The sequence below is a fragment of the Vagococcus sp. QWL-13 genome (genome assembly GCF_058683555.1).
Genome location: NZ_CM178746.1, coordinates 85,001 through 142,671 on the forward strand (window position 1 = coordinate 85,001; position 57,671 = coordinate 142,671).

Consider the following 57,671-nt stretch of genomic DNA (forward strand, 5'->3'; position numbering starts at 1 on the left):
TAAAAAACCTCTGCAAACCATATGGTTTGCAGAGGTTTTTTTGAATTTTTTCAAATAGTTCTCCTTACCGCTTTCTGATTTACCGAGTACCATATTTTTCAATGATATAATCCATGTCTTTGTCCCCTCTTCCAGAGAGGTTGATAAGAACAGAGCCTTTGCCCATAGTCTTGGCAAGTTTCATTCCGTAGGCAACAGCATGGGAGCTTTCAATAGCCGGGATAATCCCTTCCATTCGGGAAAGCTCAAAGAAGGCGTCAATAGTTTCATCATCGGTAATCGCCTCATATTTTACTCTGCCGAGATCGTGCAAGAAGGCATGTTCAGGGCCGCTGGAAGGATAATCCAGACCGGAGGCAACTGAATATACAGGTGCAGGTTCGCCATGTTCATCTTTCAGCATAATGCTGTTGAAACCATGCATGATACCCTCTTCACCATAAGTAAGACTGGCAGCATGGTCGCCCAACTTGCTTCCTTTGCCCAGAGGTTCCACACCGTAAATATCAACGGGATCGTTCAGGAAACCGGAGAATAGACCCATGGAATTAGAGCCTCCTCCCACACAGGCAACGATGGCATCAGGAAGCTCACCCGTCATTTCAAGGAACTGTTCCCTTGCCTCGATACCTACCACACTCTGGAAGTCACGCACCATCATCGGGAAGGGATGGGGGCCGACAACTGAGCCGATACAATAAATGGCATCTTTATAGTCTTGGAGGTAAGCTGTAAAAGCAGCATCCACAGCCTCCTTTAAAGTTGCCAGTCCCTCTGTCACTTCTACAACCTTGGCACCTAAGATTTTCATTCTGGCAACGTTGGGTGCCTGTTTTTTGATGTCTACTGATCCCATATAGATGTCGCATTCCAAGCCAAAGTATGCAGCAGCAGTTGCAAGGGCTACACCGTGCTGACCAGCACCGGTTTCAGCGATGATTTTCTTCTTGCCCATATATTTAGCAAGCAATGCCTCGCCCATACAGTGATTGAGTTTGTGTGCGCCAGTATGGTTTAAATCTTCACGCTTCACATAAAGTTGAACATTTCCGAGTTTTCCGGACAATCTTTCCAAATAGGAAATAGGAGTAGGTCTTCCCTGAAACTCTTTGCGAATGCGGCGCAGTTCATTGATAAATTTTGAGGATTTACATATCGTTTGATAGGCATCATTGATTTCATCCATAGCGTTCTGCAATTCAGGCGGAATGTAGGAACCGCCGTATTTGCCAAAATAGCCGTTGGCATCGGGATAGTTTTTAAAGTAGGTGTTGAATTCAATTTCGTTAAATTTCATTTTATTTTCCTCCAATATAGATAAAGTTTAGGTTAGTGTTGATTTGATACGTTATTCTTGATGTAATTTCTTTTCTAGGCGCAGGGGCGCCACCAGCGTTTGGTAAATAACATTGCATTAACCTCCTAAAATAGAAAAACTCCTTTGACTTATATTTCATGTCAAAGGAGTTCATGTAAACAAAAAACGCCCTTGACAGAAATATCTACTCTGTCAAGGACGAATAAGTACAAATGTTGTACGATATTATTCGCGGTGCCACCTTGATTCACGGTATGTTCCGTGCGCTTAGCAGGATACTGACATATCCCTGGCAATTGACGTATGCCCACACGTTGCAGAATACTTTGGGAATTCCCATTTGACTGCACCCTCAGCGGTCCATTTGACAACGTGTTTCTTACCTGACTCTCAGCACCACAGGTTCTCTGTAAAGGCATCATTGCCGTTATCTCCGCATCAACGGTTTGATTTACTAAATTGTATGATATTTTAGCATCGAAATTCTTCCCTGTCAATAGCGTTCACTGAATAATTATCGACTCTTTGCTTTTTAACGATGACCTTCTTGTTTATTGAAAGTCCGGGAGGCAGATTTTTATATCGATATTAACTCCTGTTTTAAAGAAAGAGTTGTTGGGGACTTTTTTTTTACAATCAAACTTCTTTCCCTTTAACAGCAAGTTTTGTATAATACTAAGTAAGGTCAAATATAGTCAAAAAGCAAGGTGAATACACATGAGTCATCAAAGTATGTCGGATTTGATTGAACAGTATCTCAAATCAATTTTAAATGAAACAGAAGAAGAAATTATTGAAATCCGCCGCTCAGAAATGGCAGATTTGTTCAGTTGTGTGCCGTCTCAAATCAACTATGTGATTAATACGCGGTTTACTTTGGCTCAGGGCTATACCGTAGAAAGCAAGCGGGGCGGCGGAGGGTATATCCGCATTCAACGTGTGGAATTAAGTTCTCATGATGAAGTCTTGTCCTATTTACAAAAAAACATCGGTACACAATTAACGTATAAGGATGGCGTTGCCGTTCTACAGCAATTGTATAATTATGATATCATAAGCAAAAGAGAAGCTGAATTGCTGGTATCAATTATCAGCTATGAAGCAATCGGCAAGCAAAATCCGAGTGAAGATAATGTCAGGGCTGCTATAATAAAAGCGCTGTTGGATCGTCTTCGTTATGAAGAAAAGAGGTAAGAATATGGAGCGGACATTTACAGAAAAAGCAAAAAAAGTATTACTGATTGCTCAAGAAGAAGCAAAAAACTTTCGTCATCAGTCGGTGGGCTCTGAGCATTTATTGCTGGGGCTGGTAATCGAGCAGGATGGCGTGGCAGGTAAAATATTACGTCAATTTGACGTGCAGGAAGCAGATTTGCGTGACGAAATCGCCAATTTAACTGGGTATGGCACCATGAGAAAAAGACAGGTCATCCCTTATTTGCCGTATTCCCCTAGAACGAGACAAATCTTGGCTTTTTCCCAAGACGAAGCTAAGAGACTTCGTTCCCCCCAAGTGGGGACGGAACATATTTTATTAGGGATTTTGAGAGATGATGAAATTTTAGCCTCACGAATTTTAAGAAATTTCGGATTGGACTTGGCTAAAACCAGACAGATGGTCCTTAAAAAAATGGGATTGACTGAGGGCAAAGGAATGAAAACAGGCAACCGCAGACCTAATACACGGGAAGCAAATTCGATGGAAGACAGCAGCACCCCTGTTTTGGATTCATTGGCTCGTGATTTAACGGCCTTGGCGAAAGCTAAAAAAATGGATCCTGTGGTTGGCCGTCAAAATGAAGTGAAACGCCTGATTCAAATATTGAGCCGCAGAACTAAAAATAATCCCGTTTTGGTTGGGGAGCCCGGTGTTGGGAAAACAGCCATTGCTGAAAGTCTGGCGCAAAAAATCGTCGAAGGTTCTGTGCCGGAGGAAATGTCTGCCAAACGTCTGATGATGCTGGACATGGGCTCGGTAGTCGCCGGAACTAAATACCGAGGCGAGTTTGAAGACCGCATGAAAAAAGTTGTAGAGGAAATTTATCAAGACGGCAACGTGATTTTATTTATTGACGAGCTCCATACTTTGATTGGTGCAGGAGGCGCTGAAGGGGCGATCGACGCATCGAATATTCTGAAACCAGCCTTAGCTCGTGGTGAATTACAGACAGTCGGCGCCACAACTTTGGATGAATATCAAAAATATATTGAGAAGGATTCCGCGTTGGAGCGGCGTTTTGCAAAAGTTCAGGTGGATGAACCGTCAGCAGAGGATACTGTGGAGATTTTAAAAGGGATTCGTCCAAAATACGAAGAACATCACAAGGTGAATATTACCGATGAAGCGCTAGAAGAGGCAGTGAATTTATCCGTTCGTTACATCACTTCCCGCCAGTTGCCGGATAAAGCGATTGATTTGATTGATGAAAGTGCAGCTAAAGTAAGATTAAGTGATTCTGACAAGGTTTCTCCGAGAGTGGCTTTGATGAGCAAGCTGGAAGAACTCCAAGAAGCCAAAGAAGCGGCTATCTTGGAACAAAATTTTGAATCAGCTTCTGGTTTGAGAAAACAGGAAAAGCGTCAGCAAGAAAAACTTTTGAAATATGACCAAATGCAGGCAGAAAAAAACAGTTACGAGCGTTCGGTGACAGTCATGGATATCGAAGAAGTCGTGTCTCAATGGACAGGGATTCCTTTACAGCAGTTGGAGAAGAAAGAAAGCGAACGTTTGCTTAATTTGGAAAAAGTTTTGCACCAACGTGTGGTCGGACAAGAAGAAGCAGTGGAAGCTGTTTCCCGTGCGATTCGCCGTGCGAGAAGTGGATTGAAAGATCCGAAACGTCCTATCGGTTCCTTTATGTTCTTAGGTCCTACGGGAGTTGGGAAAACAGAATTGGCCAAAGCGTTGGCGGAAGCCATGTTTGGTTCAGAGGATGCGTTAGTCCGGGTTGATATGTCAGAATATATGGAAAAACACACCACCAGCCGCCTGATTGGTTCACCGCCAGGCTATGTGGGTTATGATGAAGGCGGTCAATTGACTGAAAAAATCCGTCAAAAACCATATTCGGTCATTCTTTTTGATGAGGTAGAAAAAGCTCATCCGGATATTTTCAACGTCTTGCTGCAAGTGCTGGATGACGGTCATTTGACTGATGCCAAAGGACGCCAAGTAGACTTTAAAAATACTATTTTAATCATGACATCCAATGTTGGGGCGACTGCTTTAAAAGAGGATATCTCGGTTGGTTTTAATGTGCTTGATATCACTCAGGACCATAAAGCAATGCAAGATAAAATCATGGAAGAACTGAAAAAAGCTTTCCGTCCGGAATTCTTGAATAGAGTGGATGAAACAATCGTTTTCCGTTCTTTGGTCAAAGAGGAATTGCGTGAAATCGTGAAAATCATGTCCCGTTCTGTGATTGAACGTTTAGCAGAGCAGGACATTGAGTTGAAAATCACATCAAAAGCATTGGATGTGATTGGTAAAGTTGGTTTCGACCCTGAGTACGGTGCACGTCCGTTGAAACGGGCTCTGCAAAAAGAGATTGAGGACAAACTCAGCGAAGAGTTGTTGTCCGGAAAGATTGCTACTGGGGATAAAGTAACTATTGGCGCTACGAAAGGCAAGATCACAGTTAGTGTGAAAACCCCTGCACCGGATAAAATTTTGCCAGTGTAGTCAGTAAAAGCACAAGTTCCAGAGAATGCGGGATAGAACTGTTATATTTAAGTGATTGTATTCTTAAATATAACAGTTTTTTGCTGGTGTCAGTAATGAAAACGTCTTGGTTTTTCATGAAACTTGTGATAGTATAGCAATGATTATTGAGGGGAGAAATTTAAGGATGAAGATTAATATTACCGCTACAGTGGCATCCCTCTCGCAGGCCGAGAAACTTTTGGAAGCTGGAGTGGACACCCTTTATTTTGGCGGCAAAACATTTGGTCTGAGATTACCATATAATTTTTCGTTGGAGGAACAGCAGGCGTTGACTGAACTTTCGCACCGGTTTGGCAAAAAAGTCACCGTAGCAGTCAATGGTTTGATGCATCCGGAAAAAATGAAGCAGCTGCCGGCGTATTTGAAATTTTTGGAAGAAATCAAAGTAGATGCTGTCGCGGTAGGGGATGCGGGAGTGGTCCACGTCATCAGACGGGACAAGTTCCGTCTGCCTTTTATATATGATGGACATACGATGGTGACAAGTGCCCGACAAATGAATTTTTGGTATCGGCGTGGGGCAATCGGCTCAGTTGTTGCCAGAGAAGTTCCCTATCTGGAGCTTAAAGAGATGAAAAATAAATTATTGGGGTTTGGGGAAATACTAGTCTATGGTGCCACTTGCATCCATCAGTCCAAGCGCCCTCTTTTAGAAAATTATTTTAATTTTGTTGAAGCAGGACCTAAGGATACGACGAGGGAAAGAGACTTGTTTTTATCTGAACCGAAAAAAACTGAGACACATTATTCCATTTATGAAGATGAACACGGCACGCATATTTTTGCGAATAATGATCTTAATCTGATGGAGCAGCTGGGTAAACTGGCGGAGTTGAATTTTCTACATTGGAAGCTGGACGGTCTTTACACACCGAGTGATAATTTTGTGGAAATCGCTAAGCAGTTTGTCAAAGCTAGAGAGGCTCTTGAGCAGGGACGATGGGATGAGAGTCTGGCTAAAGAATTAAGCAGCAATGTCTGTTCTTTACATCCTGAAAACCGGGAGCTTGACACAGGATTCTTTTTGATGGATCCGGAAGAGGTGAAATAAGCATGGAAATAGTCAAAAAGCAATTGAAGCGTCCCGAGGTATTGGCACCGGCAGGAACGCTTGAGAAATTAAAAACAGCGATTCACTACGGGGCAGATGCAGTGTATATCGGCGGAGATGCTTACGGTCTGCGCAGCCGGGCGGGCAATTTTTCTTTTGATGAAATGTCTGAAGGAGTGGCTTTTGCTAAGAAGCATCAAGCAAAGGTTTATGTGGCCGCAAATATGGTAACGCACGAACACGATGAAGAAGGGGCAGGAGAATTTTTCCGGCGGTTGAGAGATATAGGCATCAATGCGGTCATCATTTCTGACCCTGCATTGATAGAGATATGTGCGACAGATGCTCCGGGACTGCCCATCCATTTGTCCACCCAGTCTTCTGCCACTAACTTTGAAACCTTAGAGTTTTGGAAAAATGAAGGACTGGAGCGGGTGGTACTGGCCCGTGAAGTTTCCATGGACGAAATCAAAACGATTCGTGAGCATACAGATGTTGAAATAGAAGCCTTTATCCACGGAGCCATGTGTATATCCTACTCCGGGCGCTGCACATTATCTAATCATATGGCGAAAAGAGACGCAAATCGCGGGGGCTGCTGTCAGTCTTGCCGTTGGAAGTATGATTTGTATGACATGCCTTTTTCCGGTGAGAGACACTCCCTAGTGGATGATTTTGACACGACAGAACCTTTCTCTATGAGTGCCGTCGATATGTCTATGATTGAATATATCCCCCAGCTGATAGAAAACGGTGTGGATAGTTTTAAAATCGAGGGGCGGATGAAGTCTATTCATTATGTTTCCACAGTGGCCAATGTGTACAAAGCTGCTGTAAATAGTTACATGGAAGATCCGGAAAACTATACTTGTAAACAAGAGTGGATCGATGAGTTGTGGAAAGTGGCTCAGCGGGAGCTGTCTACCGGCTTTTATTTTGGAACGCCAAGTGAAAATGAGCAACTATTTGGTGCACGGCGTAAAATCCCCTCATACAGTTTTATCGGAGAAGTTCTTTCCTATGACGAAGAAACAAAAATCGCAACTATCCGGCAGCGTAATCACTTTAGCGTGGGAGATGAAATCGAGTTTTACGGCCCCGGTTTCCATCATTTTGAGCAAAAAGTTGACGTGATGTGGAACGATGAGGGAGAGGCCATCGACAGGGCACCAAATCCGATGATGGTGTTGACCATGCCCGTTGCACAACCTGTCAGCGTTGGGGATATGCTCCGCAAGAAAAAGTAGTTTTGGCAGTTGACCCTCTTAGTCAATCTGATTCTTAGAAGACACAATATTCGTTGTCTTCTTTTTTCTTTTGAAAGAAAAGATGGATATTTATGGAGATTTTAAAGATCATGGTCAGATGTATTGCAATCTGTTTATGACTTTCTGTATAATTTAAAGGAGTGTTAACGTTTATATGTTCAGAATAGAAAGGAATTTAGGATCATGGCAACCTACGATTATATAGTAATAGGCGGGGGAAGCGGCGGGATTGCATCGGCCAACCGGGCGGGGATGTATGGCGCTAAGGTTCTCCTGATTGAAGCAAATAAAATTGGCGGGACGTGTGTCAATGTGGGATGTGTCCCCAAAAAAGTTCTTTGGGAGGCGTCCACGCTTCGGGAAAACATTTTACTTGATGCGGAAAGTTACGGTTTGGATGTGGAGTTGAAAGCAACGGATTTCAAACAGCTTGTAAAAAATCGTCAAGCATACATCGAGCGTTTGCATGGGCATTATGATAAAGGATTGGCACACAATAACGTCACAGTGCTGAAGGGCTTTGCTAAATTTGTTGATGAGAAGACAATTGAAGTCAACGGTCAAACCTTTACTGCCCCTCATATTTTGTTGGCTACCGGTAATCATACCGAGTTTCCTGATATCCCGGGAGCAGAACACGGGGTTGATTCGGATGGCTTTTTTGACTGGGAAGATCTTCCTGAAAAGGTTGTGATTGCTGGAGCGGGTTATGTTTCGGTAGAGCTGGCGGGATTGCTCCATGGTTTGGGCGTTGAGGTCCATCTAGCGTTTCGTTACGACCGCCCACTACGTTCTTTCGACGAAGAAATCGTTAGAGAGATGATGGCGATTTACGAACAAGAAGGGATTCATCTGCATTCTCATTCGATACCTGAGAAAGTTGTTAAGCAAGAGGATGACAGTTTGGTCATTCGTTTTGAAAGCGGCGAAAAGATTGAGACAGACCGATTGATTTGGGCAGTGGGGCGCAAACCTAACATTGAAAACCTAGGTTTGGAAAAGACCTCTGTGGTTACCGATGAAGACGGCTTTGTGAAGGTGGATAAGTATCAGAATACCACACAAAAAGGAATTTATGCCGTAGGAGATTTGATTGGCAAAGTGGACTTGACTCCTGTAGCTATCGCAGCAGGACGGCGCTTGTCAGAACGATTGTTTAACGGGAAAGAGGAAGAGTATCTGGACTACACCAATATCCCTACCGTTATTTTTACCCATCCGCCAATTGCGACAATCGGCTTGACGGAAGAGGAAGCACTGGCAAAATATGGGAAAGATGAAATAAAAATTTATCGCAGTCAGTTCAACCCGATGTTTTATGCCTTGCAGAAAAGAAAAATCAAAGCGACAATGAAGTTGGTTTGTTTAGGCAGTGAAGAAAAAATCATTGGTTTGCATGGCATTGGAATCGGTGTTGATGAGATGCTGCAAGGGTTTGCCGTAGCGATAAAAATGGGTGCGACCAAAAAAGATTTCGACCAAACCGTAGCAATCCATCCCACAGGGGCAGAAGAATTTGTGACCATGCGATAAGAAAAATGTCTGATGAAATAAAGAAATAAAAAAGCAAGAGACTGACTCAAAAGTCCCAAAATAAAGAACCCCCCATGACATCATTTTTTCAAAATAATGATGACATGGGGGGTTAATTTTTAAAGGTCTCTATTTCAGCTATGAAACCTACTTACAGGTCATGCTCTTATCACTGCGACTAATTAAATTTTCCAATCCAGTCAACAAAACTATTGACCAACAACTGGAAGAAATCTTGTGTGCCTTGGTTAACAAGAGCATCGTTTTCGTCATACAATTTATTTGAATAGGCAATGTATGCTTCAGGTTGCTGCATTGTCGGCATATTTAGGAAGACAAGTGATTGACGTAAATGGTGGTTGGCACCGAAGCCGCTGATAGCACCTGTGGATGAGCTTACTACAAAGGCCGGCTTGCCGTCCCAAACGCTTGAACCATAAGGGCGAGAGCCTACGTCTAAGGCGTTTTTCAAAGCACCGGGCACGGAACGGTTGTATTCTGGAGTGACAAAAATAAAAGCATCAATGTTTTTCAATTTGTTACGAAAAGCTGTCCAGTTTTCTGTCGGGCGGTTTTCATCGTCCAAGTCCTGATCGTACCATTCCAAGTTGCCGATTTCGATAAACTCTGTGGTAAACTCCTCTGGAAAAAGTTCTGCCAGTGAATGAGCAATCTTTTTACTAAAGGACCCTTTTCTCAGACTTCCTACTAAGATACCAATTGTTTTCTTTTCCATACTAAACACATCCTTGCTGATAGTCTTTGTATATTTAATGGTAACATAAAATTTTAGAAAACAACTATTTTATGCTTACTTATTGTTCATAGCAGTTCTGGAGTGAATACCATAACAAGAAACGGCAAAAGATTATTGATAAAATGTAGCATTATTGCTACTTCCAATCGTTGTGATTTGAGATAAACTAAACCAATGACAAGTCCCATGGCAGCATAAGTCAGAAACACAACGAATGATTCTGGAACATGGGGCAGACTAAAGAGGGCAGCACTGACGAGCAGGCCGATAAATTGCCCGCCTTTTTGGTTAGGGTCAGCCACATCTCCAAAACTGTTAATTACACAATAGCGGAAAATAATTTCTTCGCCGATTGGGGCCAATACACACAACAGTAAAAACAAAGTCAAGGGAGAAATTTGATTGGATAGGGCATAAATCGTTTCATTATTGTCTGTTGTAGCTTGTTCCATGAAAAATTGCAGCAAAAAATTACAGGAGAAAATGGCAAGATAGCCGATAACGACTCTCCTGATATTTTTCCAGCGAAAAACTTTTTTTTGTCGTTTATTCTGGGTTTTAAAGAGATAAAAACTGACGAATGCAAAAACAATCAAAAAGATGCTCACATTGGCCAATAATTCCTGATTGAGATAAATCAAAGTGCTAGGCAAAGAGTAAATGATAAAAAGTCCAAAAGCAGTCAAAAGACCGCCGAGGATTCTTAAAGGTGATTTCACAGTATCTTCCTCCGATGGCAGCTGGGTAATGTCTTGCGGAAAAACAGATAAAATGCGCACTGTTGGCTGTTGATGGCAAAGATAACTTGCTGTCAACAGCATCGTTTTTTTCCGGATGGCAAGAGATAATTTCCACTGCTGTTCTTTTAAGTAAATGTATAAACTTGATTTATTATAAATCAAAAAATCTGAATTCTCAATTTTTAGGTGATATTGAGCTAGGGAGTAAAAAAGAGGGGTTTATCTTTTGAAAGAAATAAAAAAAGAGACGACTAGTCATCTCTTTTTTCTTCGTTTTTCTGTCTGTCATTTTTAAAAAGATTGGATTCATTAATACCGTTTCTTACAGCGAGCTTAATGATGAAGTATAAAATGACCCCAACCAAGATCCAAAACAGCGGCACTATAAGCCAAAAAAATCGTGCCAAAGCAGGCAATTGTTCCACTGTGCTCCCCCCCTTTTCATGAAGCGACAATTAGTTCAAGTGAATAGATTTATAAGAAACGAGTTAGTTCCCAAACATTTACGACTTGCTTTTTACTGATGACAATTGACTGAAAGAGCGGGTATTTCGACAAAATGATGCTTGCTAAAACATTTAAGGAGTGATAATTGAGAACCTTTCAAACATATTATATCATTATTGTTTTAAACAGAAAAATAATTGTATTGTTGCAATACTTAAAAATTGAATAAGTGAAATTTGAAATACAACATCAAATTGTAAAGTGAGACCATCAATTTTTTAAAACGTTGTTGTTATAAACATCCTAAGGCCTATTTATTTTTTAAGTCAGATTTTTTTATAAGAGTCCAACTTTTTATATTGTGGTCCATATTTGTTCCGTCAGAACTATTCAGACCATATGTTGGAATAGACTTGGCAAGGCTGTTTATGTCTAAAATTTTTATATCTTTATTTTTTATCACTCTTTGCACATAGTTGTCATCAAGCTTTATATGTTCGTTTTCTCCGTATAACTTAGCATCTGATGAAATGATAAACGTATGCTCATTGTTTGACGGAAAGAGGGTGCGGCTGCCTCTGATATCGACATAGATATTGTCTTGATCTTGATCAAAATAGTAGCCTGTCTGGATAGCAGTAAATGATTTTTTTACTTTATATTTTATCTGATAGGAAACATCTTCTGGCAAAGTTACTTTTTCTTCGGTATCTGGGTTAACAACATCGATACTGGGATTTTTTTCTATTTTTATTGAAGTTATCTCAATATCAGAAGGTTTAAGTTGGATGCTTTGTCTTGTCCAAATAGAGTATAAAGTAAAGCAAATAATCATTAGCAGAATAATGATTATCCCTGTTAATAAGTGTTTTCTTTTGATGATGGTATTTAATTTTTTTGTCATTTTTTTATCTCCCTTCAATAGTTCATCAAGGGTCAAATCAAAAAAATCACTTAATTTCAGCAGCTGCTCTAAATCGGGATAACTTTTCCCATTCTCCCATTTAGAAATCAACGGCCGGCTAACAAATAATTCGTTAGCTAGTTCTTCTTGAGTCATATTTTTAGCAGTCCTGTTTTCTTTTATTATTTTTCCGATTTCCACTTGAATCACTTCCTTGAGATAATAATAAGTTGATTGTACTTTAATTAGCCAGAAACAAAAAGGAACATCGCATAAATTTGATGTTCTAAAAGCTAACAGGCAAGTTTTGCTTACATAACAGGTGATGATATCGATTAAAAACCTTGTTTGCTATAATGTAAACAAATGTATACACTAGATAACAGCCGATGGGGCTTACAGTAGGCAGATAATTATTTTATTTCGATGTACTCTGAATTCACTAGGAGGTAACAAAATGAACTTTAGCAAACAATTAAAAAAATATCGGGAATTGAACAACTTTTCCCAAGAAGCTTTGGCGGAAAAAATATACGTTACCCGTCAAACGATTTCCAAATGGGAAAACGATAAAACCTATCCTGATCTGCAAAATTTAATTGCTCTAAGTATTCTTTTTGATATTTCCCTAGATGAATTAGTGAAAGGGGACATGGATAAAATGAAAAAGATGATTAACCACGACGATATGGATAAGGATACGAAAGGGATGCTGCTTTTTTTAGTATTGATGTTAATCATAGGAGTTCCAAGTGTTGTTATTTGGGGCAACTGGGGTTTTATTCCGCCTGTTTTTTTATGGGTGATCAGTATGTATTTTGCACTCAGAGTTGAAAAATTTAAAAAGCAACATGATATTAAAACCTATAAAGAAATCGTTGCATTTTCAGAGGGGAAATCTAACTTAGCTGAATTGAGGGAACAAAGGGATAACAGAAAATATCTGAAAGAGAAAACACTTATTGTATTGTCATTTTCTTTAGTCATGGGTATTTTGGCTTTAATTATCGGGCTAATAACAGTTTTTTTAATGAACTTCTTTTAAAGAGGTTCATTTTTTATTTTGTCCGAATTTCACACGGGGCATAGAGAAACTGTTTGCACTATCAACAGGGGATAAAAAAAGAACCATCTGCCATTCACTGTGGGTAAAGTGAATGACAGACGATTCTAGAGAGGCGGTATGACTGGATTCTTTTATGACTGAATCATAAGGGTGTCCAGCCCTTTTTTATTTGGTGCTTCGCCTTTTTTTAAAACCCCAAGTTTCTCTGGGGGGACTGCTGTTTGAAAAATTTGTGTTCTTTTTTGCGGTCCGCTGACCAGTAATCCAGCACAGCTGCAATGCAGATGCAGATGGGAGCATACTCGTCTTGAGGCACATCCAGTTCATAGAAACTGCCTTTGGCGTGGTAAGTTTTTTCCATGCTCATAATTTTTCTTTGAAGTGAATAAATATTATACTCATGCTTGGGGATGTTTCCTACGACTACCCACGACAGCTGAGGGATAAAATAAAAATCTTTTTGAAAAGAAAAGACGCGTCTGAGACTGCCGACTTTTTTAAAATGATAGTAGATGTGAAATAAGGAGCCGATACCTGTGCCCCGTGAAATTTGTTGAACATTGGCCACCAGTTCCCCGTCAAACGTATAGAGTGATAGCACATCTCCACGAGCACCCCATTTTCCAACCATCAGAAAAATTGTTTTTCCTTCTTCATTGCGCACAATGGTCGGCTGTCTAGCGGTTAAAAGGTTTTCTTGAATATAATAACGCGACATCCTGAATCACCTCAATGCGTTTTACAGATTTTCTTCAATGGCACGGCGGATGGCTTTTCCTACTCCTGCTTCTGAGTGGACATCGGTCACATATTTTGCCACATTTTTAACGTCGATTTCCGCATTTCCCATGGCAAAGCTGACACCCGCCACACCCAGCATACTGACATCGTTTAAATTATCGCCGATGGTCATGACATTTTCCATCGGAATCCCCATTTTGTCGGCAATCCGTTTGACGGCGATTCCTTTTTGGGCGTATTGGTGATTGATTTCGATGTTGTTGGGATAGGAAGATGTTACGATCAAATCGGGTAACAACTCCACATTTTTTCGGATAGGTGCCAAAACTTTGGCTTCCTCGTGTGAAAAGGCGATAAATTTTAAAATTCTGACTGTATCGTCTTCAAGCAAGGTCTGATAATTTTCGATATATTTGATTGGCAGCACATCTAATTGAGAGGTAGCCATGGACAATGCCATCTTAAACGTCAAGTGGGGCATCATGTTTGCCAGATTCATCGCCATATTTTCTATCCTTTGGGCCGGACTGTTTGAATAAACGTGACCGTCCGCACAGATTTCAAAGTAGACCTGATCATCTTCCAAGGTTCGGACGATTTCGCTGGCACTGTCTTTGTTTATCTCAATGGTGAATAATTCATTTTGCTCTTTATCAAAAGCTTGTGCGCCATTTACAGCAATGATTGGACACTCTATTCCAACATCTTCCAATGGAGGACGTGCTTCAGACAAGTTTCTTCCAGTAGCGATTATGAATTTCACTCCATGCTCCTCAGCAAAACGGATAGCGTCGACATTTTCTTGCAGCACTTCCATTTTTTTGCCTAATAGTGTGCCATCCATATCGGATGCAATTAATTGTATCATCATTGTTCCTCCTTTTGCAGTTTACTCTCTCATTTTACCATTGATTAGGAAAAAACTATACCAATGAAACCAAAAAGAATATTTGCATGTTCCTTCCATGTTTAGTATTCTGAAAATGTAGGATTTAATGGAACGAAATAAAGCTTGCCAAGAGAAGAGGGCAGCGGAAACAATCGGGAAAAAGGAAGGGACGACATGAAAACAATCATCTTTAATAGCTGGCAGGACCAGCTGGCAGAAGAATTTCAAAAAGAGTATTATCTGCATTTGAGAAATTTTTTAAAACAGGAATACGCCACACAGACCATTTATCCGCCAATGGAAAATATATTTGAAGCTTTTCAGCGGACGCCTTATGAAAAAGTCAAAGTTGTGATTTTAGGGCAGGACCCTTATCATGGACCGGGGCAGGCCCATGGATTGAGCTTTTCAGTGATGCCGGATGTGGCACTGCCGCCTTCATTAAAGAATATTTATAAAGAACTGGAAAATGATTTAGGGATTCCTGCAAGTCCCCAAGGGAATCTGGAAGCTTGGACGAATCAGGGAGTGCTGCTGCTGAACACGGTGCTGACCGTTCGAAATGGACAGGCTAATTCTCATCATGGGAAAGGGTGGGAGCAATTGACAGATGTGGCTATTCAGAAATTAAACCAAAGAACTGCTCCTCTTATTTTTGTTTTATGGGGCAGACAGGCAAGGGATAAAAAAAGAATGATAGACACTCGTCGTCATTGTGTACTAGAAGCACCTCATCCAAGTCCGCTATCTGCTCATCGAGGTTTTTTCGGTTCTAAACCTTTTTCAAAAATCAATCAGCAGTTGAGCGAGTGGGGACAGGAGCCGATTGATTGGAGAACGAATTAAAACTGTTATAGTTTTTTAAAAGAATATTATAATCATTCTGATTTTTTTAAGTGAAAACCTGTTTTTTCAAAATGAAAAGGTGTATCATAGAAATTAGTAGGCGAAAAAAATGGAGGTAAGGAATTGGATATTTTAATTGGTTTGACTGCTAAGGTAAAAGGTAATGGTGTAAGAATCGTTTTTCCTGAAAGTTCTGACATCCGTGTGCTTGGAGCAGCGATTCGTTTGAAAAAAGATGCTGTTGTAGAACCTATCATGGTAGGTGTGAAGACAGAGGTGGAAACTTTTGCTAAAGAAAACGGCTTGGATGCTTCGTCACTTACGGTAATCGATCCGGCAACCTATGAGGCATTTGATGAGATGGTGGCAGCTTTTGTCGAACGCCGCAGAGGGAAAGCGACAGAGGATCAGGCACGTACGATATTAAAAGATGCTAATTACTTTGGTACGATGCTGGTATACATGGATAAAGCTGACGGAATGGTCAGCGGTGCCATTCATTCCACAGGGGATACTGTTCGTCCGGCACTGCAAATCATCAAAACAAAACCTGGAGTCAGCAGAACCAGCGGTGCATTTTTGATGATGCGCGGAGAAGAAAGCTATATTTTTTCTGATTGTGCCATCAATATCAACCCTGACGCTCAAGCATTGGGTGAGATTGCAGTGGAAAGCGCCAAGACAGCTGAAATGTTTGACATCGAACCGCGTGTTGCCATGTTGAGTTTTTCTTCTAAAGGCTCGGCAGCTTCAGAAGAAGTGACTAAGGTGGCTGAAGCAACAAAAATTGCACAGGAATTAGCTCCTAATTATCTGATTGATGGAGAATTACAATTTGATGCTGCATTTGTGGCATCTGTCGGCGAGCAAAAAGCACCCGGCTCTAAAGTAGCTGGACATGCCACCGTTTTTGTGTTCCCTGAAATCCAGTCAGGAAACATTGGTTACAAAATCGCACAACGTCTAGGCGGATACGAGGCGGTTGGTCCGATTCTTCAAGGATTGAACAAACCGATTTCTGATTTGTCCCGCGGATGTAATGAAGAGGATGTTTACAAACTTTCCATCATTACTGCTGCCCAGTTTTTAATCGAACAATAAAATCCTAAACGTCCTGATGAAACTGCTAAAAGATAGCTATCTTTTGGCAGTTTTTTTGTCGTCAGTGAGGTAAGTTTGGTACAATAAGTCTGAGAATTAAGAGTCAGTTTATCATTCTTTACAGATGATAGAGAGTCAATGGATGACTGAAAGAGGGATCAGATGAATAAAATTTGGATAAAAAATGAAGAGAATATGCTGAGCGTGGGAGAGGAAATCGGGGGAACACTGGAGTCTGGTGCTGTGCTGGTGCTGACCGGAGAGTTGGGCACAGGGAAAACGACACTGACTAAAGGAATCGCCAGAGGTTTAGGCATCAATCAAATGATTAAAAGTCCTACTTATACCATCGTCAGAGAATACACTAAGGGGCGTTTGCCTTTATATCACATGGACGTTTACCGTCTGACATCAGGCGAAGGGGAAAGTATCGGTTTGGAGGAATATTTTGACCGGGACGGTGTGGTCGTGATGGAATGGGGCACCAATCTTTTGGATGAATTGCCAGAGGATTATGTGGAAATCCTTTTGTCATACGAAAAGAGCCAAGGGGGACGCTTCCTTGAATTGACGGGCGCAGGAGACCAGGGGCAAAAAATTGCAGTTCAGCTGTCAAAAATTATCGCCGAAAAATCTAGTCAATTTAATCAAGGAAAGTAATAACCTGTTGGGAGATGCAATATAGCTTCAACTCAAAATCAAAACATAATTAAAAAATAATCATAAATTTGGATGTGAGGAGTGTGAGGGTGTGAAAAAATGCTACAAAAGGGAAAAAATATTTTTTGCTGCAGGGGTTTGTCTGGCAGGCATCGGCGCTTACAAACTGGTCAAGAGCATTCGGCAAGCCAAACAACGGACGGTTGCGGTGAAAAAAGAGGCACTTGCTCCCACATTAATGCTTCACGGGATTCACGGGGACAAACGCACCATGCAGAGAATGATCCGCAGATGGCATTTGGCAGGACTGGCTTATAAAGCTTTGGAAATCGAAATCACCAAAGACGGCGAGATGGTCATCGATGGTAGTTGGAATCGTAAAGATGAAAAGGGTTATCCGATTATTCAGGTTTTTTTTGAAAATAATGACGCCACACCAGTGCTTCAAGTCAGCTGGCTGTTAAAAATCATGACATTTTTAAATAAAAAACTTGGCATCACTGACATCAATATGCTGGGGCATTCCATGGGCGGTGTCGCTGTTTTAGGTTATTTGACTCAAGCTTCAAAATATGAAGAGATGACGCCGAAAGTGAAAAAATTTATTGCGCTAGGTTCCCCTTTCAAGGGAGAATTGGAAGATTCCTTGCTAAGTCAGGTGTACCAGCTGGAAAAGAATGGCAAAAGAAATTTTGACCGCTATTTTGATTTTTTCATGGCGGAACGGGCGGGAATCCCCAAAGATTTAGAAGTGTTGAACATTTACGGTGACTTGAATAATGGCAGTGAGAGTGACGGCATTGTTGCAACGAAAAATGCCGCAGTGTTAAAGGAAATGCTTGAAGGTATTGTGGATTCTTACGATGAGCACGTGATTAAAGGTCTGGGAGGACAACACACACTCCTTCATGAAAATTCAGAGGTGGACCGGCTGGTTGCCGATTTTTTGTGGCAAGATGAGAGAGTGCGCCAATAGTTTAGCGAGGCAGTTTGTTCTTAGAGACTTGAAGACCTAGTTGTGCAAACAAAAAAACTCCCAGCGTTCATCACTGGGAGTAAAGGAGATTTATTTACTTTGGAGGAGTAAATAATGAAAAAGATTTGTTAGGGTTGTTTGTTGGTATGCTTATAATATACTGGAGAAATGTGAAAATCGTGTGACTTTAATTAAACAAGTTGATGAAGTTTATGTTAAGAACTGTTTAAGAAAAAAATCGTTTGTAACACTCTCCCCGAAGCAAAAATATATTTCAGAATAGACCAAAGACACGTCATTTTTTGACGTGTCTTTTTGATTTATACTCTGTCCTTGTAGGGAGATTTAGGGTTTTAACCTTGCTGTTTCATATTAGGGACTTAAAATTTCACAACTTTACCAAGTATCGTCCGGTCATCTTGCCTTCGATTAGATGGGAGAAAAGGTTTGGAAGTTCTGTCAGAGTCACGGTTTTCTTTACGAACCTATCTAAATTTTCCGGTTTCAATTCATTGCCAAGCTGTTGCCACAAATTCACTCTTTCTTCATGTGAGATTTGAACAGAATCTATCCCCAACAAATTAATGCCTCTCAGAATAAAAGGCAGTACGGAAGCTTCAAAAGTCATGCCGCCAGCGTTGCCGCACAGACTGACACTGCCCTGATAGCTGACTTGAGGCAGGATTTTTTCCAACTGTTTCCCTCCCACTGTGTCCAAGACAAAATCGAATCGTTGTGCCATGAGTGGACGTAAGTTTTCAGGTGCCAATTCTTCTGGTGTTAAAGTGTCATCAACGCCGAGGTCGTCAAAAAAATCTTTAGAAAGTATTTTCTTTCTGGAGAGGGCGGTTATGTTTTCGTAACCTAATTTTTTCAGCATACCGATTGCTAAACTGCCCACACCACCGGAAGCTCCTGTGATTAGGACATGGGCTTGCTTATTTTCTGCTAACCCGTGTTTTAAAAGAGCGTTGACGGATAGAGCGGCAGTCACTCCCGCAGTGCCAAGAATCATCCCTTCTTTTAAAGACAAAGTATCGGGAAGTTTTACAACCCAATCGGCAGGAACCCGTGCGATTTCGCTATAACCGCCGTGATGGCTGACACCAAGTCCATATCCTGTCACAACCACAGAGTCTCCTTCCTGAAATCTTTTATCGGTTGAAGAAAGGACTTCCCCGCTTAAATCAATGCCGCCAATCAGAGGATAGTGGCGGATGACACCAGATTTGCTGTTGACAGCGGCAAGGGCATCTTTGTAGTTGACACTGGAATAAGCAACACGAATAATGACTTCGCCGGCAGAAAGATTTTCCAAAGTGTTCTCTTTAATCGCAGGGGAGACTTGTCCTTTTTCATCTAATTCGTAAACTAAACTCTTGAATGTTTTCATTGCGCTCTCCTTTAAAATTAGCTGTGTCTTGTTAGGTAAAATCGTAACAAAAAAACGGCGAAAGTTTAAATGAAACGCTTGAAATTCGCTCATGAAAGTTGTATACTACATTTGTTTCTAAACTATTAGTTTAGTATTAGAAAACTTTTGTGTTTTTGAGTTTACTTACACTTAACTTCAAGGAGGAAGAGGATAAAATGGATATCGGGCAGAGAATTAAAAATCTTCGGATTCGTAAAGGGTTGACCCAAGAAGAACTGGGGGAGCGGACAGACCTGACAAAGGGCTATATCAGCCAGTTGGAAAGGAATTTGAGTTCTGCTTCGATGGAAACTTTTTTCTCTATTCTGGAAGTTTTAGGGTCTACCCCGCAGGAATTTTTCAGTGAAGAGCAGGAGGAACCAACCATTGTCTACCGTGAGAGTGAGCGCACGGTGTTTTTTGATGAAGAAAAAAAATACAAGGTGGAGTGGTTAGTATCCAACTCAAACGAAAATGACATGGAGCCGATTTTTCTCACCCTTGAAGAAAAAGGCGAGTACAAGGAATTTGGTCCCTCGCTGTCAGATACCTTTGCTTACGTGATGGAGGGGGCAGTCTGTGTGGAAATCGGTCTGCGCCGTTATTATGCCGAAGCCGGAGAAACAATTTATTACAAAGCTGCGGACAGACACCAGATAAAAAACAATTTTAAAGGGACTAGCCGGCTGCTGCTGGTAGTCACAGAGTCTTATTTATAGAAAAGAGGTCAGGGAATTGCCAAATAATATTATTCATTTCAACGAAGTCCGCAAAGAGTATGACGGAGTGGCTGTGTTGAAAGATGTCAGTTTTGAAATCGAGCAGGGGAAATTTTATACATTATTGGGACCTTCAGGGTGCGGAAAAACGACGATTTTACGGTTGATTGCCGGTTTTATCGAAGCAGATGGAGGAGATATCCGTTTGGAAGGAAAACGTGTCAATGATATCCCCGCCAACCAAAGAAAAGTAAATACGGTGTTTCAGGACTACGCATTATTTCCCCATCTGAATGTTTTTGACAACGTTGCGTTTGGTCTGTCATTGAAAAAAATGCCTAAAAATAAAATTGCAGAAAAAGTTCGAAATGTGCTTAAAATGGTTCAGCTTTCAGGATTTGAAAGCCGTGAAATCAGCGAGATGTCTGGAGGGCAGAAGCAACGGGTGGCGATTGCCCGTGCCTTAGCCAACGAGCCGGAGGTCTTGCTTCTGGATGAACCTTTATCAGCTCTGGATTTGAAATTGCGGACGGACATGCAGTATGAGCTGCGTGAATTACAAAAAAGGCTGGGGATTACTTTTATTTTTGTGACCCACGATCAGGAGGAAGCTTTAGCCATGAGTGATGAAATCTTTGTGATGAATAAGGGTGAAATCATTCAAAGCGGGACACCGGTGGATATTTATGACGAACCCATCAATCGTTTTGTGGCTGATTTTATCGGCGAGAGCAATATCGTCGACGGCATCATGCTGGAAGATAATTTGGTGGAATTTGTGGGTAAACGATTTGAGTGTGCAGACAGCGGGATGCGTAAAAATGAACCGGTGGAAGTGGTGCTGCGCCCGGAAGATATTCAGATTACTTCTGTGGAAAAAGGCAAGCTGAAAGTGACTGTGGACACACAGTTGTTTAGAGGGGTTCATTATGAAATTATTTGCTTTGATACTGACGGCAATGAATGGATGATCCATTCCACACGTAAGGCCAAAGCCGGCGAAGAAGTAGGGCTTTTCTTTGAGCCGGAAGACATCCACGTGATGCGCTTTGGCGAAACGGAAGAAGAGTTTGACGCACGGCTGGAAAGCTACGATGACGAACAGGAGGGATAACCAGTGACAAAAACTAAAACAATGTACTCTATTCCCTATGTTCTATGGCTGCTGCTTTTTGTGGTTGCACCGGTCTTACTAATTGTTTATCAATCCTTTACCGATATGAACGGGGCGTTTACGCTGGGAAATTACGGGAAATATTTCACCTCTGCAACTGCTTTGCGAATGACCTTTAATTCTTTGTTATATGCGGGGATTATTACAGTGGTGGTGCTGTTAATCAGTTATCCTACAGCCTACTTTTTAAGCCGGACAGTTCATAAACAATTGTGGCTGATGTTGATTATTTTGCCCACATGGATTAATTTATTGCTGAAAGCTTATGCTTTTATTGGTATTTTTAGTGTAAACGGGTCGATTAATAACTTTTTAGCATTTGCCGGCTTCGGACGGCAGCAGATTTTGTTTACAGACACCAGTTTTATTTTTGTGGCGTCTTACATTGAGATTCCCTTTATGGTCATCCCGATTTTTAATGCTTTGGAAGAAATGAATCCTTCTTTAATCAGCGCCAGCCGTGATTTAGGGGCGAATACTTGGCAGACTTTTCATCGGGTGGTTCTGCCATTGTCTATGAACGGCGTGCGCAGCGGTGTGCAGGCAGTATTTATCCCGTCACTAAGTTTGTTCATGCTGACCCGTTTGATTGGGGGCAACCGTGTCATCACATTGGGGACAGCTATCGAGCAGCACTTCATGGTCACTCAAAATTGGGGCATGGGCTCAACCATCGGTGTTATTCTGATTTTATCCATGGTAGTTATCATGTTGCTGACAGGAGAAAAAAAGCGTCGTAAAGGGGGCAGCCGTACATGAAGAAAAGAAAAGGCGTCCTAGCAAAGACATACTTATTTGTTGTGTTTGTGCTGCTATATCTGCCGATTTTTTATCTGATTTTCTATTCTTTTAACGCCGGGGGCAACATGAGCGGCTTTACTGGCTTCACGTTGGAGTATTATCAGGCATTGGCAGAAGATACTCGTCTGTTAGGCATTGTGGTAGATACTTTCTTACTGGCTTTTTTGTCGGCTTTGTTGGCAACGGTCATCGGGACTTTTGGTGCCATGATGATTTTTTATACCAAAAACAGGCAAAATAGAAACGTATTATTAAGTATGAATAATATTTTGATGGTTTCTCCGGACGTTATTATCGGTGCCAGCTTTTTGATTTTCTTTACGGTATTGGGCATCAGTTTAAACTTTTTATCAGTGCTGCTTTCCCATATTGCCTTTAGTATCCCGATTGTGGTCTTGATGGTTTTGCCGAGATTAAAGGAAATGAACCCTTCCCTGATTGATGCCGCCCGGGATTTAGGTGCCACAAACTGGCAAATCATTTATAAGGTGATTATTCCTTTTGTCACACCGGGTATCATTGCCGGTTACTTTATGGCATTTACTTATTCACTGGATGATTTTGCAGTGACCTTTTTCGTCACAGGAAATGGTTTTTCTACGTTGGCAGTAGAAATTTATTCCCGTGCCCGTCAAGGCATCAGTCTGGAAATTAATGCTTTAAGTACACTGCTATTTTTATTCTCGATGGTATTGGTGATTGGTTATTACTTTATCAGTCAGGGGAATATCAGTAAAAAGCAAAAATCTTTGAATCGTTCCCGACAGGAGGCGATGGATACATTATGAGAAATCTAAAAGTTCTTTTTATCGGCATTATCGCTATTATCAGTGTATTGTTTGTGGCCAGCAGACAAATGCGCAGTTCTCAAGGTCACACCGGGGATAATACGCTGACGATTTATAATTGGGGGGACTACATCGACCCTGCCTTAATTAAAAAGTTTGAACAGGAAACAGGTTACAAAGTGAGCTATGAAACCTTTGATTCCAATGAAGCCATGTTTACAAAAATTCAACAGGGCGGTACAGCCTATGATTTGACGATTCCCAGTGAATACATGATTCAAAAGATGATGGCGGAAGAGATGCTGATTCCGTTGGACTACGCGAAAATCAATGGCATAGAAAATATTGATTCCCGCTTTATGGATTTGGATTTTGATCCTGAAAACAAATATTCTATTCCTTATTTTTGGGGGACATTGGGGATTATTTATAATGATAAATTTGTTGATGAAGCTAATATCCAGCACTGGGATGACTTGTGGCGGGAAGAATTGCGTGACAATGTGATGTTGTTTGACGGAGCCAGAGAGGTAATCGGCTTGGCGCTGAATAGTGATGGAGAATCTCTGAACAGCAAGGATGACAAGCTATTAGCGCAAGCAGCCCGAAAACTGGAGAAGTTGCCGAACAATGTCAAAGCCATCGTGGCAGATGAAATCAAAATGTACATGATTAATGAAGAAGCTTCGGTGGCAGTAACTTTTTCCGGTGAAGCTTCGGAAATGTTGGACAACAACGAACATTTGCACTATGTGATTCCCAACGAAGGATCCAATGTGTGGTTTGATAATATTGTGATTCCAAAGACAGCTAGAAATATTGAAGGAGCCTATGCGTTTATCAATTTTCTTTTAGTGCCGGAAAATGCCGCTCAAAATGCAGAGTATATCGGCTATTCTACGCCTAATAAAAAGGCTATGGGTCTTCTGCCTGAAGAAATTATCGAGGATGAGCAGTTTTATCCGCCCGATGATGTGATTAATCATTTGGAAGTGTATGAGGACTTGGGGCAGGAATATATAGGGATTTACAATGATATCTTTTTAGAGTTTAAGATGTATCGGAAATAGTGGCAAAACTCAGTAAAAACGGCTTAAAATCAATAAAACAAAGTAGAAAGAAGTTGCCGTTTTTACTGCCAGTTTTCCAATTTTCTACCAAAAGCGGCAAATTTGTCGCTTTTTTCTTGTTATTTAATTTTTTCTACCAGAGTTTTCTACCAGTAGAATAGTTATTGAATTGAGATGGATCAGTCCATGATTTATCTTTGTTTCAATGCGATATACTTTTATTGACTGAAACATGGAAGTTGGGGTACGTTATTTAAAATTGGAAATCTCATGTGCTATAAAGAAAGTGATAGCAAATGAGTATAAAAAATAGAAGTCCTTCTTTTTATCTGAAACTGGTTTAAAGATAGAAAGGAGAAAACAAAAAATGAATAGAACACTGCGAACGGCAGCTACAATGTTTAGTCTAATGACGATTGTAGCTGCTTTTTTTATTGGTCCAGTTATGGCATTAGCCGCAACTGTTACGAATGATCAGGTTGCCAATTATTCATCAACTTGGAATTTGAGTAGGTTTGGCGGGTTACATTGGACGGACGATGCTGTTTACATGAAGAAAGCAGATGGTGTGCCAGCTTTTTGTATCGAGCATGGGGTTGATTTGTGGGGTGGCGCTGATTTTACTCCTTCTGAGTTGACCATTGCTGAAAAGGATCGATTATCGTTGATTTCCTATTATGGCTACCAACTTGATCCAACTGTCTTAAATTATGCAGTTACTCAAAATATTATTTGGGAAGAGTTAAACAGGCAGGAAATAGTGTGGCTCAGGAAGTGGTTTATCAAATTGCTATGAACGCATTTAATTAGAAAAGGGTTGAGTCAAATGGATATTGATGAATTGATTTATACGCTATACAAACTTGCAAAGGAAACCGATGATGAAGAATTGCAAGGATGGTTATTGGATGTCGGATTCTTAGTGAAAAAGAATGGCATTCGAGGTTTGGTGGATGATCCCAACATTGATCCTGAAGATGAGATTCATTTTGATGATTTGATTAGTAAATTACAGGCAATGTCAGATATTGCGAAAAACAAGTTGGATAAAATGAAGGTCGATGATCTTAGGAATACTTTGGTTTCGGATGGGATTGATGGTACTGTTGGATAATAATTTTAGTCTATCACTATAAAATAAAATAACGAGTATCTCTCATTTCACAATGAAATCTCTTTCTGTAGTAATTATAAACCTTTAAAGATAGCATCTATATTACAAACGAGAATAGGTTGTTGAATCAGAAATACCATGACTTAGAATAAAAATTCCATCCCCCTTTTTTAACTGCTATACTATTATTGAGGTATGAATTGATAATTTTGTAGCATATTGACTGGAGGGGAAGGGAATAATGTATTTACGAAATGTGGAACTTTTTAATTGGCGAAAATTTAAACAAGTAGACGATGTTAAACCAGGTGTCACTGTAAAGTTTCAAAAGGGTTTGAATTTATTGGTTGGAGAGAATGATTCGGGAAAGACAGCAATAATAGACGCAATCCGAGTATGTTTGGGTTCAAACACAAGGGATAGGTATTACCTATCTGAAGAAGACTTTACCATGGGTGAAACTAAACTAAAAATTGTTTGCACGTTTGAGGATTTGACAACTAAGGAACAAGCTTACTACTTTGAATGGCTTGATTTCACTAAAGAGTTCACACCATCTCTTAGAATTGTTTTTGAAGCAGAACTATATTCTGACATGAACAAACTAAATAAAATTCGAAGATCAATAACTGGTGGTGCTGAGGGTTTGGAAAATCCTTTTTTGGAAGAAGCTAGACAATTATTAGCGACCACATATTTGAAACCTCTAAGGGATGCTTCGAGTGAACTAAGTCCTGGATATCATTCTAGACTTTCTCAAATTATTCAAAGTCTGCCAACTTACTCTGATAATTCTGAGAAAACAGAAGAGATTTTAGAATCTTTTTCAAATGCTTATGAAGCGTTACGGTCTGAATTAGATGAACCTGTTCTTAATCCTATACGAAAAACTACTGATGTTTTTTTTGATGAAAATACACCTCACTCTGCTAATATTTTAAGTAAAGATGTTAAGTTTGCTGAGTTACTCAGAAAAATTGAATTGAAATTTGACGAAATTGGTTCAGGGTTAGGAAGTTCGAATTTACTATTTATAGCCCTAGAATTACTCCTATTAAATCAACCTAATACCATTGGACCAAGAATAGCCTTGGTTGAAGAGATCGAAGCTCATATACATCCGCAAGCTCAACTTCGAATTATAAAACATTTAGAGAATGATATTCAAAACTCACATTCTCAAATAATATTAACCACTCACAGTACAACCCTTTCGTCAGTTGTATCTGTTGATAAAATCATTATGATTTATAAAGACCAAACTTTTTCAATGGATACTAATGAGACAAAACTATCAGAAGACGACTACAAATTTCTTGATAGATTCTTAGATGCTACAAAAGCAAACCTATTTTTTGCTAAAGGTGTCATTTTTGTAGAAGGTGATGCTGAAAACCTACTATTACCTACAATTGCTGAAGTCGTAGGCTATCCTCTTCACCGGTACGGAATATCAATTGTAAATGTTGGGAGTCTCGCATTCAAAAGATATTCTTCTATTTTTTTAAGAAAAAAAGATCCTTTTATGCTTTTTCCGGTTGCTATTTTGACAGACTTAGATTTGAAACCACCTTGTTATTTCAGTGATGTAGGAGTTTCTTATATACGCTTAAGTGAGACTATGGTTGAAGAAATAAGTCAAGGGCTCAACTTGAATTTAGATGAATTAGAGCTAACTAACCATATCTTTATAGAGAAAAAAGAAATTATCGAGAAGATTGTGCGATTGTCTCGCAAATCAAAGAATTCTGAAAACTCAGCAGAAACCCTGACTACTATTACTAAGCAAACAGAATCTTTAGTTGATAATGTTTTGTCCAATTATTCTGAAACAACCACATGTTTCCAAGAGATGCTTGATGCAAAGCAGCTAGCTATTAAGGAAAAATTATTTGATAAAGTAGAAAACACAAAAGTAATTCTCTCAACCCCTTGGACATTAGAACACACTCTCTTAATGAGTAGCCTAAAAAATGAATTAACAGATATAATCTTAAATCAGGCATACACTCTTATAGCTCATAGAGAAAAAATGAAGAAAAAATGGGAGGAGATTGAGGATGAACTCGAATATGCAACAACCGTGTATTCTTTTTTCATAGAAAAAAAGATTTCTAAGGCTATTTGCGCTCAACTTCTATCAGACAAGCTTCTGACTGACACCAACAAGTATAAAAATTTAATAGCAAGTTGCCCAAAACTGAATTATTTAGTAGAGACAATAAAACATGCGGGAGGAATGAGTTAAATGTTATCTAATTTATCATTCTTTTCTGAATTTGAATCAAAACTGTTGTATGGTGGTTCCTTTTCGAAAGAACAGATTAGCTTTATTGATTCTTTTGAATCTTGCTACTTTGATGCATGTCCAGGCTCAGGAAAAACAACCTCATTAAGTATGAAAATCGCTTTATTGTTAAAAAAATTGTCTGATGAAGGTTCAACTGAAGGGGTTTGCGTAATAACTTACACCAATGTAGCTGTTCAAGAAATTGTAAAATCCTTAAAATCATTGGGGATAAATAGTATGCGACACCCTCATTTCATTGGAACGATAAACGAGTTTTTTAATCGATATTGTGTTGCTCCATATTTAAAGAAGAATTTCAAATGCAATACACTGAATTTCATAGAAGAGGATTCGAGTGCGAACAAGTATATGAATTCTTCCTATAGAATTTTATTATGTAATCAAAACGGCTGGCTAAGAGCAAAAGATAAAGAAGGTATTTTGTCTGCGTATGCTTCTAGAGCTTGCAACTACCCGTTTATGTTTGATAGTTCTACAAAAGAATTAGTACTACAAAACACAGATGAATGGAAAAAATTTGAAGATGCTCGAAAATGGATAGAGCCAGTTAGAATGGCAAGATTAGCTAAAGGATATTTAAGACATGCTGAAACCTTTTCTATATCTGAAGCATTTTTAGCTAGTAGTAATCACTATAGCAAAATCATTGCTCAAAGATTTAGGTATGTTTTTGTAGATGAATATCAGGACACTAATTCTTTAGGTACTAAGCTTCTTTTTGATTTATTTAACAGTAGTAACCATGTTTTTCAGTTGGTTGGTGATCCATATCAATTAATCTATGAAACAGATTTCAAAAAGCACATTTCAATTCCGACGAAACATTTATCTGAAACGAAACGTTTTTCACAAGCTATTGCTAATCCGCTAAATGTTATAGCAGGAAAAAAGACTATTAGAAGTACCAATAATTTGAGAAACTCGCACCAACCTGTTTTACTACTATATAAGGATCCTAGTAAAATCCCTGATGCATTCTCTGAAATCATTTCCACTTTTTCTGAGAATAACAATAGTTTTGTGAGCGATGTTGAGAACAGTAAAATTTTAGTTCGTCTGAAAGCTAAGACATGTGACCTTTTTCCTAGTAAGAAATACGTAGAAAAAAATAATGTAAGTAAAGGGATAAGTACTTATCAAATAAAACGAAACCTGGATGATTTACTAATTAATAAAATAATTCTTAATAACCCTGGACAGCAATACGATAAATCAATCCTTTCGGAAAAAATAGTTAATAGTGAAGACTACAGTCTCATTATTGGAGAACTGATAACTTTTTTAATTGAAAAACAAGGGAACTCAAATAGTCTTGTTCTATCAATCAATAACTTACTTGGGAAACTATCGGGAGGGAAAATAAATAAAAACAACAGATTTATTAAATATGTTTTAACATTTTTTGATATTGCTCAAGAAGAGAAATCCTCAAGTTTGACTTCTGATGATGTGTTCACAATACATTCGTCAAAGGGAGAAACACTAAAATCTGTCTTAATATATGGAAAAGGCAAAACGAAAAACTCGGACTGGGAAGATTTAGATGATGTATTAATGGAAAGCTATCTCAAAAATGGCGATACTGTTTTTAGCGAACAAGATAGAAATCATCTTTATGTAGCCCTGAGTCGTACTAAATACCTTAATGTATATGCTTTGCCCCAGGAAAAATTTAGCGATGAGCTCTATAACAAAATGAAAAATGACTGGATATTTCAGTCAATAATTTAAATCGTTCTGTCAAATAAAAAACATAAATTAGTAACTTCCATCAAGCAACAGCCGACGCGGCACCCCAGTGCTGAGCGGCGAGCTGGCAGCTTGCCTTTGTGGCGCGCTTGCGCGCCGCAAAGAAGAAACCCCCAGTATCTAACTAGGGGGGTAGTAAATACTTGTTTTACAACTGAATAATCACTAAGAACCTTGATGTATCAAGTGGTTTCTTAGAAATATCGGATGAGAAAAAATCACCTCTTTTTTCTCATCTTTTTTGTTTGGAGGGAAATGGTGAATTTTGCACAATGGCTTAGAGAAAAACGAACGGAATATCAAGTTTCTCAACAGCGATTAGCAGTTGAAAGTGGGTGTTCCAGAAGATACATCAGTATGATCGAAACGGAGAACTATCGCCCATCGGAAAAGATGCAAGCAGCTATCGTTACTGCGTTGGAACAACTCAATCCAAACAAAGGGTTGGAACTTGTTTTTGATTATGTTCGCTTGCGCTTTGATACTCATGATGTCAAACATGTGATTGAAGGTATCCTGAAGATCAAGATGAAATATATGTTGTATGAGGATTATGCCTTTTATGGCTATATCGCTAAATACGTGTATAGCCATATTCAAGTCATGATTTCACCAGAAGAAGATGAAAAAGGAACGCTGATCGAATTGAAAGGTCAAGGTTGTCGAGAATTTGAAAGCTTGTTGGTGGCTCAAGGTCGAAGTTGGTTTGATTTTTTTATGCAGTGTGAAAAAGAGAATGTTCATTATAAACGAATCGACCTTGCGATCAATGATAAGGTTGGTTTTTTGTCGATACCGTATTTAGCTGAAAAGTGTCGACGTAGAGAATTGACTTCAAAGTTTCGCTCCTTTCAAGAATTGGGTTCAGGTAAGTTTGCTGAAGAATCCGAAGAACAATTTGTTGGGACGACGCTCTATATTGGCTCGCTGAAAAGTGACATCTATTTTTGCTTCTATGAAAAAAACATCGAACAGATGATTAAAAAAGGAATGCCCTTAGAGGAAGCTGATATCAAGAATCGGTATGAGATTCGCTTAAAAAATGACCGTGCCTATCATGCGATACAGGATTTATTGATTTACCGCAATTGCGAAAAGACAGTCTTCAATATTATTCACTCGTACATCACCTTTTTAGAAGTGAACAAAGCTAAGAAGAAATCCAAATGGGCAATGGATGCTTCTTGGGCACACTTCATGGGTGAGAATCGAGAACAATTAAAACTGACTACGGCGCCTAAACCTATCGAATTGGATCAGACAATCGCTTGGGTACGAAAACAGGTGGCTCCAACGTTGAAAATGTTACTACTAATTGATCAAGGGAATCATACCCATAAGATCAATGAATTATTGAATGAAACCAATCTAAGCAAGAAACACGAAAAAATGATTGAGCAGCACACGATCATGGTAAAGGAATTGATGGTGGATGATGGAGAATGAGCCGCTTTTTAGCATCAAGGAGGAAGGGAATCGTTACCTGTTTAATATCTATTGCTATCAAGATGAATTGGTTGGAATCGAAGAAGATCCCTCGTATTTACAATTGTTTCAAATGTCTGAGTATGGTTCGCCAACAGACTATTTTGATTGGCGAGCGTCTCAAACAGGCTTTGGTTCGCTTCTTAATGTATCAGGAAATGCTTTACCAAAAGATCATCCCAACTATCGCTCCTACAGACAACAGATGCACGCTGCGGGGCGAGAATTGAAAAAAGACTTGAGAAAATGGAGGAATCGACTTCGAAAGTAAGTTGACGAAGCGTTTGAGAAAAAGTGGTTTTCTATGTGGCATAGAAACGATTGTCTATTACCGAACACTAGGAAAGTTTACCACTCTTTATGTTGAAGCAGAAAAAGATAGTTCACAGCAGAATACCGTCTATAGTTTTTATAAAATGCAATGCTTTCCAAATGGAAAAACAGCCTTCAAGGTGTATTGTGACCACGCTCCACTGGTCGTTGTCATCAAACGAGTGGAAGCTTTTGCGCTTTATCTGGAACAAAACAAAGAACAAGTAGGTCGTTGGTTTACCTAAGCAAAAAAATCAAAATTTTATGAAGGAGATCAAAACAAGTCAAACTATGAGAGAAAGGGAATGTCTATGAATTTTGGAGTAAATTTATTTAATTGGTTCACTAGTAATGCGCAATCCCTCGTATTACTAGCAATTGCCGTCATCGGTGTGTACTTGGGATTCAAACGAGAGTTTTCTAAATTGATTGGTTTCTTGATTGTCGCGGCAATCGCTGTCGGATTGGTGTTTAATACGGCCGGTGTGAAAGATGTCTTATTAAACATCTTCAACACGGTCATCGGTGGGTAAAATGACCATGAGTGTCGATGATATGCAAGTTTATATTGCCAACTTAGGAAAATACAATGAAGGAGAACTGGTTGGCGCCTGGTTCTCCTTTCCCATTGATGAAGAAGAGGTGGCTGAAAAGATTGGATTAAATGCAGAATATGAAGAATTTGCCATCCATGATTACGAAGCACCGTTTCCAATTAATGAGTACGATTCAATCGATCATTTGAACCATCTGTATGACTTGATCCAAGAAATTGAAGGAACTCCGATTTATGAGGAACTTCAAGAAATTTTGGGAACTTGGTTCAAGGATGTCGAAGAATTATTGGAACACAAAGAGGAAATCATTTGTTATGCCGATTGTGAATCCATGCGAGATGTCGCTGAACACTATATCGAGGAAACGGGCGTACTGAATGCTTTACCAGAAAATATGCGCTACTATTTCGATTATCAAGCACTAGGTCGAGATATGGAAATTGAAGGGAACTATTTGGTTACCTCACACGGTGTATTTGAATACGCCGGATAATACTACGGGCAGATCGTTCATTCGGTCTGCCTTTTTTACTAAGGAGGATATTATGTACCGCTACAAAATCAAAAATACTGAACGTTTGGAAGAAGAGATCGACAATTTGCTCTCTTTTCCCTTACTGAAAAAGCAACTCAAAAAAAGATTATTTGAGGCAGTTGTTTCCGATGCCAAAGAAAACTGCGATTATCTAACTCCTGAAAAGTTATTCGAAGAAAAAGAATATGCGGTATGGTTCCATACGGTTAATTATCCTGAATTTAAAACCGGGGTTGCTCGCTACGATACATTCATCATCTATCGTTGTCAATTGGCGGATAATCGCCAAGATATACTCATTACTTTGGAATAGGGAGGAACGGACCATGAAGAAAATACGCAGCTACACCAGTATTTGGAATGTCGAAAAAGTCATCTATGCCATCAATGATTTGAAGCTGCCGTTTCCAATCACCTTTAATCAGATGACGTGGTTTGTATTGTCTCTTTTCTTGGTAATCTTCCTTGCCAATGTGCCCCCATTGTCGTTAATCGATGGTGCCTTATTGAAATATTTGGGCATACCAGGGTTCATTGCTTGGTTTATGTCTCAAAAGTCCTTTGATGGGAAGAAGCCAATCGGATTCCTTCGTTCCATTTTTCGATATTATTCAAGCCCAAAGGCAATGTACGGCGAGAAGAAAGTCAGCGAAAATGCGGTAGTGTTGGAAGTCCGTATCACGTATGCAAGGAGTGAAGTCATTGGATTATCCAATTAAATATATGGAAGAGAACCTCGTGTTTAATCAAGAAGGAGAATGTTTTGCCTACTACGAATTAATTCCCTACAACTATTCGTTTCTAAGTCCAGAAGAGAAATTCAAAGTACATGATAATTTCCGTCAATTAATCGCCCAATATCGGGAGGGGAAGATTCATGCCTTACAATTAAGTACCGAATCTAGTATCAAGGAAGTCCAAGAACGTTCGAAAGCGACAGTCAAAGGAAAACTAAAAGAAACCGCCTTGCAACATATTGATGGACAAACCGAGGCATTGATTGATTTGATTGGTGAAAATCAAGTAGATTATCGCTTCTTTATTGGCTTTAAACTGGTATTGAATGATCAAGAGGTCAATCTAAAGAGTATTTGGAATGAGTTTGTGCTAGGCATTCAAGATTTTGTTCATGGCGTCAATACCAACCTGATGGGCGATTTTGTTCAAATGAGTGCCGCTGAAGTCGAACGTTATCAAAAGCTCGAGCGGCTATTAGAAAACAAATTGTTGCGTCGTTTTAATTTCCGACCGTTACACAAAGATGATTTCGGGTATATTTTGGAACACTTGCATGGAAATGATGGATTAACCTATGAAGACTATGAATTTCATTTACCTACAGAAGAAATAGACGGACAAAAGCTGGTTAAGAAATACGACTTGATTAAGCCGACTCGTTGTATGATTGAGCAAAAACAGCGCTATTTAAAAATCACCAATGAAGACAACGAACTATTTGTCTCGTACTTTACCATTAACTCTATTGTCGGTGAAATGGATTTTCCCCATAGCGAATTGTTTTATTACCAGCAACAACAGTTCTCTTTTCCAATTGATACGTCCATGAATATTGAGGTGGTAACGAATCGCAAAGCTTTGACAACCGTACGGAATAAAAAGAAAGAACTCAAGGATTTGGATAATCATGCTTGGGAAAGTGACAATGAAACAGCGAATAATGTAGTAGAAGCCTTGGATTCAGTTAACGAGTTAGAAGCTACTTTGGATCAAACAAAAGAATCCATGTACAAATTGAGCTATGTAATTCGTGTTTCTGCACCGACCTTAGACGAGTTAAAGAAACGCTGCAATGAAGTCAAAGATTTCTATGATGATTTTAATGTCAAATTGATTCGTCCCTTTGGCGATATGTTGGGGTTGCAGAGAGAATTTATTCCTTCTACGAAACGCTTCATGAATGACTACATTCAATATGGTGCGACTCGTTTCCCTATAAGTGCATAGGCACGAAATGGGAGAATTATCAAGAGCTAAAGATATCTGTCTTTGTCTTTATCCTGACAGGGATCATGATTTTCTCACAAATTCTCTTTATTGTCTTTGCGGTGTTTCTACCAATCAGCTTTTTACTCTCTATGATCCCGAGTTTTAATCATCTAATGAAAACCACCATTTGATTGTAGTGGCATCGTTCAATGGTGTTATGGAAAAGCAGGGATAGCTTTACCACGAACTGCTCAGATGCAATATAACGTCACACAACATCTTTCGCTAAGTGAAGCCAAACCAGGAGACTTGGTATTTTTCCATTCGACATACGCAACATCGGATTATGTGACTCATATCGGGATTTATGTAGGAAACAATCGGATGTATCATGCCGGCGATCCTATCGGTTATGCAGATTTGAATGAAGCCTATTGGCAAGCCCATTTGATTGGTGCGGGAAGAGTAAAACAGTAAGTGGAAAGGATCATGACATGAAAAAAATCAAAGTAAAAAAGATCGGATTACGAAAAAAGACAACGGGTGCTTTATGGGCACTATTGATCATTAGCGTTGCTTTTGGTATTTATAAAAATTTCACCGCCATTGACCAACATACGGTTCACGAAGAGAAAGTGATTGAAACGAAGGTACTGGATACTAACTTTGTTTCTAGTTATGTGGAAGAGTTCGTCCAAGTATTTTACTCTTGGACTCCTACAAAAGAGGCTTTGGAACAACGGACGGAAGAATTGAAACAGTATTTGCCGGATGATTTGCAGCAATTAAATCAAGAAATGATTCGCTCGGATATTCCGACAAAATCAACGGTAGAGGATATAAAACTTTGGAGTATTGAACCATTAACCAAACAGGATTACCAAGTATTGTTCTCAGTTAAACAAAAACTTGAAGAAACAACAGAAAGCCAGACAGAAGTTAAAACGGTAAAAGCTGCCTTTTCATTAACTTTACGTACAGATGGTGAATCTAGTATTTCTATCGTGTCCAATCCTGCAATGGCGGCACTTCCTAAAAAGTTGGAAGTAAAATCTGAGCCGTTACAAGATGATCTAGCAGTTACGGCAAAAGACAAAGAAGAAATCACTCAATTTCTAAATACCTTTTTTACCGCTTATCCAAAAGCAAATAAGACGGAGCTTCAATATTATTGCGATGTACCAAACATTGAAGAGATCAACAAAGAATACATCTTCTCAGGTATCCAATCCATTAATTATTTCACTTCGGAGAATGCCATCAGTGTTCACGCTGTTGTCGATTATCTGAATACTGAAACGAAAGCGACAATGACTACTGCTTATGATTTGCTTGTGGAAAAAAGAGATAGCAAGTGGATCATTGTTGATGGAATCTAGCGGTATAACACACTTTTATGCGGTAAAATAGATTATCAATAAATGAGAAGGTGAGTTTATGGTATGGCATTTCTATCTTGCGTGGATATTTCTAGGCTTGGTATCAGGATTCTTCTACAAAAGAGTTCATAAAACAAATGAATTTTTACTGGTTCCATTGTATTTTGGATTGTTCCTCGTTTTTGGGGCTTTATTTTTGATAGGTCTGGGTATAGTAATTTATGTTCATTTCTTTAATTAATCATCTAGCTATGTATAAAAAATCATGTTTCTTCAAACAAGAATAATTTCGAGAAAATCGGCATAGGAAATATACTATCTTGGAGTCACACATCAAACGATTATACAAAATAAAAAACAAGCATTCAGATGTTCATTTTGAATGCTTGTTTTACTTTGATTGAATCTTAATAAAGGAATTCCATATCGTATTTTTTTGCAGCCTCTAAATAAGCATCAGAGGGTTTACGATCAGTAACGATAAAATCTATAGAGTTGAAGGGTAATAGTTCATAAAAGAAACTTTCATCAAATTTAGTACTGTCTGCAAGCATTACGGTGAGATCAGCATAATTACTATAATATTTTTTTATCATTGCTTCCTCAATGGTAAATTCAGTGGTATTTTCAGGTGTAATCCCTCGGCATGACATGAATGCGATATTTGCTCGATGTTTAGATACATATTCACAGGCATCCGGGCCATTAATACTGTTTCTTTTTTTGTATATTTTCCCACAAGTAACACTCACGTTATTATTGCTTTCTTCCGAAAGATAATGGGCTGTTTCAATGCCGTTTGTAAGAACGTTTATGTCACTGAACTCGGCCACCTTTTTAGCAAAATGGAGACAAGTACTGCTTGAATCAATGAAGATATTTTCCCGACCCTTTAAAAAATCCCGTGCTATGTCAGCAATATAAGATTTCTGGGTATTATTCTTAGCGTTCCTCATAGTGAAAGGCCATTCTACTAAGCTAGAAACAATCGCTTCAGCTCCGCCAACCGTCCTTCGAAGAAAACCATCTTCTTCTAAGACCAACAAATCTCTTCGAATGGTTGGTTTGCTGGCAAATAATAGTTTGGATAAATCATCGACTGATAAAAACTTTTTTTCATCTAGAAGATTTAAAATTTCCTGTCTGCGTTCTTCGGGGGTCAATGCAACTTTTGCCTCCTTTTAGGTAAAATAATGCGATTTAAGTAACGAATCAGCTGATGATCGGTAAAGAGATGCTAAGTAGAAAACTATCGAAACCTGAATATTAATAGTTTTTAGTTTCCACCATGGTATTCACTTTGTGCAGAATAGATGTGTATTTTTCATAATCACTTAGCAGAATACCAGTATAGAGCATATCGACTAAGGAAAGAAGTGACATCCTTGAGATCATTGTTTCACTGTAAAAAGTTGTCTCATGATCACCAGTCAACAAATTAATATCCGAATACTTAGCGATGTGAGAAGCCTTATAATTAGTCAGGGCGATAGTCTTAGCACCGGCTTCTTTAGCAATTCTCAGTGTATCAACTGCATCAATGGTGCTGCCGGAATGTGATATAGCAATAGCAACATCATTCTCATCAAGGGATAAACAGCTCAACTGTTCCAAATGGTTGTCTGAGAAAAAGCGGGCATCCATTCCTATCCGAATTAACTTACTAACAAAATCCAACGCAATACTTCCGGAGGTTCCTACGCCAAATATGTCAATTCGATTTGCTCCGATAATCGTCTTAATCGCCTGATCATAGGCAGCGTAATCAAATATTTTCATCGTATCTTCCAGCCCTTTGATAGAGGCGTTAACCACCTTTTGTGGTAGATCCTCAATGTTGTCATCAGGTGAAATGTTCAAGTCCACAAATTTTTGGATCTGGCTGCTATTGGTAGAAGATTCTCTTCCCCAATCACGTAAAATTTGTGATTTGAAGTCGCTGTAACCACTAAAACCGATAGCTTTTGTAAATCTGACAACTGACGGATCGCTGGCACTTGTACGTTCAGCCAATTCTGAAAGGGTCAGGGTGGATACTTCATACTCTTTGGATAAAACATAATCAGCAATTCGCCGTTCTGATTTGCTCAAAGAAGAATAATTCTTCTTGATTGCTTCTGTATAGGTTTGATTCTCTAACAATGTCCTCATCCTTTTTTTGTAGTATAGCTACATTGTACATATGTTTTTTGGATTAGTCAATTTTTCTAGTAAATCTCTAAGTGTCAAAAACACTGTTATATAGGCAAAATAAGCATTAATGTATTTTTACTACTTTTTGCTATTTACAAAGCAGTGAAAATGTTCTATACTAAAAATGTAGCAAAAATACAAAACATTAAAACGTTTAGGAGGTATGCTACTAAGAAGAAAGCATCAGAGATGACGATTGAAGAATTAGGTAAGTATATTGATCAATCGGTTTTAAAACCAGATTTTACTGAAGCTGAAATTCGCAAGTATATTCAAGAAGGGATTGATTACCACTGTGCCACTATTTGTATCAATCCATCGTCTTTAGATATTGCGGTAGAAATGCTGGAGGGTTCAAAAACTAAAATCTGTGTTGTTTGTGATTTTCCTTTTGGAACCAGCACGACAAAATCAAAAGCAATGCAAGCCGACGAGTATTGCAAACGCGGCGATATTTACGAACTGGATATTGTAGCGAACTATGGCTGGATTCGCACCGGGAAATATGACGATGTCACAACAGACATTAAAGCGGTAGTTGATGCGTGTCATAAATATGGAACCGCTGTAAAGGTAATTTTTGAAACAGATACCTTGAATGAAGAACAAATTCGCCAGACCTGCGAATGTGCGATTGGTGCAGGAGCTGATTTTGTTAAAACAAGTACGGGATTTGTTACTGGCTATGAGTCCAATGGAGCCACCAAGGAAGTGATTAAAATCATGATGGATCAATGTAAAGGTCGAATTAAAATCAAAGGTAGCGGCAGCATTCGTACCCGTGAACACTTTTTGGAATTGATTGATATGGGCATCGATCGTATGGGAGTTGGCTACAAATCAACACCAGTTGTTTTGGGTTTAGATAACACCGTTAGTGCTGACACATATTAAGGAAGGGAGGTAAATATCGTATGAAATTCTTTTTAGACACAGCCAATGTTGCGGAAATTAAGCGAATCACTGAGTTAGGTTTGGTAGATGGGGTCACAACCAATCCTACAATTATTGCTAAAGAAGGTCGAGATTTTGAGGAAGTGATCAAAGAAATTTGTTCAATCGTTGACGGTCCAGTAAGCGCAGAAGTAACTGGTTCTAAGTCCGACGAAATGATTAAAGAGGCGAAAGTTTTAGCTGGGTGGGCACCCAATGTTGTAGTTAAAATCCCTATGACTGAAGAAGGTTTAAGAGCAGTCAATCAACTAACGAAAAAGGGCATCAAAACCAACGTAACTTTGGTTTTCACGGTAGCACAAGGATTAATGGCGGCGAAAGCTGGAGCGACTTATGTGAGTCCTTTCTTAGGACGTTTGGATGATATCGGAACAGACAGTGCAACGTTAATCAAAAACTTAAGAACGGTCTTAGATAATTTCAGCTTTGAAACAGAAATTATTTCAGCTAGTGTTCGTGGACTAGAGCATGTGGAGAAGGTCGCGGAATTAGGAGCCGATATTGCGACTATTCCAGGGAACCTGTTCCCTAAACTATGGAGTCATCCTTTAACAGATAAGGGTATCGAACAATTCGAGAAAGACTGGGCGGCATTCTCCAATCAATAAATCAAAACGAAGAGGTTAGTTTTGCAGCTGTTTTACGACCTCCAGCAAATAGAAAAATGGAGATGATTTTAATGGAAAATCAAAAGAAACCAATTGTCATAATGAACTGGTCCATGCGGCAAAATCGCAAGAAAGAAGCCATTGAGTTTGCGACCAAAATCAGTGAGAACAAAAGTGCCGGAAAAGATATTGATGTCGTTATTTTACCTTCAATGGGAACTATTTCTCCCGTTTCAGAAATTCTAAAAAACACTTCCGTTCAATTAGGAGCGCAAAATATTGCCCCAATTGAGCAGGGAGAATTAAGCGGAGAGTTTTCAATTGAGTCGTTGATTGATATGGAAGGAACTTTTGTAGAGTTAGGGCATTGGGAACGAAGAAAGTTGTTTAACGAAACCGATCAAATCATTAATCAGAAGGTTAAATTAGCTTTGAAGCATAACATTCGTCCAATTTTATGTATTGGTGAACTGGAAAAGAAAGATGCAGACAATGTTATTGATAAAGTCAAATACCCGAACTATGAACAAGAATTGGAGCAGGAACTGTTTCTACATATTTTTAATGGACTGTATGGAGTGGAGCAGGAAGACTTAGATAAGATTGTGCTTGCCTATACACCAGCTTGGGCAGTAGGCACTGCTAAGGCAGCTGGTGCACCTCATATTAAAATGGTTGTTTCATTTATACGTAGAGCCATTGTTAAAATCTTCGGGAAAGATGCTGATAAGAAAATTCGCCTTGTTTATGGTGGTTCTGTCAGTCCAGAAAATAGTAGTACGATGATTAAAATGGCTAAGCTTAACGGTGTATTAATGGGAAGGTTTGGCAGCGACTATAACAGACTGCAGCAAATTATTGAAGTGACTAAGAATTTGAAGGCTTAACTAGAAAAGTAAAAGAAATGCTGGTGAGTAAGTCTCTGATTTTTTCACCAGTCTCTTTGAAAAAAATAGTAGGAGGAAAAAGTATTGATATTCGATCATGTCGATCAATTAGGGGTTAATACCATCCGTACTTTGGGGATTGATGCCATTCAAAAGGCGAACTCAGGGCACCCTGGTATCGTCATGGGGGCAGCCCCAATGGCTTATGTTTTATGGACGAAGCATTTGCAGGTCAACCCGGCAACTTCACTCAAGTGGCCGAATCGGGACCGCTTCATTCTGTCCGCCGGCCATGGCTCTGCCATGCTGTATAGCCTGTTGCATCTAGCGGGTTATCAGGTAACAATGGATGACCTAAAAAACTTTCGGCAATGGGGCAGCAAAACCCCCGGGCATCCGGAATTTGGCCATACCGATGGGATAGAAGCGACCTCGGGTCCTTTAGGTCAAGGAATTGCGATGGCTGTAGGAATGGCAATGGCTGAAGCACATTTAGGGCAAACTTATAATCGTGAAGATTATCAAGTAATGGATCACTATACCTATACCATTTGTGGGGATGGAGATTTGATGGAGGGCGTTTCTCAAGAGGCAAGCTCTCTAGCAGGCCACTTAAAATTAGGGAAACTAATTGTCTTGTATGATTCCAACGATATTTCTTTAGATGGCCCGACATCGAAAGCTTTTACTGAAGATGTTGGTGCCCGCTTTCAAGCTTATGGCTGGCAGCATCTTTTAGTCGAAGACGGCAATGATTTGGAAGCCATCAATCAAGCCATTGAAGAAGCTAAAGCAGAAACAGCGAAGCCAACCCTAATTGAGGTTAAAACGGTAATTGGCTTTGGTGCTCCCAAAGAAGGAACTTCTGCGGTCCATGGAGCACCGATTGGCAAGGATGGAATTGAAACAGCCAAAGAAGCTTATGGCTGGGACTATCCTGAATTTACTGTGCCCAAAGAGGTAGCCGAACGATTCAAAGAAGCGCTGATACAAAAAGGTGCGGCAAAGGAAACAGCTTGGAACGCGTTATTTAAAAACTATCAAGTTGCTTATCCAGATCTGGCAAAACAATTTGAGACGGCCTTTTCTGGCGACCTACCAGCTGATTGGGACACACAGCTACCGGTCTATGAAGAAGGTTCGAGTCAGGCAAGTCGTGTATCAAGTAAAGAAATGATTCAAGCAATCTCTCAAGCTGTACCGAGCTTTTGGGGAGGATCAGCAGATTTGTCTAGTTCAAATAATACGACAGTAGCTGCATAAAAGGACAACAAAACGGATACAATCCGCCAGTTGTCTTTTTTTATGCCTAAAAGGTGCTTATACCGAGGCTTTCACGATAAGACTAAATAAACGAAAGGGTGCAAAACGGCCTGATTTTCCACTATTCGAGCGTTTTCTTACACCCTTTCATTCGCAGGTGAAACCTTCTACACGAAAGTCAGAGTTTCGTGTCGCTTGTTTAGTTTCGTGTGGATAGTCCACTCGAAAGAGAAAGTTTCGTGTCGCTTGTTCAAAATGAGAAAAATCCCCAGAGAAACAGGGGATGTGATGAAGGAGTTGTATATTAGGAAAGCAAGATTTCTTTTGAAATGCCGCTTCTTAAATGAAAAATTAATTTTTTCTCATCACCTTCAGGGACGCTGACGTAATCAACGAGACTACACCATAACTCCTCGCTGAACTTAATATCGGTGATTTCATCGAGCCTGTCGGCAAATTGGAGTGCATTAAAGCGTCTTTTATCCTTGTCGGCGATTATTTCTTTTAGCTCTGCAAGGCTTTGAGTTTTCTTTTCGTAGGCTGCCAGAGCCTTATTATAGGATTCGTTTTTCTCGTCCTCTGATTTTCCGATGATCCTGAGTTGCTGACCAAGCTCAATGTAATCCTGATCCAGCTCGATTTCAAGTTGCTTGACCTTTTCCTTATCGTCATCTGTATCCAGAACCTGTGCTAGGGTTTCTCTGCAAAGCTTAATGATGCTCTCTCTTTGTAGCATTATTTTCTTTGCCATATCTTCAAAGCCGGCAATGATCTCCTCTTCGGTGAGATGAGGAGTGGAGCAAGGTTCGCTCCCGGCGTATTTCTTGCCGCACTGCCAGATGTAACGGCGATATTTCGTGGTCGAGTGCCATACTTTCCTGGTATAAGCTTCTCCGCAACACTCGCAGATGATCCGTCCGGAAAAGAAGTTCTTTGAAGAACCGCTAATCTTCATTTCCTCTCGGCGTTTTATCTCGTGTTGCGCCATCTCAAAAATCTCATCACTGACGATGCCTTCATGGCTGTTTTCAACATAGTACTGAGGAATTTCTCCCTCATTCACTTTCTGTTTCTTTGTAAGAAAGTCCACCGTGAAGCGTTTTTGTAATAAGGCATCACCTTTATATTTCTCGTTTTGCAGAATGCTTTTTATGGTTGTTGATCTCCAGATATCCTTGCCTCTGGGAGACTTGATTTTATCCGCCATTAGACTTTTAGCAATGCCGTTATAGGTCATACCGAGCAAGAACTCTCTATAGATTCTTTTGATGATTTCCGCTTCATCGGGCACGACTTCCGGTCTTCCGTCTGCCCCTTTCTTGTAGCCTAAAAAACTACCGTAGGGCATAGAAACTTTGCCGTCTGCAAATCGCTTTCTTTGCCCCCAGGTGACGTTTTCGGAAATTGACCGGCTTTCTTCTTGGGCAAGCGAACTCATGATGGTGATGAGGAGTTCTCCCTTGGAATCGAAGGTGTAGATATTTTCCTTCTCAAAGTAAACCTCAACACCCTTGTCCTTTAATAAGCGTACATGGGTTAATGTATCAACGGTGTTTCTCGCAAAGCGGGAGACTGATTTAGTCAGGATCAAGTCGATTTTACCTGCTAAGGCATCGGCAATCATCTCCTGAAAACCCTCACGCTTTTTCGTCATCAGCCCTGAGATGCCCTCATCGGTATAGACTTTCACAAACTCCCATTTCGGATTTTCTTGAATATGCTTTGTGTAATAGCTGATTTGTGCTTCGTAGCTGTTAAGTTGTTCGTCCACATCCGTTGAAACACGGGCATAGGCTGCGACTTTGCGTTTTCGTGTTTTCAGGTCGGAAACCAGACTATCTTGTGCTCTTTTTCTCGCCGGAATGACGGTTATCTTTTTATTCATGCCTTGCTCGCTTCCTGTTTTGTTCAGCGACCTTCTCACGCATTTCTTTTGTCCAAGATTCCGAGCGGGAGCGATCATTCCATGTTCTCTTGACCTCTGTCCCGTCCTTCATAAAAAAGACGATCTCATTTGGCTGTGTAATCGTCATTTCTTTTATCTTGGCTGTGATGTTCTCATGGCTCAGGTCATTTGTTCCCAAAAGCTCACAAAGCATATCTTCTAACACCTGTTCAGGGATGCCCTTCATATCGCATTTTCCGTCCCTCATGCCGAGGTTGCGGGCACATCGCCAAAATACTCTTACAGGCGTCTTTTTTCGATTAAATGGAGCACCGCAGGCTCCACAGAAGAGCAATCCGGTGAAAGGCTTGCCGTGATGCGGCAGGGCTTTCTTGATCGGAGCCCGTCGTCTCATCTCTTCTTTTACAGCTTCAAACAGCTCCCATGAAATAATGCCCTCATGGGAATTTTGAACGAAATATTGAGGTCTTTCTCCGTAGTTATATTTTGTCTCTTTGGTTAGCGGATCAATGGTGTATCGCTTGTTAAGAAGAGCGTTGCCGGTATGCTTTTCATTCTTCAGTAAGCTTCTGATGTCACTTGCTTTCCATTTGCCGCCTTGTTTGCGGGGCTCTCCCATTTCGTTGAGTTTTTTAGCAATATTTCCGCTCTGTAATCCTGACAGATAGTCTTCATAAACCATTCGGACGATTTGAGCCTCGTGTTCGTTGATGACGAGGTTTCCATCGATTACGTCATAGCCATAAAGGTGTGACATGCCTACCAACTCTCCGTTTTCAAATTGCTTCTTGATGCTCCAGCTTTTATTTTTACTGGCCGATATGGCTTCTTCTTGAGCAAAAGAGGCGAGGAGAGTAAGAAGAAGTTCACCTTCAGCGGTCAGGGTATTGATCCGTTCACGCTCGAAGTAGACGGCGATACCTTGTTCTTTCAGGTCTCGCACGATGTTTAACAGGTCGAGTGTGTTCCTGGCAAAACGAGAAATGGATTTCGTAAGAATCAGGTCGATTTTTCCTGCATCGCAGGTGCTTAACAGTTCTTCTAATCCCGGACGTTTGCTCTTGGTGCCCGTTATGCCGTCATCGATAAATACGCCGGCAAATTTCCACTCCGGATGAGAGAGGATGAGTTTTTTATAATAATCAATTTGGCTGCCGAGAGAATGAAGCTGTGCTTCGCTTGCTGTCGATACTCTCGTATAGGCAGCGACCTTTTTCCGCTTGAAAGCTGATGGCTTTTTTGCGGGTATTTTCTTTACTTTCATAGGCCCTCCTTTCCATCACATATTTGCTCTAAAACCCTGTATTATCAAGCTTTTTCGGTTCTTTTAGACCTGAAATCGGCGGCTTAATTTCCTGCCCGATTATGGCCAGACAGCTATCTGTTTCAGAGGCTGTTAGCAATCCTTTTTTGGCCCAGTTTTTCAGGATTGCCTTTGCCAACTGATACTCCGCTTCTTTTTTCCAAGCCTCATACATCATTTACACCACGAAAACGAAAGGCTATGTAGCAAGAATGGGAGCAGTATTTACGATTCTTTCTTGCTTTGAATGTCTTGCCGCAGTTTGGGCAAATATGCTCTGTTCGGTATTGCTTTTGCCGAGTATTCCAATACGCCTGCCGACAAACGTCGGAACAGAAGCGTCTGGGGCGACCGCTTTGATAGTCCGGCAACTCACCATTGCAATAGAGGCAACGAGCTTTTTCTGCCTCTTGAATGGTTATTTTTTGGCGCTGGCAAAAAGATTTCACCGTATTAACATTCAAGTTCAGGTCTTTAGCGATGCTGGAGATGGGGTCACCGTTTCTTCGCCTGGATATGATGATGTTTCGTTCTCGTTCAGTCATCGTTCACACCCCAATTCTCCAGCCACTCGGCCGCACAGGATTTGCAATAGACACAGGTTGTATGAAGATCGGTATCTTCTTCTTTCAAAACGTCACTTAGGTTTACCTGGATTTCTTTTCCGCATTTAGGGCAAATGGAGTAGACGTTTTTATCAGATAGACGGGTAATAACCTTACTGTTTTCTGAAAGCGTCAATTTGGTATAAAACATGATCTGTCCTCCGTTTTTTGTGATAGGGAAAACTCCCTTCACTTCCCCCTTGGACAGATCAGGCGTTTTTGGGCAATTAATCTTTCTGATAAAAAGAACAAGTGAAGCCGTCCGCATCAAGCTTTAGGCCTTTAGCCCATTTTGGTGTCCTGCTCATCTGCTCACATACAGCCTGTACCGACATGCGGGGATCAGCTTCGATGACGATCTCATCGTGGATATGCATGACAATGTCAGAGTATTTAAAGGTCATAAGGGTACTGCATAGGATGTCTCTGGAAATAGCCTGCACGATGTTTTCGACAAGCTTCGCTCCGTAGGTTTCGATCCGCTCCCAGCGTTTTCCCGTTCCTACACCTTCATAAGTGATGGACTCACCGCCGAAGCGGTTTTCTTCAATGCGGGGTTTGGCATAGAAAAGCTCTCTGCCGGACGAAAGGGTGATAATGAGCATGCCGGACTCATAGCGAAAGCGAATATTTTTAACTTCCTTTTTCCTGGAACGCTCTCTTACGGTAGATATAGCCGCCCGGTCAACGTCCTGCCAAAGCGTGACAATATTAGGGTTCGTCGCACGCCATGCATTTACCAAGTTTGGAAGCTCCTCTTCCAAAAGCCCCATCTCAAGGGCACCCATTGCTTTTAAGGCTCCGACCGAGCCGCCATAGCCGCAGGCCAATTCCGCTATCTTTCCTTTTTGCCTGAGATGTGCATTCACACCGTGCTTTTCTACAGGAACGCCGAACATCTCACTTGCCGACCTGCAGTAGATGTCGCCACCTTCAGAGAAAAGTGCCATCCGCCATGTTTCTTCCGCCAGCCAGGCGAGGACTCTTGCTTCAATGGCGGAGTAATCAGCAACAAGAAAGATGCGTCCTTTTTTCGGAATAAAGGCGGTGCGGATCAGTTCCGATAAGACTTGCGGAATAGAATCAAAGAGCAGGTCTAAGGATTCAAGGTCACCATCTTTGACCAGCTTTCTTGCAAGCTCCAAATCTTCCATCTTGTTTCTTGGGAGATTTTGAACTTGAATGAGCCTTCCTGAAAAGCGACCGGTGCGGTTGGCCCCATAGAATTGCAAAAGCCCCCTGGCACGGCCGTCGCGACAGACACAGTCTCTCATCGCTTCATATTTCTTAACGCTGGATTTGGCAAGCTCCTGCCTGGTTTCAAGAACCTCTTTGACATCGCCGGAAGAGTTTTCAAGAAGTGCTTTTACTGCCTTTTTATCAAGAGATTCAGTTGCGATTCCCCTTGATAAAAGCCACTCTTTTAGCTGCAGGACAGAATTGGGATTTTCAAGCCCGGTGATTCGTTTGAGTTTTTTTATGCTTTCTTCACGGACGGCTTCATTTATCCGGATGGCATTTTTAGCGAGGTCTTTGTCCAGCAAAATGCCGAGGTCATTTATTTCCTGATCTCTGTGGTAAATTTCCCATTCCTTATCCGGCATAGGAAAACGGGAAAGCTTGTCATGAATGAGAAGTTCCGTTTCCACATCTCGTTTGTTATAGGATTTGTAAAGTTCCCACTTTTCCGGATCGTGTGAGGGCAGGTTTCTTGTTCTGCCGCCATTTGCCTGAGTCGCCTTACAGGGAAGAGAAAAATAGCGGATGAGATCTTTTCCGGTCTTTAGTTTTTGTTTATCCAGTCCTAAAACCTCACCGACCCCTTCCAAAGATAAGGGAAGCCCCAGATAGGCGGACCAGGCCATATCGCAGTACCAGGACTTTGGATCAAGGTAGTGCAGATATTCAGGATCGTGTCCAAAGGGTAGCGGTTTTTCTAATACATAGCCTTGTCTTTTCAGCCATTCCGAGATGCAAACCCGCTCAAACTGAGCGTTAAAAGCCCATTTGATGACATCACCCGAAAGAAAGGCATGAATGATTTTCTCCGGCACCTTTTCACCCTGAGCGAGGTCAATCGTCTTTATCTCTCCTCCGTCGATGGCATAAGAAAGAAGCAGGATTTCAAAATCCGCCTCCTCAACATAGCGATAAACACCTGTTTTTCTTAAATCGGCAGAGGAATAAGTTTCAATGTCTAAGCATATTGTTTTCATTTACTCCCTCCATAGAGAGAAAGGGCGGAGCCTTTGACCCCGCCCTCCCGTCATCAGTTTTTCCTTTGCTTTTTTGCCTGACTCCATACTGCTTTACAGAATCTGTAGACAAGGTAGAAAGGTAAGAAGGCTAATGTTCCTGCAAGAAGCGTTGCTGTGAAAAGCTGATAGAGCTGAGAAAAGTATTCACAAAACATGAGATAGTCTCCTTAGCTCAAAAAGTCATCGTCTTCAACAAAATCAGCAAAGTCGTCTTCTGCGCTGGTACGGCTTCCCAAGGGTTCTCCGTCACGGATTTTCTGCAGGTTATTTAAGCCGCAGGCGATTCCGCGATTGCCGTTGGAGTTGAAGGCATAGAAATTAATCGATGCTCTGCCGTAGACTCCGCTGTAGACTTCCGAGCGGGTCAGAATTGGCTGCACATTGGCATCGACAATGCCTGGCTGAGTGGTTGAGTTGGCGTTGAGAAAGAAGCTGTTTGCATAGGCTTCGTCATCCGGACGCTCCGTATCACCGTCACGAAGCGGTGTCTTGATGGATTCAAGCGGAGGGACAGAACGGCTGTTGCCTTTCAGCTTCGCTTCGCCTTCCTTGTAGGCGGCTTGAATCGCCTTCTTGATGGCTTCAATGGTTTTCTTGTCGCTTTTCGGAATGATGAGAGATACCGAGAACTTCGGCACTCCGCCATTAATGGATTTTGGATCCCACACATTGGCGTAGGACCAGCGAGTGTCTTTACCTGTAATTACTTTCATTGGATTCTTAGTCATGGATCGTTTCCTCCTTAAAATCATCAAATATGTTTGTCATTTCCGGTCTTTTATCGCTTTCCGGTACAAGCGTCGGTTTGCCCTGAGGCTTAATCACGAGATCTCCTAAGAGATCGCTGAACTGTTTCCTGCCGAGAAGCTGAGTCATGGCAGTGATGCCTAAGACCTTCTTTTCATAAGGGTCAAAGCCTGCCTGCTTAACCGTCTCGGCGACTTTTTTTTCATCGCTGTACTTACGGTTTGACCTGCCCTCGACGAGCTTAAATCCCGCCCATTTCTTGCCGGATTTGGCAGCTGTCAAGGCGTAGTCCTTGATATCCTTGGCCCATGCGGAAAGCTCGTCAAGTTTGTCTAGGACAGACTCGATTTCCTCATCTGTCAGGAGCGGTGGTCTTTTAAAGTCATACTTAGCCAGTTCAAGATTGGCACTTGCTCGTTCTGCACAGGTCGCTTTTACCTTGCAGAACTGACACCAGCTTCCGGCTGAGAAATCACCCTTGCCTTCAAAGGCCAGTGTGGCAATGGGCTTTACAGTTTCTTTGGCCCAGCCGTAGAGTTCTTCTTTTGGCAAAGTAAAGCTTGAGATATTGTCTCTTCTTGGCTGAAAGATAGTCATTTTGACTTCGTCAAAATCGTAGATGCTGTCAAAGAGTAAGCTTGCCGCCAGGCCGTAGAGCATAAGCTGAGGATTTTGCTCCGCTTCGACCAGCACCCCTGTTCCGTACTTAAAATCCCAGAGATAGAGCGTATCGTCAGCGATGATGATGCAGTCCGCTGTGCCAAAGCCCTCCGGCACGATGTCGGAGAAGTCGAGCCTTTGCTCAATCAGGACAATCGGGTCAGCGGTGGATTGCTTAATCCCTTCCAAACACTCCATGATATGGTCGGCATAGAAGGCTGCCGCATCGTCCATCTCTTTTGAGTAGTAGGAGAGGTTTTCCGTCGGGTCATCCGCTTTCATGCTGAGGGCGGATTTCAGCTTGTATTCCGCAAGCTCGTGTGCCGCTGAACCTTCCAAGGCATAGGGCGATGCTTCGTCTCTGACCTTTGCGTTCAGCCTTGCCGAGGGTGGGCAGTGTAGCCACCTGTAGGAAGAAGAAGCGGATAACATGGCATGTGCCGTCATTTCTTTAATCCCTCCACTTCCTTTAGCAAGGCTTCGTAGTGCATGGGTTCTACCGCTGAGAGTTTCTCCGCACCGTACTTTTCAATCAGCGCCTTTATCTCCTTGGTAAAACCTGCCTGCGATTTCTTGGCGAGAACGGCTCTGACATCGGACAGGCTGAGTTCGGGTTTTGCAGGCTTCTCCGGAACCACAGGCTTGTCGCTCTCGAGTGCTGATGCCAATGTGCCAAGGCTATCCGCCAAAGCGTGCATATCATCAACAATGTCTTTTAGTAACTTGATTCTGCTCATGAGACACCTCCTTCGAGAAGAAGACGGAATGTCTCACGACCTTTTGGCGTAATCAGCGTCTGGTAGCCCTTCCAGTCGGTTTTCTCGTTGAAACACTCCTTGATTTCAAAAAGACCGTCATTTTTCTCGGCGTAAGGAAAGAGCGTGCCTTTCGCATCCCTGTAGATGTAGCCGTGGCTCAGGAGATAGTCGATAAACTCCTTTTGCTTAACACCGAGCGCCTTTGCCGTATTGCGGAAATTAGAGAGTAGGTTTCTGTCCACCAGCTCATCAAAGTAATCCGCCTTAGGCTGCATGACTGTGTTTTGAACGGTGAGCTGCGAATTCCGGATGGAAAGGGCATCACGTTCTTCTCTTGCTTTTTTGAGTTCCGTTGCCAGCTGAATTAAGGTGTCCGGATTAAGAAGTACTTCTTCTAGCTTCGCAGGAGTCAAGTAGGCTCCGTGTTTGCGGATGTCCGGCAGCACCTCGTGCGTGATCCAGCGTTTGAAGATTTTCGCTTCAGGTTTTCGGCTGGCTAGGATCAAGTTATATAAGCCGTACTCATTGATGCAGTTGGTCATTCCCTGACGACCTAGATTGAATCTAGACCGTTCGTCATCATCCAGGCGCTTAACAGCGTCAGTTGTGTTTTTGATATCCAGTGCATCGCAAATATCCGTTGCGACAAACCAGATATCTCCGTCTTTTGTCAGTGTTCGGATTTTTCCGAACTGTTCGTGTTCATAGATTTGCATTTGCTCCATACTTGGCCTCCTTTCTCTTACTCATGAGTTCTTGTGCTAATCTTTTTGACATGATGCTGATGGTGATAAGTAGTCCGATCAGCTGTTTGTCATCCGGGTCTCTTGCTCGTTTCATTGGCGTTCCTCCTATCCGAAGGGCAGGTATCGTTTGTCCCTTCACCCTCCCCTTGGACAAGAGGAGGGATTTTGGGCAAACGAAATTGAAAAAAGTTTTTGATGGCCTAAAACCAGTCACTTAATTTCTCCAGCAGGGTTTTGAAAATGACCGATTTTCTGTAGTTCACGGTTTTTCTTGGACAGTCGATTTTAGATGCGATAGCTCGTTCGCTAAGACCGTCCATGAAGAGACGGGTTATTTCCCGGTCACGGGGAGACAAGCTTTGAATTGCAGCGTGGATAGCTTCTTTGAATGCTTTTTCTTCCAGCTCTTCAGATAAATCTGATTCATCTGCGATCAGGTCGATAAGCGTGCTGAAGACCCTGTTTTCATCTGCGACTTGCACATCCAGCGAAAGGAATTCTCCTTTTTTGTGATAAGGGCAGACATCACAGTCAGCCGCACACTTCCAAAAGAGGTGTTTGGGGCAAAAGCAGCGACATGCCCGCTGTTCCTGCTTTCGGATTCGATTGATGCTTTGATTTAGTTCCTGATAGATTTCTTCACTGACCGGGATAAGGTCGACGCTATAGGGGTCGTCCGGTCTTCTTAACGGGTAGTAGCGTTGTTTCTTGGATTGACTTTGTTTGTCTAAATTTTTCATCTTTTGTCCTTTCCGCCGTCTGGAGGAAAGGGCAAAGGAATAAAGAAAAGGTCCCGTGCGATTCAGTACACGAGACCTTTAGAGCCGAAAAATGGGCACAGAAAAGAAAGGTACTGAAATCGCCATGAACTGCTTGGTGCAGTGTTTTGACGTTTTCTGTATCCTCTGCCTTTCCGTGCACAGATCGGCTTTAGATAATTTTTAGGTTGGTTACGACTTTGGCAATCCAGGCTGTCCAGTTAAGGGCTGTCTCTGTACTGCCGGGTAAATTACTTGCGCTTAGGCTTGGTTTGCGATAAAGCGCTGCCTGCCACAGACTTTGAATTTTTGCTGTAGCGTCCGTCTCGCAAAATGCGAGAAGCTTTACGAGCAACTTTTCTTGAAGTTTGCTTTGAGTTTCGCTTGGCCATACTTGTCACCTCCTTTTTAGAGATTTGCGATTACTAATCAAAGAAAATTTGGTGTTCGCCAAGCTGTAGTTGTAAAATCAGACAAAAGGCGATATAATTTACACACTATTCTTCGATTACTCCTATTGTACTTAGGGGGTTATCCTGGAATTAGATGTTTTGAGATGACGTGAGATACTTTGGATACTTTGCTAAGGAGGTCGCAGGGATGTTGTTTCATGAACTAGTCCATGCTGTACATCCGTACCTTATGAAAGATGCGGATATTCCGGAATTTATGCGCACCTTGATTCAGATGCTCTGTGATATTCCTGAAGAGGATTGGACAACAAAAAAAGACCCTTCGTCAGAACAGGTCAATAAGGATGCATCCTTACGGAAGTTCTATACGAAAGGGCCTACTAAAAAGTTGGCAAAAGCAATGCTGGGGCGACTTACAAAAGATAATTTTGTTGAATCTATAAATTATGACAGGACAGATGTTGTAAAAGGGTCGCTTGCTGAAAGCATAAGACCTTTTCACGAAAGTGTTGATAAAGATAATGTAGGCGAGGTTCTTTTCGAGCTATTTAAAAAATCCCTGGAATTTATCATAAATCCAAAATTGGAAAATGAGCGCAGATTAACTCTCGCAAAAAACACCTCAAGCCAAGCTAAAACATCCTTTGGTTCCTCTCTGTTGGCGGATTCTGAGCATATATGCTCTATGCCGGGCTGCAGTAAAAGTTTGCAAGTTGAAGACATCGATAATAACGCTGTTGAAGACTATGAAGCAGCTCGCATAGACAACAGTAAAAGTGTTACATATAGATCTTTTATAGCTCTATGCCATGACTGTTTTCAGAAATACGCCTTTAAACATACTAAAGCTGAAGAAACAGCGTTGCAAGCCATTAAAAAAGTGCAGATGCAAACCCGTGATTCAAAAAATGTGCTTGACACAATAGGTATTGAAAAGGGTATCGGCCAGGTTGTTTCCAATCTCTCAAGAGCAAAACCTAAAGATTTTATTGAAATTAGTTATGAGGCTCTGAGTGTATCCGAGAAAATTGATGAAGGAAGTCACAGCATATTACTTAACCAGGTTACGAGCGATGTAACTAAATATTTCTTGTTTGTTGAGAAATCAATGCAAGACGCGGCGAGGAAGAAATTGTTCAATGATCTTTTGCTGAGGGCGCAAATAAAAGCCGCATATGAAAAGCTTGCGGATAAGAAGTATAGTCCCGAGCAAATTTATACTGCTATATCAGAAAAATTGCATGCCATTACCAAGCAAGATATCTTTTATTGTTACATCGTGATTGCATATTTTATACAGTCGTGTGAGGTGTTTGATGCTTTTACCAAATAAACTGTTTTCATATAGTGAAACAGCACTCTCAAAGATTTCTTATGTACTAGAAGTGCTGGATGAACCTCTTTCTCCATACGAGATATTGCACAGCATTGATGGAGTACTGAGCGGTCCTTTGGAATTAATAGATGCACTAGACATTCTCTATGCACTGGGTGAAATACGATTAATAGAGAATGAGGGGAGGATCGCCAGATGCTCAAAAAAATAAGCTGTGAACTTTTTAAAGTGAATGGGCAAAAAAGGGAGCCTATTCGATTTCATAAGGGCTTGAATATTATCCTGGGCGGAGGGACAGGTGTAAACTCCATCGGGAAATCAACTATGCTCCTCATCATCGATTTTGTATTTGGTGGAAATACGTACCTTTCAAGTGATGCTGTAAAACAACTCGGAAATCATAACATTGAATTTGTTTTTGAGTTTGACGGCATCGATTATCGATTTGTTCGTAGTACTGCACAGGCGAATAGTATTTTTAGGGTTGATGAGAACGACAATATTCTGAATGAGATTGACCTGCAGGATTTTACTGATTGGTTATGTAAAAAATACAAGATGGATTTGCCAGGTCTTAAATTCAGAAATACAATCAGCCGTTTTTTCAGGATTTATGGGAAAAAGAATTATGACGAATTTCGCCCGCTACAGGATACCGGGCAATCAGAGAATCAAGAAAAAGCGATCCGTGTCCTTGTTGCTCTTTATAATCAATATGCTGAGATTGAAGCTTTCGAACAGCAACTAAAAACAGCTGAGGCTAGAATAGATGCTTTTCGTAAAGCACGAAGATATCAGTTTATTCCGTCTGCTGTTGATGGAATGAAAAAATATGAGGAAAACATCCAGATAATTTCTGAACTGAAAAGGAAAAAGTCAGAATTAGAGTTGAGCGGCGATCAATCTTTCAGTGAAGAAGAAGTCAAGAAGGCTGAACAAACTAATGAATTGCGGATGGCAATTCAGGATGCCAGGCGGAAACTTCGACACAAAGAAAATGATCTACATTTAATAAGTCTTAATCTTACTCAAGGAGTATATCCGACAGAGGCGGATTTAAAGAATCTGCAGGAGTTTTTTCCGGAAGCAAACCTGGCTAAAATTTTGGATGTTGAGCGTTTCCATAACAAGATTCAGGCCATTTTGCACGATGAGCTGGAAGCTGAACAAGAAAAAAGTAAAGAGGAAATTCAGCCGCTTAAAGGAGTAATTGAAAGTCTGCAGAAGGCATTAGAGAACATCCAACCGTCAATGGCTTTTAGCCAGGAGTTTTTAAACACTTACACAGAACTCGACCGCAGGATCCATAAATTAGAAGATGAAAACGAAGCTTTTGAAACAAGAAACAGATTACAAAATGAGAAAAAACAAGCGAGTGACCGCCTTAAGTCCCAGACAGGAATGGTGCTTAACGAGATTAATTCTAAAGTCAATAGCAGTATGGCAGGGATTAGTGATGTTGTCTCCCAAGGATTGGATAACCCTCCAGTACTCAATATTAAGGAGTACAACAGCTACTCTTTTGAAACACCCAAGGATACCGGTACGGGAACTAATTTTAAGGGGATGTTGATTTACGACTTGGCTACGCTGAGAAATACCGTTCTGCCGGCTATGGCACATGACTCATTGCTCTTTGCAAATATTTCTTATGAGACGGTGGAGCGAATTTTACAGCTATATGCAAGCGAGACAGACAAACAGATATTTATCGCCTTTGATCGAGCTGATAGCTATGACAGAGAGGCACAGGACATTGTCAAAAAGAACACCGTTTTGAAACTTGATAATGATGAGGAGGCATTGTTCGGATGGAAATGGAGCAGGAAAGAAACACCATGAGAATTCAATACAACAAGCTGTGGAAACTTTTGATTGATAAAAACATGAAGAAAGTAGACCTAAAAAATGCGGCAAAGATTAGTTCTAACTCAATTGCAAAACTGAGTAAGAATGAGCCGGTACGTATGGATGTTCTCATGAAGATTGCCATCGCTTTGGATTGCAAGGTGGAAGACTTGTTTGAGACAGTGATTACTTGAGAGTAAAGCCTAGTTACTCGTTGTTTTTGCAAAAAAGGGTTTCTAAAGGAGGACTCAATATGGTATAATAAGTAAGATTATAGCTATTGTAGAGGGTCATGTGTGGTCTGCCTGCTATCCTGAGCCTCCCTCTTCTGTGCTTAATTATGAAAGAGATTGAGGGAATTGGGTTATCTCTTTTCTTTCATCGTATGAGCACATTATGTTATCAGATGATACAATAATTTTACTTAGGAGGTGGCAACAGTTATGGTAAAACGATCAAAAACTAAACTCGCCTTTTCTTGGCTCATTGCTTTTGTCTTAATATTTAGTCCTTTGGTTTCGACCTTTATGCCTATCGCTGCAGCAGAAACATCTGGAGATTTTGAAGTTTCGGTCAGTTATGATGCAAATGGCGGTAGTGGAGAAATGAAGCCGCTTACCGTGGCATGTATGGAATACATTACATTGCCTGAAAACGGATTCATAGCCCCTGAAGGGTGCACTTTTAAAACCTGGGATATAGGTGGAACGGAATATGCTCCCAATGAAGAAGTGCAAATTCGTTCTGATACTGTAGTTAAAGCCGTCTGGAAGGATGTGTCAGAAGTTTCAGAGGAGAGCGATGTAGGTCCTAGTGCTGAGGCTGAGCCAGCTGGGTCGGTGGATGTAGAGCTGCCCCAGACGGAGCTTCCAGAAGAGGGTGTTGGTAATTCTGCTGAAGGGGCTGATGGCTCGCATGCGGTTATCGGTGATACGGCAACAGGCTTTGAGGTAACGAATACAAAGACACCGGAAGTTGTTGACGTAAGCGGAACCAAGACCTGGGAAGACAACAACGACCAGGACGGCATGAGACCGGACAGCATCACCATCCGTCTGTTAAAGAACGGTACGGAGATTGCTTCCAAGACCGTGACGGAAGCGGACGGCTGGGCTTGGAGCTTTACCGACCTGCCGAAGTATGAAGCGGGCGAGCTCATCACCTACACCATCACCGAAGATACGGTTTCTGAGTACAGCAGTGCAGTCTCCGGTTACAACGTGACCAACACACACACACCGGGCAAGACCAGCGTACAGGTAACGAAGGCCTGGGCGGACGGAAACAACCAGTACGGCGTGAGACCTAAATTGGTCACCATCAAGCTCTTAGCTGACGGGGTCGATACAGGCAAGACCTTGGTACTGGTAGCAACCAACAACTGGACGGATACCTTCACGGATCTTGATGAATACAAGGCCGGTACGAAGATTGTTTACACGATTGAAGAATTGACCTTGGGAAGCGGCTACACCAGTGTCATCACGGGTGATGCGGCAACAGGCTTTGAGGTAACGAATACAAAGACACCGGAAGTTGTTGACGTAAGCGGAACCAAGACCTGGGAAGACAACAACGACCAGGACGGCATGAGACCGGAGTCCATCACTATTCGTCTATTAAAGAACGGCACGGAGATTGCTTCCAAGACCGTGACGGAAGCGGACGGCTGGGCTTGGAGCTTTACCGACCTGCCGAAGTATGAAGCGGGCGAGCTCATCACCTACACCATCACCGAAGATACGGTTTCTGAGTACAGCAGTGCAGTCTCCGGTTACAACGTGACCAACACACACACACCGGGCAAGACCAGCGTACAGGTAACGAAGGCCTGGGCGGACGGAAACAACCAGTACGGCGTGAGACCTAAATTGGTCACCATCAAGCTCTTAGCTGACGGGGTCGATACAGGCAAGACCTTGGTACTGGTAGCAACCAACAACTGGACGGATACCTTCACGGATCTTGATGAATACAAGGCCGGTACGAAGATTGTTTACACGATTGAAGAATTGACCTTGGGAAGCGGCTACACCAGTGTCATTACGGGTGATGCGGCAACAGGCTTTGAGGTCACGAATACGCATACACCGGAAGTCGTTGACGTAAGCGGAACCAAGACCTGGGAAGACAACAACGACCAGGACGGCATGAGACCGGACAGCATCACCATCCGTCTGTTAAAGAACGGTACGGAGATTGCTTCCAAGACCGTGACGGAAGCGGACGGCTGGGCTTGGAGCTTTACCGACCTGCCGAAGTATGAAGCGGGCGAGCTCATCACCTACACCATCACCGAAGATACGGTTTCTGAGTACAGCAGTGCAGTCTCCGGTTACAACGTGACCAACACACACACACCGGGCAAGACCAGCGTACAGGTAACGAAGGCCTGGGCGGACGGAAACAACCAGTACGGCGTGAGACCTAAATTGGTCACCATCAAGCTCTTAGCTGACGGGGTCGATACAGGCAAGACCTTGGTACTGGTAGCAACCAACAACTGGACGGATACCTTCACGGATCTTGATGAATACAAGGCCGGTACGAAGATTGTTTACACGATTGAAGAATTGACCTTGGGAAGCGGCTACACCAGTGTCATCACGGGTGATGCGGCAACAGGCTTTGAGGTAACGAATACAAAGACACCGGAAGTTGTTGACGTAAGCGGAACCAAGACCTGGGAAGACAACAACGACCAGGACGGCATGAGACCGGAGTCCATCACTATTCGTCTATTAAAGAACGGCACGGAGATTGATTCCAAGACCGTTACGGAAGCGGACGGCTGGGCGTGGAGCTTTACCGACCTGCCGAAGTATGAAGCGGGCGAGCTCGTCACCTACACCATCACCGAAGATGCGGTTTCCGAGTACAGCTCAGAAGTTTCCGGTTACAACGTGACCAACACACACACACCGGGCAAGACCAGCGTACAGGTGACGAAGGCCTGGGCGGACGGAAACAACCAGTACGGCGTGAGACCTAAATTGGTCACCATTAAGCTCTTAGCTGACGGCGAAGACACCGGCAAGACCCTGGTTCT

59 protein-coding genes and 3 pseudogenes (1 of these 62 cut by a window edge) are annotated in these 57,671 nt (G+C 41.2%); 38 read left to right on the top strand and 24 right to left on the bottom strand.

Features of this window, described 5'->3' with window-relative positions; all coding sequences use genetic code 11:
- Positions 1-79: 79 nt before the first annotated feature.
- A complete protein-coding gene (gene trpB, locus AC4PHI_RS00425; protein WP_492200375.1) occupies positions 80-1,297 on the bottom strand; it encodes a tryptophan synthase subunit beta in 1,218 nt (405 codons plus the stop codon).
- 161 nt (positions 1,298-1,458) lie between these two features.
- The gene (locus tag AC4PHI_RS00430; protein ID WP_492200376.1) at positions 1,459-1,740 is read right to left on the bottom strand and encodes a hypothetical protein; all 282 of its coding nucleotides are present in this window, start codon (positions 1,738-1,740) and stop codon (positions 1,459-1,461) included.
- Between the two features lie 295 nt (positions 1,741-2,035).
- Between AC4PHI_RS00430 and AC4PHI_RS00435 the strand changes: the two genes are divergently transcribed.
- From AC4PHI_RS00435 to gor, 5 genes are all read left to right on the top strand, one after another.
- Positions 2,036-2,512, top strand: coding sequence for a CtsR family transcriptional regulator (locus tag AC4PHI_RS00435; protein WP_492200377.1), 477 nt, complete (start codon positions 2,036-2,038; stop codon positions 2,510-2,512).
- Between the two features lie 4 nt (positions 2,513-2,516).
- The gene (locus AC4PHI_RS00440; RefSeq protein ID WP_492200378.1) at positions 2,517-5,003 is read left to right on the top strand and encodes an ATP-dependent Clp protease ATP-binding subunit; all 2,487 of its coding nucleotides are present in this window, start codon (positions 2,517-2,519) and stop codon (positions 5,001-5,003) included.
- Between the two features lie 166 nt (positions 5,004-5,169).
- The gene (locus tag AC4PHI_RS00445) at positions 5,170-6,096 is read left to right on the top strand and encodes a peptidase U32 family protein (protein ID WP_492200379.1); all 927 of its coding nucleotides are present in this window, start codon (positions 5,170-5,172) and stop codon (positions 6,094-6,096) included.
- Positions 6,097-6,098: 2 nt separating this feature from the next.
- Positions 6,099-7,343, top strand: a complete 1,245-nt coding sequence (locus tag AC4PHI_RS00450) for a peptidase U32 family protein (RefSeq protein WP_492200380.1) — start codon at positions 6,099-6,101, stop codon at positions 7,341-7,343.
- 204 nt (positions 7,344-7,547) lie between these two features.
- Positions 7,548-8,897, top strand: coding sequence for a glutathione-disulfide reductase (gor, locus tag AC4PHI_RS00455; RefSeq protein ID WP_492200381.1), 1,350 nt, complete (start codon positions 7,548-7,550; stop codon positions 8,895-8,897).
- A 178-nt stretch (positions 8,898-9,075) separates the two neighbouring features.
- Here gor and AC4PHI_RS00460 read toward each other — a convergent pair whose 3' ends face one another.
- From AC4PHI_RS00460 to AC4PHI_RS00475, 4 genes are all read right to left on the bottom strand, one after another.
- Positions 9,076-9,633 (bottom strand): NADPH-dependent FMN reductase, encoded by a 558-nt coding sequence (locus AC4PHI_RS00460; protein ID WP_492200382.1) that lies wholly within the window; start codon positions 9,631-9,633, stop codon positions 9,076-9,078.
- Positions 9,634-9,719: 86 nt separating this feature from the next.
- Positions 9,720-10,556 carry a CPBP family intramembrane glutamic endopeptidase gene (locus AC4PHI_RS00465; RefSeq protein WP_492200383.1) on the bottom strand — a complete coding sequence of 279 codons (837 nt, stop codon included), beginning with the start codon at positions 10,554-10,556 and terminating at the stop codon, positions 9,720-9,722.
- A gap of 89 nt (positions 10,557-10,645) precedes the next feature.
- Complete coding sequence (locus AC4PHI_RS00470) at positions 10,646-10,819, bottom strand: DUF6019 family protein (protein WP_492200384.1); 174 nt, start codon at positions 10,817-10,819, stop codon at positions 10,646-10,648.
- Positions 10,820-11,151: 332 nt separating this feature from the next.
- A complete protein-coding gene (locus tag AC4PHI_RS00475) occupies positions 11,152-11,946 on the bottom strand; it encodes a helix-turn-helix domain-containing protein (protein WP_492200385.1) in 795 nt (264 codons plus the stop codon).
- 256 nt (positions 11,947-12,202) lie between these two features.
- Here AC4PHI_RS00475 and AC4PHI_RS00480 point away from each other — a divergent pair, with 256 nt between their 5' ends.
- A complete protein-coding gene (locus AC4PHI_RS00480; RefSeq protein ID WP_492200386.1) occupies positions 12,203-12,790 on the top strand; it encodes a helix-turn-helix domain-containing protein in 588 nt (195 codons plus the stop codon).
- Positions 12,791-12,998: 208 nt separating this feature from the next.
- Here AC4PHI_RS00480 and AC4PHI_RS00485 read toward each other — a convergent pair whose 3' ends face one another.
- Positions 12,999-13,529, bottom strand: a complete 531-nt coding sequence (locus AC4PHI_RS00485; RefSeq protein WP_492200387.1) for an LURP-one-related/scramblase family protein — start codon at positions 13,527-13,529, stop codon at positions 12,999-13,001.
- Between the two features lie 21 nt (positions 13,530-13,550).
- Complete coding sequence (locus tag AC4PHI_RS00490; RefSeq protein WP_492200388.1) at positions 13,551-14,420, bottom strand: Cof-type HAD-IIB family hydrolase; 870 nt, start codon at positions 14,418-14,420, stop codon at positions 13,551-13,553.
- Between the two features lie 195 nt (positions 14,421-14,615).
- Between AC4PHI_RS00490 and AC4PHI_RS00495 the strand changes: the two genes are divergently transcribed.
- The 4 genes from AC4PHI_RS00495 (at position 14,616) to AC4PHI_RS00510 (ending at position 18,024) form a co-directional block, all read left to right on the top strand.
- A complete protein-coding gene (locus tag AC4PHI_RS00495; RefSeq protein WP_492200389.1) occupies positions 14,616-15,287 on the top strand; it encodes a uracil-DNA glycosylase in 672 nt (223 codons plus the stop codon).
- A gap of 123 nt (positions 15,288-15,410) precedes the next feature.
- The gene (gene pta, locus AC4PHI_RS00500) at positions 15,411-16,388 is read left to right on the top strand and encodes a phosphate acetyltransferase (protein ID WP_492200390.1); all 978 of its coding nucleotides are present in this window, start codon (positions 15,411-15,413) and stop codon (positions 16,386-16,388) included.
- Between the two features lie 162 nt (positions 16,389-16,550).
- Entirely contained in the window at positions 16,551-17,048 is a 498-nt protein-coding gene (gene tsaE / locus AC4PHI_RS00505; protein WP_492200391.1) for a tRNA (adenosine(37)-N6)-threonylcarbamoyltransferase complex ATPase subunit type 1 TsaE, read from the top strand.
- A gap of 91 nt (positions 17,049-17,139) precedes the next feature.
- A complete protein-coding gene (locus tag AC4PHI_RS00510) occupies positions 17,140-18,024 on the top strand; it encodes an alpha/beta hydrolase (protein ID WP_492200392.1) in 885 nt (294 codons plus the stop codon).
- A 388-nt stretch (positions 18,025-18,412) separates the two neighbouring features.
- Here AC4PHI_RS00510 and AC4PHI_RS00515 read toward each other — a convergent pair whose 3' ends face one another.
- Complete coding sequence (locus AC4PHI_RS00515; RefSeq protein WP_492200393.1) at positions 18,413-19,417, bottom strand: acrylyl-CoA reductase family protein; 1,005 nt, start codon at positions 19,415-19,417, stop codon at positions 18,413-18,415.
- 197 nt (positions 19,418-19,614) lie between these two features.
- On the opposite strand from AC4PHI_RS00515, the gene AC4PHI_RS00520 reads away from it, so the two are divergent.
- The 19 genes and pseudogenes from AC4PHI_RS00520 (at position 19,615) to AC4PHI_RS00610 (ending at position 35,379) form a co-directional block, all read left to right on the top strand.
- Entirely contained in the window at positions 19,615-20,157 is a 543-nt protein-coding gene (locus AC4PHI_RS00520) for a helix-turn-helix domain-containing protein (protein ID WP_492200394.1), read from the top strand.
- Positions 20,158-20,173: 16 nt separating this feature from the next.
- On the top strand, positions 20,174-21,271 hold the full coding sequence (locus AC4PHI_RS00525; protein ID WP_492200395.1) for an ABC transporter ATP-binding protein: 1,098 nt from the start codon (positions 20,174-20,176) through the stop codon (positions 21,269-21,271).
- A 21-nt stretch (positions 21,272-21,292) separates the two neighbouring features.
- Positions 21,293-22,090: an ABC transporter permease gene (locus tag AC4PHI_RS00530; RefSeq protein ID WP_492201503.1), complete on the top strand. Its 798-nt coding sequence runs from the start codon at positions 21,293-21,295 to the stop codon at positions 22,088-22,090.
- On the top strand, positions 22,087-22,920 hold the full coding sequence (locus AC4PHI_RS00535) for an ABC transporter permease (protein WP_492200396.1): 834 nt from the start codon (positions 22,087-22,089) through the stop codon (positions 22,918-22,920). The genes AC4PHI_RS00530 and AC4PHI_RS00535 overlap by 4 nt, the downstream gene beginning before the upstream one ends.
- On the top strand, positions 22,917-23,990 hold the full coding sequence (locus AC4PHI_RS00540; protein ID WP_492200397.1) for an ABC transporter substrate-binding protein: 1,074 nt from the start codon (positions 22,917-22,919) through the stop codon (positions 23,988-23,990). The genes AC4PHI_RS00535 and AC4PHI_RS00540 overlap by 4 nt, the downstream gene beginning before the upstream one ends.
- Positions 23,991-24,357: 367 nt before the next feature.
- Complete coding sequence (locus AC4PHI_RS00545) at positions 24,358-24,786, top strand: thioester domain-containing protein (RefSeq protein ID WP_492200398.1); 429 nt, start codon at positions 24,358-24,360, stop codon at positions 24,784-24,786.
- A 30-nt stretch (positions 24,787-24,816) separates the two neighbouring features.
- Positions 24,817-25,104: a hypothetical protein gene (locus tag AC4PHI_RS00550; protein ID WP_428211745.1), complete on the top strand. Its 288-nt coding sequence runs from the start codon at positions 24,817-24,819 to the stop codon at positions 25,102-25,104.
- A gap of 241 nt (positions 25,105-25,345) precedes the next feature.
- Positions 25,346-27,352, top strand: coding sequence for an ATP-dependent nuclease (locus AC4PHI_RS00555; protein ID WP_311055488.1), 2,007 nt, complete (start codon positions 25,346-25,348; stop codon positions 27,350-27,352).
- Positions 27,353-29,146: a UvrD-helicase domain-containing protein gene (locus tag AC4PHI_RS00560; protein ID WP_311055487.1), complete on the top strand. Its 1,794-nt coding sequence runs from the start codon at positions 27,353-27,355 to the stop codon at positions 29,144-29,146.
- Positions 29,147-29,419: 273 nt separating this feature from the next.
- Positions 29,420-30,610 (top strand): replication initiation factor domain-containing protein, encoded by a 1,191-nt coding sequence (locus tag AC4PHI_RS00565; protein WP_311055486.1) that lies wholly within the window; start codon positions 29,420-29,422, stop codon positions 30,608-30,610.
- Positions 30,600-30,920 carry a hypothetical protein gene (locus tag AC4PHI_RS00570; protein WP_492200399.1) on the top strand — a complete coding sequence of 107 codons (321 nt, stop codon included), beginning with the start codon at positions 30,600-30,602 and terminating at the stop codon, positions 30,918-30,920. The genes AC4PHI_RS00565 and AC4PHI_RS00570 overlap by 11 nt, the downstream gene beginning before the upstream one ends.
- A 13-nt stretch (positions 30,921-30,933) precedes the next feature.
- Entirely contained in the window at positions 30,934-31,206 is a 273-nt protein-coding gene (locus tag AC4PHI_RS00575) for a hypothetical protein (RefSeq protein ID WP_311055484.1), read from the top strand.
- Positions 31,207-31,272: 66 nt separating this feature from the next.
- Positions 31,273-31,494: a hypothetical protein gene (locus tag AC4PHI_RS00580; protein WP_207435002.1), complete on the top strand. Its 222-nt coding sequence runs from the start codon at positions 31,273-31,275 to the stop codon at positions 31,492-31,494.
- Between the two features lie 7 nt (positions 31,495-31,501).
- Positions 31,502-32,011: an antirestriction protein ArdA gene (locus tag AC4PHI_RS00585; protein ID WP_492201504.1), complete on the top strand. Its 510-nt coding sequence runs from the start codon at positions 31,502-31,504 to the stop codon at positions 32,009-32,011.
- A gap of 52 nt (positions 32,012-32,063) precedes the next feature.
- Positions 32,064-32,366, top strand: a complete 303-nt coding sequence (locus AC4PHI_RS00590; RefSeq protein ID WP_492200400.1) for a hypothetical protein — start codon at positions 32,064-32,066, stop codon at positions 32,364-32,366.
- Between the two features lie 13 nt (positions 32,367-32,379).
- A complete protein-coding gene (locus tag AC4PHI_RS00595; RefSeq protein ID WP_492200401.1) occupies positions 32,380-32,772 on the top strand; it encodes a conjugal transfer protein in 393 nt (130 codons plus the stop codon).
- Positions 32,756-34,003: pseudogene (locus AC4PHI_RS00600) on the top strand (conjugal transfer ATPase TcpF); the annotation flags it as partial. The gene AC4PHI_RS00595 and the pseudogene AC4PHI_RS00600, both read left to right, overlap by 17 nt.
- 183 nt (positions 34,004-34,186) lie before the next feature.
- Positions 34,187-34,477 (top strand): annotated as a pseudogene (locus AC4PHI_RS00605) (C40 family peptidase); the annotation flags it as partial.
- A gap of 17 nt (positions 34,478-34,494) precedes the next feature.
- Positions 34,495-35,379 carry a conjugal transfer protein gene (locus AC4PHI_RS00610; RefSeq protein ID WP_492200402.1) on the top strand — a complete coding sequence of 295 codons (885 nt, stop codon included), beginning with the start codon at positions 34,495-34,497 and terminating at the stop codon, positions 35,377-35,379.
- A gap of 407 nt (positions 35,380-35,786) precedes the next feature.
- Here the strand turns inward: AC4PHI_RS00610 and AC4PHI_RS00615 are convergent, their stop codons facing one another.
- Both AC4PHI_RS00615 and AC4PHI_RS00620 read right to left on the bottom strand, forming a co-directional pair.
- Positions 35,787-36,542, bottom strand: coding sequence for a DeoR/GlpR family DNA-binding transcription regulator (locus tag AC4PHI_RS00615; RefSeq protein ID WP_492200403.1), 756 nt, complete (start codon positions 36,540-36,542; stop codon positions 35,787-35,789).
- A gap of 103 nt (positions 36,543-36,645) precedes the next feature.
- Complete coding sequence (locus AC4PHI_RS00620; protein WP_492200404.1) at positions 36,646-37,521, bottom strand: MurR/RpiR family transcriptional regulator; 876 nt, start codon at positions 37,519-37,521, stop codon at positions 36,646-36,648.
- A 240-nt stretch (positions 37,522-37,761) separates the two neighbouring features.
- Between AC4PHI_RS00620 and deoC the strand changes: the two genes are divergently transcribed.
- From deoC to AC4PHI_RS00640, 4 genes and pseudogenes are all read left to right on the top strand, one after another.
- Positions 37,762-38,466 (top strand): deoxyribose-phosphate aldolase, encoded by a 705-nt coding sequence (deoC, locus tag AC4PHI_RS00625; RefSeq protein ID WP_492200405.1) that lies wholly within the window; start codon positions 37,762-37,764, stop codon positions 38,464-38,466.
- 20 nt (positions 38,467-38,486) lie between these two features.
- A complete protein-coding gene (gene fsa / locus AC4PHI_RS00630; RefSeq protein ID WP_492200406.1) occupies positions 38,487-39,134 on the top strand; it encodes a fructose-6-phosphate aldolase in 648 nt (215 codons plus the stop codon).
- A 71-nt stretch (positions 39,135-39,205) separates the two neighbouring features.
- Entirely contained in the window at positions 39,206-40,021 is an 816-nt protein-coding gene (locus AC4PHI_RS00635) for a triose-phosphate isomerase family protein (protein ID WP_492200407.1), read from the top strand.
- An 87-nt stretch (positions 40,022-40,108) separates the two neighbouring features.
- Positions 40,109-41,281 (top strand): annotated as a pseudogene (locus AC4PHI_RS00640) (transketolase family protein); the annotation flags it as partial.
- Positions 41,282-41,588: 307 nt separating this feature from the next.
- Here the strand turns inward: AC4PHI_RS00640 and AC4PHI_RS00645 are convergent.
- The 13 genes from AC4PHI_RS00645 to AC4PHI_RS00705 all read right to left on the bottom strand — a co-directional run bounded on the left by AC4PHI_RS00645 (position 41,589) and on the right by AC4PHI_RS00705 (position 51,417).
- Positions 41,589-43,169, bottom strand: a complete 1,581-nt coding sequence (locus AC4PHI_RS00645) for a recombinase family protein (protein WP_492200408.1) — start codon at positions 43,167-43,169, stop codon at positions 41,589-41,591.
- Complete coding sequence (locus tag AC4PHI_RS00650) at positions 43,162-44,454, bottom strand: recombinase family protein (protein WP_492200409.1); 1,293 nt, start codon at positions 44,452-44,454, stop codon at positions 43,162-43,164. Before AC4PHI_RS00650 ends, AC4PHI_RS00645 begins: the two co-directional genes overlap by 8 nt.
- 28 nt (positions 44,455-44,482) lie before the next feature.
- Entirely contained in the window at positions 44,483-44,671 is a 189-nt protein-coding gene (locus AC4PHI_RS00655; protein ID WP_492200410.1) for a hypothetical protein, read from the bottom strand.
- The gene (locus tag AC4PHI_RS00660) at positions 44,661-45,038 is read right to left on the bottom strand and encodes an RNA polymerase sigma factor sigma-70 region 4 domain-containing protein (protein WP_492200411.1); all 378 of its coding nucleotides are present in this window, start codon (positions 45,036-45,038) and stop codon (positions 44,661-44,663) included. Before AC4PHI_RS00660 ends, AC4PHI_RS00655 begins: the two co-directional genes overlap by 11 nt.
- Positions 45,031-45,249, bottom strand: a complete 219-nt coding sequence (locus AC4PHI_RS00665) for a hypothetical protein (RefSeq protein ID WP_492200412.1) — start codon at positions 45,247-45,249, stop codon at positions 45,031-45,033. Before AC4PHI_RS00665 ends, AC4PHI_RS00660 begins: the two co-directional genes overlap by 8 nt.
- Positions 45,250-45,325: 76 nt before the next feature.
- Complete coding sequence (locus AC4PHI_RS00670) at positions 45,326-47,314, bottom strand: DNA polymerase (RefSeq protein WP_492200413.1); 1,989 nt, start codon at positions 47,312-47,314, stop codon at positions 45,326-45,328.
- A gap of 209 nt (positions 47,315-47,523) precedes the next feature.
- Entirely contained in the window at positions 47,524-48,084 is a 561-nt protein-coding gene (locus AC4PHI_RS00675) for a DUF2815 family protein (protein ID WP_492200414.1), read from the bottom strand.
- A complete protein-coding gene (locus AC4PHI_RS00680; RefSeq protein WP_492200415.1) occupies positions 48,077-49,210 on the bottom strand; it encodes a DUF2800 domain-containing protein in 1,134 nt (377 codons plus the stop codon). The genes AC4PHI_RS00675 and AC4PHI_RS00680 overlap by 8 nt, the downstream gene beginning before the upstream one ends.
- Positions 49,207-49,500: an rRNA biogenesis protein rrp5 gene (locus tag AC4PHI_RS00685; RefSeq protein ID WP_492200416.1), complete on the bottom strand. Its 294-nt coding sequence runs from the start codon at positions 49,498-49,500 to the stop codon at positions 49,207-49,209. Before AC4PHI_RS00685 ends, AC4PHI_RS00680 begins: the two co-directional genes overlap by 4 nt.
- Entirely contained in the window at positions 49,497-50,246 is a 750-nt protein-coding gene (locus AC4PHI_RS00690; protein WP_492200417.1) for a BRO family protein, read from the bottom strand. The genes AC4PHI_RS00685 and AC4PHI_RS00690 overlap by 4 nt, the downstream gene beginning before the upstream one ends.
- A complete protein-coding gene (locus AC4PHI_RS00695) occupies positions 50,224-50,361 on the bottom strand; it encodes a hypothetical protein (RefSeq protein WP_492200418.1) in 138 nt (45 codons plus the stop codon). The genes AC4PHI_RS00690 and AC4PHI_RS00695 overlap by 23 nt, the downstream gene beginning before the upstream one ends.
- Positions 50,362-50,467: 106 nt before the next feature.
- On the bottom strand, positions 50,468-51,007 hold the full coding sequence (locus AC4PHI_RS00700) for a sigma factor-like helix-turn-helix DNA-binding protein (RefSeq protein ID WP_492200419.1): 540 nt from the start codon (positions 51,005-51,007) through the stop codon (positions 50,468-50,470).
- A gap of 269 nt (positions 51,008-51,276) precedes the next feature.
- Positions 51,277-51,417 (bottom strand): hypothetical protein, encoded by a 141-nt coding sequence (locus AC4PHI_RS00705; protein ID WP_492200420.1) that lies wholly within the window; start codon positions 51,415-51,417, stop codon positions 51,277-51,279.
- Between the two features lie 208 nt (positions 51,418-51,625).
- Between AC4PHI_RS00705 and AC4PHI_RS00710 the strand changes: the two genes are divergently transcribed.
- The 5 genes from AC4PHI_RS00710 to AC4PHI_RS00730 form a co-directional block, all read left to right on the top strand.
- Positions 51,626-52,771 carry an ABC-three component system protein gene (locus AC4PHI_RS00710; RefSeq protein WP_492200421.1) on the top strand — a complete coding sequence of 382 codons (1,146 nt, stop codon included), beginning with the start codon at positions 51,626-51,628 and terminating at the stop codon, positions 52,769-52,771.
- The gene (locus AC4PHI_RS00715; RefSeq protein ID WP_492200422.1) at positions 52,755-52,985 is read left to right on the top strand and encodes an ABC-three component system middle component 7; all 231 of its coding nucleotides are present in this window, start codon (positions 52,755-52,757) and stop codon (positions 52,983-52,985) included. Before AC4PHI_RS00710 ends, AC4PHI_RS00715 begins: the two co-directional genes overlap by 17 nt.
- On the top strand, positions 52,970-54,616 hold the full coding sequence (locus AC4PHI_RS00720) for a DUF2326 domain-containing protein (protein WP_492200423.1): 1,647 nt from the start codon (positions 52,970-52,972) through the stop codon (positions 54,614-54,616). The genes AC4PHI_RS00715 and AC4PHI_RS00720 overlap by 16 nt, the downstream gene beginning before the upstream one ends.
- Positions 54,613-54,816, top strand: a complete 204-nt coding sequence (locus AC4PHI_RS00725; RefSeq protein WP_492201505.1) for a helix-turn-helix domain-containing protein — start codon at positions 54,613-54,615, stop codon at positions 54,814-54,816. Before AC4PHI_RS00720 ends, AC4PHI_RS00725 begins: the two co-directional genes overlap by 4 nt.
- Positions 54,817-55,065: 249 nt before the next feature.
- Positions 55,066-57,671 carry the 5' portion of a Cna B-type domain-containing protein gene (locus AC4PHI_RS00730; RefSeq protein ID WP_492200424.1) on the top strand. 424 nt of this gene lie beyond the right edge of the window, so the window shows 2,606 of its 3,030 coding nt (coding positions 1-2,606); it begins with the start codon at positions 55,066-55,068; its stop codon lies beyond the right edge, outside the window.

Coding starts and splice junctions, on each gene's coding strand:
- AC4PHI_RS00535 (WP_492200396.1), top strand. CDS start 22,087: ATGAAGAAAAGAAAAGGCGTCCTAGCAAAGACATACTTATTTGTTGTG.
- AC4PHI_RS00700 (WP_492200419.1), bottom strand. CDS start 51,007: ATGAAAAATTTAGACAAACAAAGTCAATCCAAGAAACAACGCTACTAC.
- AC4PHI_RS00670 (WP_492200413.1), bottom strand. CDS start 47,314: ATGAAAACAATATGCTTAGACATTGAAACTTATTCCTCTGCCGATTTA.
- AC4PHI_RS00485 (WP_492200387.1), bottom strand. CDS start 13,529: ATGTCGCGTTATTATATTCAAGAAAACCTTTTAACCGCTAGACAGCCG.
- AC4PHI_RS00715 (WP_492200422.1), top strand. CDS start 52,755: ATGCTTTTACCAAATAAACTGTTTTCATATAGTGAAACAGCACTCTCA.
- AC4PHI_RS00480 (WP_492200386.1), top strand. CDS start 12,203: ATGAACTTTAGCAAACAATTAAAAAAATATCGGGAATTGAACAACTTT.
- AC4PHI_RS00660 (WP_492200411.1), bottom strand. CDS start 45,038: ATGACTGAACGAGAACGAAACATCATCATATCCAGGCGAAGAAACGGT.
- AC4PHI_RS00710 (WP_492200421.1), top strand. CDS start 51,626: ATGTTGTTTCATGAACTAGTCCATGCTGTACATCCGTACCTTATGAAA.
- trpB (WP_492200375.1), bottom strand. CDS start 1,297: ATGAAATTTAACGAAATTGAATTCAACACCTACTTTAAAAACTATCCC.
- AC4PHI_RS00450 (WP_492200380.1), top strand. CDS start 6,099: ATGGAAATAGTCAAAAAGCAATTGAAGCGTCCCGAGGTATTGGCACCG.
- tsaE (WP_492200391.1), top strand. CDS start 16,551: ATGAATAAAATTTGGATAAAAAATGAAGAGAATATGCTGAGCGTGGGA.
- AC4PHI_RS00555 (WP_311055488.1), top strand. CDS start 25,346: ATGTATTTACGAAATGTGGAACTTTTTAATTGGCGAAAATTTAAACAA.
- AC4PHI_RS00560 (WP_311055487.1), top strand. CDS start 27,353: ATGTTATCTAATTTATCATTCTTTTCTGAATTTGAATCAAAACTGTTG.
- AC4PHI_RS00440 (WP_492200378.1), top strand. CDS start 2,517: ATGGAGCGGACATTTACAGAAAAAGCAAAAAAAGTATTACTGATTGCT.
- AC4PHI_RS00590 (WP_492200400.1), top strand. CDS start 32,064: ATGTACCGCTACAAAATCAAAAATACTGAACGTTTGGAAGAAGAGATC.
- AC4PHI_RS00540 (WP_492200397.1), top strand. CDS start 22,917: ATGAGAAATCTAAAAGTTCTTTTTATCGGCATTATCGCTATTATCAGT.
- AC4PHI_RS00685 (WP_492200416.1), bottom strand. CDS start 49,500: ATGAGCAGAATCAAGTTACTAAAAGACATTGTTGATGATATGCACGCT.
- gor (WP_492200381.1), top strand. CDS start 7,548: ATGGCAACCTACGATTATATAGTAATAGGCGGGGGAAGCGGCGGGATT.
- AC4PHI_RS00610 (WP_492200402.1), top strand. CDS start 34,495: ATGAAAAAAATCAAAGTAAAAAAGATCGGATTACGAAAAAAGACAACG.
- AC4PHI_RS00645 (WP_492200408.1), bottom strand. CDS start 43,169: ATGAATAAAAAGATAACCGTCATTCCGGCGAGAAAAAGAGCACAAGAT.
- deoC (WP_492200405.1), top strand. CDS start 37,762: ATGACGATTGAAGAATTAGGTAAGTATATTGATCAATCGGTTTTAAAA.
- AC4PHI_RS00720 (WP_492200423.1), top strand. CDS start 52,970: ATGCTCAAAAAAATAAGCTGTGAACTTTTTAAAGTGAATGGGCAAAAA.
- AC4PHI_RS00490 (WP_492200388.1), bottom strand. CDS start 14,420: ATGATACAATTAATTGCATCCGATATGGATGGCACACTATTAGGCAAA.
- AC4PHI_RS00595 (WP_492200401.1), top strand. CDS start 32,380: ATGAAGAAAATACGCAGCTACACCAGTATTTGGAATGTCGAAAAAGTC.
- AC4PHI_RS00635 (WP_492200407.1), top strand. CDS start 39,206: ATGGAAAATCAAAAGAAACCAATTGTCATAATGAACTGGTCCATGCGG.
- AC4PHI_RS00530 (WP_492201503.1), top strand. CDS start 21,293: ATGTACTCTATTCCCTATGTTCTATGGCTGCTGCTTTTTGTGGTTGCA.
- AC4PHI_RS00650 (WP_492200409.1), bottom strand. CDS start 44,454: ATGAAAGTAAAGAAAATACCCGCAAAAAAGCCATCAGCTTTCAAGCGG.
- AC4PHI_RS00680 (WP_492200415.1), bottom strand. CDS start 49,210: ATGACGGCACATGCCATGTTATCCGCTTCTTCTTCCTACAGGTGGCTA.
- AC4PHI_RS00460 (WP_492200382.1), bottom strand. CDS start 9,633: ATGGAAAAGAAAACAATTGGTATCTTAGTAGGAAGTCTGAGAAAAGGG.
- AC4PHI_RS00515 (WP_492200393.1), bottom strand. CDS start 19,417: ATGAAAACATTCAAGAGTTTAGTTTACGAATTAGATGAAAAAGGACAA.
- AC4PHI_RS00675 (WP_492200414.1), bottom strand. CDS start 48,084: ATGACTAAGAATCCAATGAAAGTAATTACAGGTAAAGACACTCGCTGG.
- AC4PHI_RS00565 (WP_311055486.1), top strand. CDS start 29,420: ATGGTGAATTTTGCACAATGGCTTAGAGAAAAACGAACGGAATATCAA.
- AC4PHI_RS00655 (WP_492200410.1), bottom strand. CDS start 44,671: ATGATGTATGAGGCTTGGAAAAAAGAAGCGGAGTATCAGTTGGCAAAG.
- AC4PHI_RS00570 (WP_492200399.1), top strand. CDS start 30,600: ATGGAGAATGAGCCGCTTTTTAGCATCAAGGAGGAAGGGAATCGTTAC.
- AC4PHI_RS00705 (WP_492200420.1), bottom strand. CDS start 51,417: ATGGCCAAGCGAAACTCAAAGCAAACTTCAAGAAAAGTTGCTCGTAAA.
- AC4PHI_RS00695 (WP_492200418.1), bottom strand. CDS start 50,361: ATGAAACGAGCAAGAGACCCGGATGACAAACAGCTGATCGGACTACTT.
- AC4PHI_RS00690 (WP_492200417.1), bottom strand. CDS start 50,246: ATGGAGCAAATGCAAATCTATGAACACGAACAGTTCGGAAAAATCCGA.
- AC4PHI_RS00430 (WP_492200376.1), bottom strand. CDS start 1,740: ATGATGCCTTTACAGAGAACCTGTGGTGCTGAGAGTCAGGTAAGAAAC.
- AC4PHI_RS00545 (WP_492200398.1), top strand. CDS start 24,358: ATGAATAGAACACTGCGAACGGCAGCTACAATGTTTAGTCTAATGACG.
- AC4PHI_RS00495 (WP_492200389.1), top strand. CDS start 14,616: ATGAAAACAATCATCTTTAATAGCTGGCAGGACCAGCTGGCAGAAGAA.
- AC4PHI_RS00520 (WP_492200394.1), top strand. CDS start 19,615: ATGGATATCGGGCAGAGAATTAAAAATCTTCGGATTCGTAAAGGGTTG.
- AC4PHI_RS00725 (WP_492201505.1), top strand. CDS start 54,613: ATGAGAATTCAATACAACAAGCTGTGGAAACTTTTGATTGATAAAAAC.
- AC4PHI_RS00550 (WP_428211745.1), top strand. CDS start 24,817: ATGGATATTGATGAATTGATTTATACGCTATACAAACTTGCAAAGGAA.
- fsa (WP_492200406.1), top strand. CDS start 38,487: ATGAAATTCTTTTTAGACACAGCCAATGTTGCGGAAATTAAGCGAATC.
- AC4PHI_RS00585 (WP_492201504.1), top strand. CDS start 31,502: ATGAGTGTCGATGATATGCAAGTTTATATTGCCAACTTAGGAAAATAC.
- AC4PHI_RS00445 (WP_492200379.1), top strand. CDS start 5,170: ATGAAGATTAATATTACCGCTACAGTGGCATCCCTCTCGCAGGCCGAG.
- AC4PHI_RS00435 (WP_492200377.1), top strand. CDS start 2,036: ATGAGTCATCAAAGTATGTCGGATTTGATTGAACAGTATCTCAAATCA.
- AC4PHI_RS00580 (WP_207435002.1), top strand. CDS start 31,273: ATGAATTTTGGAGTAAATTTATTTAATTGGTTCACTAGTAATGCGCAA.
- AC4PHI_RS00665 (WP_492200412.1), bottom strand. CDS start 45,249: ATGTTTTATACCAAATTGACGCTTTCAGAAAACAGTAAGGTTATTACC.